The 57671-nt window shown below is 59.9% G+C and carries 47 protein-coding genes, 7 pseudogenes and 1 riboswitch (1 of these 55 running past the window's edge); of the genes and pseudogenes, 35 read left to right on the top strand and 19 right to left on the bottom strand.

Features of this window, described 5'->3' with window-relative positions:
• The 5 genes and pseudogenes from groES to NKJ15_RS27965 form a co-directional block, all read left to right on the top strand.
• On the top strand, positions 1-107 hold the 3' end of the coding sequence (gene groES / locus NKJ15_RS27985; protein WP_352453535.1) for a co-chaperone GroES. The gene continues 190 nt to the left of window position 1, outside the view; 107 of the gene's 297 nt are visible here — the last part of the coding sequence; its start codon lies beyond the left edge, outside the window; it ends in the stop codon at positions 105-107.
• A 65-nt stretch (positions 108-172) separates the two neighbouring features.
• Positions 173-1828: a chaperonin GroEL gene (gene groL, locus NKJ15_RS27980; protein ID WP_352819057.1), complete on the top strand. Its 1656-nt coding sequence runs from the start codon at positions 173-175 to the stop codon at positions 1826-1828.
• A gap of 435 nt (positions 1829-2263) precedes the next feature.
• Complete coding sequence (locus tag NKJ15_RS27975; RefSeq protein ID WP_352492851.1) at positions 2264-2422, top strand: hypothetical protein; 159 nt, start codon at positions 2264-2266, stop codon at positions 2420-2422.
• Positions 2423-3249: 827 nt separating this feature from the next.
• Complete coding sequence (locus NKJ15_RS27970; protein WP_352819056.1) at positions 3250-4332, top strand: HPP family protein; 1083 nt, start codon at positions 3250-3252, stop codon at positions 4330-4332.
• Between the two features lie 486 nt (positions 4333-4818).
• Positions 4819-4980: pseudogene (locus NKJ15_RS27965) on the top strand (transposase); the annotation flags it as partial.
• Positions 4981-5287: 307 nt separating this feature from the next.
• Here NKJ15_RS27965 and NKJ15_RS27960 read toward each other — a convergent pair.
• Positions 5288-5536 carry a hypothetical protein gene (locus NKJ15_RS27960; protein ID WP_352819054.1) on the bottom strand — a complete coding sequence of 83 codons (249 nt, stop codon included), beginning with the start codon at positions 5534-5536 and terminating at the stop codon, positions 5288-5290.
• Between the two features lie 357 nt (positions 5537-5893).
• On the opposite strand from NKJ15_RS27960, the gene NKJ15_RS27955 reads away from it, so the two are divergent.
• Positions 5894-7549 (top strand): MFS transporter, encoded by a 1656-nt coding sequence (locus tag NKJ15_RS27955; protein WP_352595614.1) that lies wholly within the window; start codon positions 5894-5896, stop codon positions 7547-7549.
• Positions 7550-7581: 32 nt separating this feature from the next.
• Positions 7582-8132: pseudogene (locus tag NKJ15_RS27950) on the top strand (ABC transporter transmembrane domain-containing protein); the annotation flags it as partial.
• Here the strand turns inward: NKJ15_RS27950 and NKJ15_RS27945 are convergent.
• Both NKJ15_RS27945 and NKJ15_RS27940 read right to left on the bottom strand, forming a co-directional pair.
• Positions 8107-8706, bottom strand: coding sequence for a cold-shock protein (locus NKJ15_RS27945; protein ID WP_352819052.1), 600 nt, complete (start codon positions 8704-8706; stop codon positions 8107-8109). The pseudogene NKJ15_RS27950 and the gene NKJ15_RS27945 overlap by 26 nt on opposite strands.
• Positions 8707-8985: 279 nt before the next feature.
• Positions 8986-9202: pseudogene (locus NKJ15_RS27940) on the bottom strand (3-methyl-2-oxobutanoate hydroxymethyltransferase); the annotation flags it as partial.
• 147 nt (positions 9203-9349) lie between these two features.
• On the opposite strand from NKJ15_RS27940, the gene NKJ15_RS27935 reads away from it, so the two are divergent.
• Positions 9350-10312, top strand: coding sequence for an NUDIX hydrolase (locus NKJ15_RS27935; protein ID WP_352469024.1), 963 nt, complete (start codon positions 9350-9352; stop codon positions 10310-10312).
• A gap of 73 nt (positions 10313-10385) precedes the next feature.
• On the opposite strand, the pseudogene NKJ15_RS27930 reads toward NKJ15_RS27935, so the two are convergent.
• Positions 10386-10595 (bottom strand): annotated as a pseudogene (locus NKJ15_RS27930) (IS630 family transposase); the annotation flags it as partial.
• Between the two features lie 209 nt (positions 10596-10804).
• Between NKJ15_RS27930 and NKJ15_RS27925 the strand changes: the two are divergent.
• Entirely contained in the window at positions 10805-11089 is a 285-nt protein-coding gene (locus NKJ15_RS27925; protein WP_352452632.1) for a hypothetical protein, read from the top strand.
• A 166-nt stretch (positions 11090-11255) separates the two neighbouring features.
• On the opposite strand, the gene NKJ15_RS27920 is transcribed toward NKJ15_RS27925, so the two are convergent.
• Positions 11256-11942 carry an isopentenyl transferase family protein gene (locus tag NKJ15_RS27920; protein ID WP_352474847.1) on the bottom strand — a complete coding sequence of 229 codons (687 nt, stop codon included), beginning with the start codon at positions 11940-11942 and terminating at the stop codon, positions 11256-11258.
• 733 nt (positions 11943-12675) lie between these two features.
• Between NKJ15_RS27920 and NKJ15_RS27915 the strand changes: the two are divergent.
• Positions 12676-13015, top strand: a pseudogene (locus NKJ15_RS27915) (PIN domain-containing protein); the annotation flags it as partial.
• 227 nt (positions 13016-13242) lie between these two features.
• Here NKJ15_RS27915 and hemN read toward each other — a convergent pair.
• Positions 13243-14583 (bottom strand): oxygen-independent coproporphyrinogen III oxidase, encoded by a 1341-nt coding sequence (gene hemN, locus NKJ15_RS27910; protein WP_352819050.1) that lies wholly within the window; start codon positions 14581-14583, stop codon positions 13243-13245.
• A gap of 518 nt (positions 14584-15101) precedes the next feature.
• Between hemN and NKJ15_RS27905 the strand changes: the two genes are divergently transcribed.
• From NKJ15_RS27905 to NKJ15_RS27860, 10 genes are all read left to right on the top strand, one after another.
• Complete coding sequence (locus NKJ15_RS27905; RefSeq protein WP_352819048.1) at positions 15102-15467, top strand: hypothetical protein; 366 nt, start codon at positions 15102-15104, stop codon at positions 15465-15467.
• Positions 15468-15628: 161 nt separating this feature from the next.
• Positions 15629-16783 (top strand): porin, encoded by a 1155-nt coding sequence (locus NKJ15_RS27900; RefSeq protein ID WP_352819047.1) that lies wholly within the window; start codon positions 15629-15631, stop codon positions 16781-16783.
• Complete coding sequence (locus NKJ15_RS27895) at positions 16720-17025, top strand: bifunctional hydroxymethylpyrimidine kinase/phosphomethylpyrimidine kinase (RefSeq protein WP_352819085.1); 306 nt, start codon at positions 16720-16722, stop codon at positions 17023-17025. Before NKJ15_RS27900 ends, NKJ15_RS27895 begins: the two co-directional genes overlap by 64 nt.
• 385 nt (positions 17026-17410) lie before the next feature.
• Positions 17411-18943 (top strand): Fic family protein, encoded by a 1533-nt coding sequence (locus NKJ15_RS27890; protein ID WP_352819045.1) that lies wholly within the window; start codon positions 17411-17413, stop codon positions 18941-18943.
• Between the two features lie 172 nt (positions 18944-19115).
• Positions 19116-19370 carry a hypothetical protein gene (locus tag NKJ15_RS27885; protein WP_352819043.1) on the top strand — a complete coding sequence of 85 codons (255 nt, stop codon included), beginning with the start codon at positions 19116-19118 and terminating at the stop codon, positions 19368-19370.
• Entirely contained in the window at positions 19351-19857 is a 507-nt protein-coding gene (locus NKJ15_RS27880; protein WP_352819041.1) for a hypothetical protein, read from the top strand. Before NKJ15_RS27885 ends, NKJ15_RS27880 begins: the two co-directional genes overlap by 20 nt.
• A 677-nt stretch (positions 19858-20534) precedes the next feature.
• Complete coding sequence (locus NKJ15_RS27875) at positions 20535-20915, top strand: hypothetical protein (RefSeq protein WP_352819038.1); 381 nt, start codon at positions 20535-20537, stop codon at positions 20913-20915.
• A 915-nt stretch (positions 20916-21830) separates the two neighbouring features.
• Positions 21831-23168, top strand: a complete 1338-nt coding sequence (gene glyA, locus NKJ15_RS27870) for a serine hydroxymethyltransferase (RefSeq protein WP_352819083.1) — start codon at positions 21831-21833, stop codon at positions 23166-23168.
• 54 nt (positions 23169-23222) lie between these two features.
• Positions 23223-24398 (top strand): methionine adenosyltransferase, encoded by a 1176-nt coding sequence (gene metK, locus NKJ15_RS27865; RefSeq protein ID WP_023679684.1) that lies wholly within the window; start codon positions 23223-23225, stop codon positions 24396-24398.
• A gap of 110 nt (positions 24399-24508) precedes the next feature.
• Positions 24509-25501 (top strand): adenosine kinase, encoded by a 993-nt coding sequence (locus tag NKJ15_RS27860; RefSeq protein ID WP_352819036.1) that lies wholly within the window; start codon positions 24509-24511, stop codon positions 25499-25501.
• A 32-nt stretch (positions 25502-25533) separates the two neighbouring features.
• Here the strand turns inward: NKJ15_RS27860 and NKJ15_RS27855 are convergent, their stop codons facing one another.
• On the bottom strand, positions 25534-26346 hold the full coding sequence (locus tag NKJ15_RS27855; protein WP_352819033.1) for a transposase: 813 nt from the start codon (positions 26344-26346) through the stop codon (positions 25534-25536).
• Positions 26347-26475: 129 nt separating this feature from the next.
• On the opposite strand from NKJ15_RS27855, the pseudogene NKJ15_RS27850 reads away from it, so the two are divergent.
• The 5 genes and pseudogenes from NKJ15_RS27850 to metE all read left to right on the top strand — a co-directional run.
• Positions 26476-27778 (top strand): annotated as a pseudogene (locus tag NKJ15_RS27850) (MFS transporter); the annotation flags it as partial.
• 212 nt (positions 27779-27990) lie between these two features.
• A complete protein-coding gene (locus NKJ15_RS27845; protein ID WP_352515945.1) occupies positions 27991-28824 on the top strand; it encodes a helix-turn-helix transcriptional regulator in 834 nt (277 codons plus the stop codon).
• Positions 28825-29068: 244 nt separating this feature from the next.
• Positions 29069-29449 carry a hypothetical protein gene (locus NKJ15_RS27840; RefSeq protein WP_352819030.1) on the top strand — a complete coding sequence of 127 codons (381 nt, stop codon included), beginning with the start codon at positions 29069-29071 and terminating at the stop codon, positions 29447-29449.
• 558 nt (positions 29450-30007) lie between these two features.
• Positions 30008-31027: an integrase core domain-containing protein gene (locus tag NKJ15_RS27835; RefSeq protein WP_352819028.1), complete on the top strand. Its 1020-nt coding sequence runs from the start codon at positions 30008-30010 to the stop codon at positions 31025-31027.
• Positions 31028-31064: 37 nt separating this feature from the next.
• Positions 31065-31265: riboswitch (cobalamin riboswitch) on the top strand.
• 95 nt (positions 31266-31360) lie between these two features.
• Positions 31361-33697 (top strand): 5-methyltetrahydropteroyltriglutamate--homocysteine S-methyltransferase, encoded by a 2337-nt coding sequence (gene metE, locus NKJ15_RS27830; protein WP_352819026.1) that lies wholly within the window; start codon positions 31361-31363, stop codon positions 33695-33697.
• Positions 33698-33804: 107 nt separating this feature from the next.
• On the opposite strand, the gene NKJ15_RS27825 is transcribed toward metE, so the two are convergent.
• Genes NKJ15_RS27825 through NKJ15_RS27815 form a run of 3 tightly spaced genes read right to left on the bottom strand, consistent with a single transcriptional unit; the run spans position 33805 to position 36245 of the window.
• Positions 33805-34023, bottom strand: coding sequence for an FMN-binding negative transcriptional regulator (locus NKJ15_RS27825; protein ID WP_352819023.1), 219 nt, complete (start codon positions 34021-34023; stop codon positions 33805-33807).
• Between the two features lie 34 nt (positions 34024-34057).
• Entirely contained in the window at positions 34058-34960 is a 903-nt protein-coding gene (locus NKJ15_RS27820; RefSeq protein WP_352819021.1) for a dihydrodipicolinate synthase family protein, read from the bottom strand.
• A gap of 52 nt (positions 34961-35012) precedes the next feature.
• A complete protein-coding gene (locus NKJ15_RS27815; RefSeq protein ID WP_352819081.1) occupies positions 35013-36245 on the bottom strand; it encodes a trans-sulfuration enzyme family protein in 1233 nt (410 codons plus the stop codon).
• Positions 36246-36328: 83 nt separating this feature from the next.
• On the opposite strand from NKJ15_RS27815, the gene pdxR reads away from it, so the two are divergent.
• The 4 genes and pseudogenes from pdxR (at position 36329) to NKJ15_RS27795 (ending at position 39740) form a co-directional block, all read left to right on the top strand.
• Positions 36329-37825: a MocR-like pyridoxine biosynthesis transcription factor PdxR gene (gene pdxR, locus NKJ15_RS27810; protein ID WP_502906960.1), complete on the top strand. Its 1497-nt coding sequence runs from the start codon at positions 36329-36331 to the stop codon at positions 37823-37825.
• Between the two features lie 158 nt (positions 37826-37983).
• Positions 37984-38082, top strand: a pseudogene (locus NKJ15_RS27805) (MOSC domain-containing protein); the annotation flags it as partial.
• A 181-nt stretch (positions 38083-38263) separates the two neighbouring features.
• Positions 38264-38971 carry a B3/B4 domain-containing protein gene (locus NKJ15_RS27800; RefSeq protein ID WP_352458254.1) on the top strand — a complete coding sequence of 236 codons (708 nt, stop codon included), beginning with the start codon at positions 38264-38266 and terminating at the stop codon, positions 38969-38971.
• A 247-nt stretch (positions 38972-39218) separates the two neighbouring features.
• Complete coding sequence (locus tag NKJ15_RS27795; RefSeq protein WP_352819016.1) at positions 39219-39740, top strand: helix-turn-helix domain-containing protein; 522 nt, start codon at positions 39219-39221, stop codon at positions 39738-39740.
• 277 nt (positions 39741-40017) lie between these two features.
• Here the strand turns inward: NKJ15_RS27795 and NKJ15_RS27790 are convergent, their stop codons facing one another.
• Together NKJ15_RS27790 and NKJ15_RS27785 are read right to left on the bottom strand one after the other, a co-directional pair.
• The gene (locus tag NKJ15_RS27790) at positions 40018-41073 is read right to left on the bottom strand and encodes a cytochrome-c peroxidase (RefSeq protein ID WP_352819079.1); all 1056 of its coding nucleotides are present in this window, start codon (positions 41071-41073) and stop codon (positions 40018-40020) included.
• Between the two features lie 810 nt (positions 41074-41883).
• Positions 41884-42108, bottom strand: a complete 225-nt coding sequence (locus tag NKJ15_RS27785) for a DUF982 domain-containing protein (RefSeq protein ID WP_352708458.1) — start codon at positions 42106-42108, stop codon at positions 41884-41886.
• A 637-nt stretch (positions 42109-42745) separates the two neighbouring features.
• Here NKJ15_RS27785 and NKJ15_RS27780 point away from each other — a divergent pair.
• Positions 42746-43216: a Ros/MucR family transcriptional regulator gene (locus NKJ15_RS27780; RefSeq protein ID WP_352684092.1), complete on the top strand. Its 471-nt coding sequence runs from the start codon at positions 42746-42748 to the stop codon at positions 43214-43216.
• A gap of 227 nt (positions 43217-43443) precedes the next feature.
• Here NKJ15_RS27780 and NKJ15_RS27775 read toward each other — a convergent pair whose 3' ends face one another.
• On the bottom strand, positions 43444-43656 hold the full coding sequence (locus NKJ15_RS27775) for a cold-shock protein (protein ID WP_023679670.1): 213 nt from the start codon (positions 43654-43656) through the stop codon (positions 43444-43446).
• Between the two features lie 373 nt (positions 43657-44029).
• Here NKJ15_RS27775 and NKJ15_RS27770 point away from each other — a divergent pair, with 373 nt between their 5' ends.
• The 3 genes from NKJ15_RS27770 (at position 44030) to NKJ15_RS27760 (ending at position 48610) form a co-directional block, all read left to right on the top strand.
• Positions 44030-44257 (top strand): hypothetical protein, encoded by a 228-nt coding sequence (locus NKJ15_RS27770; protein WP_352473851.1) that lies wholly within the window; start codon positions 44030-44032, stop codon positions 44255-44257.
• 958 nt (positions 44258-45215) lie between these two features.
• Positions 45216-46640 (top strand): M16 family metallopeptidase, encoded by a 1425-nt coding sequence (locus NKJ15_RS27765; protein ID WP_352819013.1) that lies wholly within the window; start codon positions 45216-45218, stop codon positions 46638-46640.
• Between the two features lie 512 nt (positions 46641-47152).
• The gene (locus tag NKJ15_RS27760) at positions 47153-48610 is read left to right on the top strand and encodes an NAD-dependent succinate-semialdehyde dehydrogenase (protein ID WP_352819077.1); all 1458 of its coding nucleotides are present in this window, start codon (positions 47153-47155) and stop codon (positions 48608-48610) included.
• A gap of 831 nt (positions 48611-49441) precedes the next feature.
• On the opposite strand, the gene NKJ15_RS27755 is transcribed toward NKJ15_RS27760, so the two are convergent.
• From NKJ15_RS27755 to NKJ15_RS33110, 6 genes are all read right to left on the bottom strand, one after another.
• The gene (locus NKJ15_RS27755) at positions 49442-51496 is read right to left on the bottom strand and encodes a class I tRNA ligase family protein (RefSeq protein ID WP_352819011.1); all 2055 of its coding nucleotides are present in this window, start codon (positions 51494-51496) and stop codon (positions 49442-49444) included.
• Positions 51497-51780: 284 nt separating this feature from the next.
• Positions 51781-52560: a phytanoyl-CoA dioxygenase family protein gene (locus tag NKJ15_RS27750; RefSeq protein ID WP_352819008.1), complete on the bottom strand. Its 780-nt coding sequence runs from the start codon at positions 52558-52560 to the stop codon at positions 51781-51783.
• A gap of 506 nt (positions 52561-53066) precedes the next feature.
• On the bottom strand, positions 53067-54329 hold the full coding sequence (locus tag NKJ15_RS27745) for a lysine N(6)-hydroxylase/L-ornithine N(5)-oxygenase family protein (protein ID WP_352819005.1): 1263 nt from the start codon (positions 54327-54329) through the stop codon (positions 53067-53069).
• Between the two features lie 246 nt (positions 54330-54575).
• Positions 54576-54764, bottom strand: coding sequence for an iron-sulfur cluster assembly accessory protein (locus NKJ15_RS27740; protein ID WP_352819002.1), 189 nt, complete (start codon positions 54762-54764; stop codon positions 54576-54578).
• 174 nt (positions 54765-54938) lie between these two features.
• Positions 54939-55148 carry a hypothetical protein gene (locus tag NKJ15_RS27735; protein ID WP_352485074.1) on the bottom strand — a complete coding sequence of 70 codons (210 nt, stop codon included), beginning with the start codon at positions 55146-55148 and terminating at the stop codon, positions 54939-54941.
• Positions 55149-55650: 502 nt separating this feature from the next.
• A complete protein-coding gene (locus NKJ15_RS33110) occupies positions 55651-55956 on the bottom strand; it encodes a hypothetical protein (RefSeq protein ID WP_502906959.1) in 306 nt (101 codons plus the stop codon).
• On the opposite strand from NKJ15_RS33110, the gene NKJ15_RS27725 reads away from it, so the two are divergent.
• Together NKJ15_RS27725 and NKJ15_RS27720 are read left to right on the top strand one after the other, a co-directional pair.
• The gene (locus tag NKJ15_RS27725) at positions 55932-56333 is read left to right on the top strand and encodes a hypothetical protein (protein ID WP_352753643.1); all 402 of its coding nucleotides are present in this window, start codon (positions 55932-55934) and stop codon (positions 56331-56333) included. The genes NKJ15_RS33110 and NKJ15_RS27725 overlap by 25 nt on opposite strands.
• Positions 56334-56498: 165 nt before the next feature.
• Positions 56499-57179 carry an OmpW/AlkL family protein gene (locus tag NKJ15_RS27720; protein ID WP_031260882.1) on the top strand — a complete coding sequence of 227 codons (681 nt, stop codon included), beginning with the start codon at positions 56499-56501 and terminating at the stop codon, positions 57177-57179.
• The last annotated feature ends 492 nt before the right edge of the window (positions 57180-57671 follow it).

The raw sequence follows: 57671 nt of genomic DNA, 5'->3' as shown, positions 1-57671 counted from the left end.
CCGGCGACCGCATCCTGTTCGGCAAGTGGTCGGGCACAGAAGTCAAGCTTAACGGCGAAGACCTTCTGATCATGAAGGAAGCCGATATCATGGGCGTCATCGGCTGACACGCCGCCGCCTTTCATCCGCACCATCCAATCTGAATTTCGGGCGAAATGCCCAGGAGTAAAAAATGGCTGCCAAAGACGTAAGATTCTCCCGCGACGCTCGTGAGCGCATGCTGCGCGGCGTCAACATCCTCGCCGACGCGGTGAAGGTCACGCTCGGCCCCAAGGGCCGCAACGTCGTCATCGACAAGTCGTTCGGCGCACCGCGCATCACCAAGGACGGCGTCACCGTCGCCAAGGAAATCGAGCTTGAAGACAAGTTCGAGAACATGGGCGCGCAGATGGTCCGCGAAGTTGCTTCGAAGACCAACGACATCGCCGGCGACGGCACCACCACGGCGACCGTTCTGGCGCAGTCGATCGTCCAGGAAGGCCACAAGGCGGTTGCCGCCGGCATGAACCCGATGGACCTCAAGCGCGGCATCGACCTCGCCGTCGCCGACGTCGTCGCAACGCTGATCAAGAACGCCAAGAAGATCAAGACCTCGGAAGAGGTTGCCCAGGTCGGCACCATCGCCGGCAATGGCGATGTTTCGGTCGGCTCGATGATCGCGGAAGCGATGCAGAAGGTCGGCAATGAGGGCGTCATCACGGTTGAGGAAGCCAAGACCGCCGAGACCGAGCTCGAAGTCGTCGAAGGCATGCAGTTCGACCGCGGCTATCTCTCGCCCTACTTCGTCACCAACGCCGAGAAGATGGTTGCGGATCTGGAAGACGCCTACATCCTGCTCCACGAGAAGAAGCTCTCCAACCTGCAGGCCATGCTGCCGATCCTCGAGGCTGTCGTGCAGACCTCGAAGCCGCTGGTCATCATCTCGGAAGACGTCGAAGGCGAGGCCCTGGCCACGCTGGTCGTCAACAAGCTGCGTGGCGGCCTGAAGATCGCTGCCGTCAAGGCGCCGGGCTTCGGTGATCGCCGCAAGGCCATGCTGGAAGACATCGCCATCCTCACCGGTGGCCAGGTCATTTCCGAAGACCTCGGCATCAAGCTTGAGAATGTTGGCCTCAACATGCTCGGCCGCGCCAAGAAGGTGTCGATCTCCAAGGAGAACACCACCATTGTCGACGGCGCCGGCAAGAAGGCCGAGATCCAGGGCCGCGTCGCCCAGATCAAGCAGCAGATCGAGGAGACCACCTCGGACTACGACAAGGAGAAGCTGCAGGAACGTCTCGCCAAGCTGGCGGGCGGCGTTGCCGTCATCCGCGTCGGCGGTGCGACCGAAGTGGAAGTCAAGGAAAAGAAGGACCGCGTCGATGACGCCCTCAACGCGACCCGCGCGGCCGTCGAAGAAGGCATCGTTCCCGGCGGCGGCGTCGCACTGCTGCGCGCTTCGCTGAGCATCAAGGCAACCGGCGCCAACTCCGACCAGACCGCGGGCATCAGCATCGTGCGTCGCGCGCTGCAGGCTCCGGCCCGTCAGATCGCGGCCAACGCCGGTGCGGAAGCATCGATCGTCGCCGGCAAGATCCTTGAGAACAAGGGGGCAACCTTCGGCTACAACGCCCAGACCGGCGAATATGGCGACATGATCGCCTTTGGTATCGTCGATCCGGTCAAGGTTGTGCGCACGGCTCTGCAGGACGCGGCCTCGGTCGCCGGCCTGCTGGTCACCACCGAAGCCATGATCGCGGAGGCTCCGAAGAAGGAGTCGGTTGGCGGCGGCATGCCGGCTGGTATGCCCGGCGGTGGCATGGGCGGCATGGGCGGTATGGATTTCTAATCCAGCCCCCTATCAACCTACAGCGGAAAGGGCGGCAGCAATGCCGCCCTTTTTTGTGTGCCGAGCATGATCGACAGCTTTAGACGTGCAAGTCCTCTACCCAGCCTGATGGCGGCGAAGCGCAACGGCGTCGTCGTGAGACGGGGTCTGGCCGTGTCCTTTCGTTCAGCCGCTGGTCGAAACTCGTGCTGCCTTCCGCCGTGCCGTCGATCTTTACAGGGCTGAAGGCCTTGCCAACGGCTGGCAGACCCTGGTTGCGGTAGAACTCATCGCATGGTTCGAAAGGCTCCGATACCTGATCGCCTATGGTCGTCAGCTCTTTCAATTGGAACTCGTTCTTTCGGCCATGATCGTGGTCGGCCTGACCGGATTGGGACCCACGGCCTGCTCACGCTTGCCTAAAACCATCTGCAACGCTGGCGTCCGGAGACCCAGATGAGCCTGATCACGATTACAGGTCTGGATAGGCTGTCGCACGGCGCTTCCATCGCACCGCCGCCCTTCCGCTTCATCGGCCGACATCTGCGGCCGCTTGCGGAGCCGATGGCGCTGCTCGCGATTTTGGGAGTTGCTCGCCCATGCCGGCGCTGCTGACCCACGTTTTCTACCGCGGCTGGAAGAGGTGGCGGCCCGCGGCATGGCAGAGTTCAGCCGAGGTGGCCTCGGCTCCAATCTTCTGGTGAGCCTGGAACGTGACCTGATCGGTTTCGTGTGTGGCAGTGTGGCGGAATCGCGCTTGGTCTGGTGATCGGATTTTCTCGCCTCATCGAACGCCTGAGAGGCTCGTGGTCGCGGTTGTATTACCGCTATTACGTGACCTGATCACGTTGACGATGCCAGCACCTTCATTGGCCACTTTCTGGACCATGTACGTCACATCAGGCTCCCCCGCCCGATCGACACGAGTCGGCTCTGTAACCAAGCCGCCGTCATATGGCGGTTCCACGACGGCACTGGCGGCAGTCGTCTTCTCAGCGGCTACAGGTGGACGTTTCAGCAGCCAACGAATCCGATGGTGGCAAGGACAGGCAGACCAAGCACCGCGTAGAAGCCGTACTCCGCTGGAGTTCGCCTCGGAAGTGGAGCGACAAGGGCCTGATTTGTCTTGCCAGGCCGACATTGTCAGCACGCTTTTCGAAGCCTCTGAATTCCTTAGTGTCCATCCCAGCTCGACCTCCGACCATCCCCATTTCCGGCTGCCCGCGGCACGGCAGCCCTTGGCCTCTAGCTGCGCTCGAGCGGATCAGCGTGCCGTCTGCCTTCTCTAGCCGATCAAAATGTCTGCACCCATTTGGCAATGGCCGTTTCGCGCAAAAGTATTCCCCCGTGAGCCGACTTTCCGAATTGGCTTAACTTCCAAATCTGTGGCTTTGCCTGCATTGCGGAGCGCGGAGTTCCGACCACTCGCCCAAGGGTATGCCATGGCGTTTCGTCCCTTTGTTCCGATCCTTGCCGGTGCAACGCTGCGCGAGCGGCTGCTCGCCTGCATCGGGGCCATGATCGGCATCGCATTGACTGGCGTGATCAGTGCGCTGGCGAACGGGTCTGGCCCACATTTCGCACTGCTGGTTGCTCCAATGGGAGCATCGGCCGTGCTGCTCTTTGCCGTGCCTTCAAGCCCGCTGGCGCAACCTTGGTCGATTATCGGTGGCAATACGATTTCGGCGCTGGTCGGGGTGATCGTGGCGCATTTCGTGCGTGAACCCGTTCTTGCTACCGGCATTGCGGTGGCGCTGGCCATCGCCGCCATGTCGTTCACGCGCTGCCTGCATCCGCCGGGTGGCGCCGCCGCCTTAACTGCGGTGTTCGGCGGACCGGCCGTCTTCAGTTCCGGCTTGCTGTTTCCCTTCGTTCCGGTAGCGCTGAACTCGATCGTGCTGGTCGCACTCGGCTACGGCATCCATAAACTGTCGCGGCGCAACTATCCACATGTGGCGGCCCCCGCCCTTAAAAGCGCGCATGGAACCATCGATCCGCCGGCGCGGGAGCGGGTCGGCTTCCAGCCCGAGGATATCGATGCCGCGCTCGGCGCGCTGGAGGAAACCTTCGATATCGACCGCAACGATCTTGAGCGGCTGCTGCGGCAGGTCGAGTTGCAGGCGATGGTGCGCTCCCACCGCACCCTGCTGTGCGAGGACATCATGTCGCGCGATGTGATTTCGGTCGATGAACATGCGCCTGCCGACCAGGCGCGTCATTTGCTGCTCGATCACAACATCCGGACGCTGCCGGTGACCGACGCCGACGGCGGGCTGGTCGGTGTAGTTGGCCTGCGCGAGCTGACGAAGGCGACCGACGCGGTGAGGGCTGTGATGTCGAAGGCTGGCACCGCCTCTCCCGATACGCCGGCGATGAGCCTGCTGCCGGTGCTCACCGACGGCCGCAGCCATGCCGTGGTCATCGTCGATGCCGAGCGACGCATTATTGGGCTGATCACCCAGACCGACCTGCTGGCAGCGGCAGCGCGCGTGCACATGGCGGACACAACGCTGGCAGCGGCATAAAATAGTGATCCGGACTTGCTCAATCCGGGAACCCGATGGGGCGCCAATAGGATAGCGGTATTAAGTGCGGCCTTCCGCCTAAGACAATTCCTTTTTACGAGTAGATCAACCCTGAAACGCGACCGCGTGCTCAGGCATCTGGTTCACGTAGGCCAAGTACGACTGCAACAACGGAACACTCTTCAACCTTGCCGGTGGCCAGAGCCAGTCCGCTATGTCGACCAAAGGCGCGGACTACAAATGGAACCATCTGGTGGACGGCTCCTCTGCAACGATGGTAGCGCGGTTCGCATGTCCAAGGCTGGCTTGAAGCTCTACGTCGCGGGTTGAATGATCGTTGGCAAGGGTCGCGGCTCAGACGCCGAGGCTTCGCAATTCCATGCAGGTGGTCCTTTCCTTTGGTTCCTGCATTTCGCCTCTGGTGAGGCGCGGCCGACTCCCGTCATGCATCACGCCGACGACCGCCGCTTCCTCGCCGCGCCAAGCACCCTGGTCGTTCGCATCTTCCCCAACCCGCGGAGCTGTCTGCGGCTGGTTCGGGCATTGGCGGTGGAGATCCACGAGAACTGGCTCGAGGCGACCCGCTATCTCAACATGGATCATCTGCGCGAGCACAAGAAGGAGAGCCTGAGGGCCTTGGCCGCCTGAGCACCGTCATGTGTCCGCCGCTCCGCTAAACACGGGGGCTGCGCGGCGGACACGCCGACGTCACCGCAATGCCACGCCATTTTGCAGAACTTGACGCACACAACTCCACGCGGCCTATCGCCCTCATGCCCGCTTCGAGGACCCTCCAGGATCGGGCCTGTTCGGATAGGTGTGGGAGGCCGAGGCATCAGAGGGAACGGCCAGACGCTACCATGAGGATGCGCCATCTGCCGAAGAGCCGTACCGTTACCTTCGTCACTGTGCGGAACGCGGGGCGACCGTCGCTTCAGCCATCCGGCTTTGGGTGTCATTTCTCCCTGGCGGAGTCCACCGCCCCCGACAAAAGCCTGACCTTTGCCAGTCTTCTACGGGCAAGCGTTCGCGCCAAAAGTTCAAAGCCGCGTCCATAACATTCAACAATGAAAGCCAGCCTCATCAGATCGAGCAGAAAGTCGTCGATGGCATGTGTGAGCGCGTCAGACTTTTGTTCAAGCTGAAGCAGCAAGGCGCGCGCCTCTTCGATCGCGGCCCGGCAACCGTCTGCGTATATCAGCAATCAATCCTGTCTAAGATCTGCAAGCCCTCACCTCGCCCCAAGCCAGACTCAGCGCATCGAACGCCGTTGGAGAGAGTTTCCGACGAAAGAACATCGTCGCGTTTCGCGAAAAGGCATCGCTCGGCAAAGTGCCCGTTGATGAAGCATGCTGCGTCAAACGACAAGCAAGAATCCGGGCTCCACCCCGTGATGTCTTCGAAGGCGGGGTGAGCCGGCTCGGGCATGCGTCTCGGCCGCAACCCTTAATCACGAGGACCTGTGCCGCAAGGCAAACAGTTTCTCTCTATTCTTCTAGCCGCCACGGTTCAGCCTAGATTACATGGGAAACGGCAATAACGCAAAGCAAAGGTTGGCAAAATGAGTAGGGTGGCTGGATCAAATGATGATTTGGCTGCACCAACGACCTTTGCGCCACTTTTGCAGCCCACCTTTCGTTCGATCTGGCTCGCCACGCAAGTCTCGAGCCTCGGCTGGTTGATGCAGACTGTTGCCATCAGTTGGCTGATGGCTACCATCTCGACTTCCGATCTGATGGTTGCGCTGGTGCAGGCTTCATCGAACCTGCCCGCTTTCATTTTGTCCGTGTTCGCCGGGGTTCTCGCTGACAATTTCAGCCGTCGCAGGGTTATGTTCGCGGGCCGCTGCCTTATGGTGATAGCATCTGCGATGCTGACCGCTGTTGTAGCGCTGGGCTTTCTCGACCCATGGATGATTCTCGGCTTCAGTTTTTTAATCGCATGCGGCGGCGCTCTCAACGATCCCGCCTGGCAGGCGTCGGTTGGCGATATGGTGGACCGGCGCGATGTTCCCGCTGCCGTTACCCTGCTTTCCGTTGGCTTCAACACCGTACGGACCGTGGGCCCGGCGCTCGGCGGCATCGTGGTTGCCTCCTTCGGGCTTTTGGCCGCTTTTACCGTGACCACCCTCACCTATTTGGTACCCTTGGCCACCATATGGCGCTGCAAGTGGAAGGTCCGCTCGTCGCCTCTTCCGCGCGAGTCGATGAGGAGGGCCATCTATGACGGGCTGCGCTTCACGGCGATGTCATCGGAAATCAAAGCGGCGATCGCACGCGGAACCCTCTTTGGCCTGGCGAGCATCGCCATACTCGCGCTGCTGCCGCTGATTGTCCGCGACCAGTTGGGAGGAGGCCCGCTCGCCTATGGCACGCTCATGGCAGGTTTCGGAACAGGCGCGGTCTTCGCCGGCCTCTCCAACAGCCTGTTCAGACGGAGCTTGTCGCAAGAACAGCTGATGAGGCTCTCCTGCGTCGCCTGCGCGGCGTGCTCCCTCTCCCTGGCGCTTACCTCTTCGATCGGCGTGGCGGCAATTGCACTTGCTTTGGGCGGCGCAGGCTGGGTCACTGCCTGGTCCGGGGTTGGCGTGAGCGTGCAGCTGGCAAGCCCGCGCTGGGTCGTGGGGCGCACGATCTCCATCTACTATGCATTGATAGACGGCGGCATAGCGGCCGGCAGCTGGGTGTGGGGCACCGTTTCCCAGAACCATTCGCTGACCTGGGCGCTAGAGGGTTCCGCTGCGGCCCTGCTGCTCGTTGCTGCAGCCGGCGTTCTGTTTCCTCTTCGCGAGCGCCGCGAGTCCGAGCCCGATCCTTTGGAGGAATTCGACGCCCCAGCTGTCGCTCTCAGTTTGAAGCCGAGAAGCGGCCCGATCGTGGTCAAGATCGAATATCTGATAGCCGAGAGAAATGTCGAGGCCTTCCTCGACCTCATGCGGCAGCGGCGTCATGTACACAGCCGCGTCGGTGCTCGGAACTGGACGCTCCAGCGCAACCTTCAGAAGCCTATGCAGTGGACAGAAACGTTCCGAACGCCGACCTGGACCGACTACCTTCGCCTCAATCATCGTCTCACGGAAGTAGACAAGGAACTGGACGAGCGTGTCTTCCAGTTACACGCGGGAGAGAAAGCGCCTCAAATGACGCTTTCGATTGAGCGGCCGACAAGCTCGGCCCGGAAACCCGACCAGTCAATCCTTCACCTTCCCCGTCATTGAAGCCTGACCTTCCCATATCTGGGCATCAGCGATCGTTAAAGATCCGGGTGATGGATGAGAATCTCGGCGGCATCCGTGTCGTGCGTGCCTTCGCCGCGCAGCCGCACGAGCTGGAAAAGTTCGACCGCGCCAAGCAGGACGCGCCTTGATCTCGCCAATGAGCGCGTTGACATCCGTGTCGGCAACACCAGCGCCATGAATTTCTCGTTCCTGACCGCCATGGGCCCTGGTGCTCTGGTTCGGTGGCCAGAAAGTGATCGCAGGTCAAATCAGCGTCGGCACGCTGGCCCTGTTGCTCACCTTCATGACCATTCTACAGATGCCGGTGCGCTAGCTCGGATTGATGGTCAACTCGTTCGCGCGCGCCTCGACCTGCGGCACGCGGCTGTTCGAGTTGCTCGACGCCGAACTTGACATCGAGGACGCGGCGGGCGCCAGGGATCTCGTCGTCACCGACGGCGTGCTGCGCTTCGACAATGTCGGTTTCTGCTACGCGGGCTCGGGCGGCCGCCCGACGCTCTCCGGCATCTCCTTCGAGGCGAGCAATGCATCGCCGTCTAGGCAAGGCGAATGCTCCGGACTTCCCAACCTTTCTTGCCTTGCCCGCATTCGACAAACACCTTCTGTCCCGCCACCAGCACGCTGAGCCCTGAGCGCGTCAGGGCGCTGGCATGAACGAAGACGTCCTTCTCACCGTTGTCAGGAGCAATGAAGCCGAAACCCTTTTCGGGTTTGTACCACTTGACCGTGCCCCCGCTCTCCAGCTGCGCACCGGTTTCAACGAAGGTCCCTCCAGCGACGCGCGTATGTGACGGAGTTTTCGCGCGGTGATCGCCGAGCTCCAGCACCTGCGCGACTTGATGACCTTTTGGACTTTTTTCGACCGTGATCTTGAGAGGCGTTCCCGCGGCAACATCCCGGCTTCCGGCCGCCTCTAACACTCGCACGTGCAGATAGGCCTCCGTGCCGTCCGACAGTTTGACGAAGCCAAAACCCTTGCTGACTGTGAACCACAATACCTCCGCATCGACAGGATCTGCCGTCACGGTCGGCGGGCGCTGAAAATAGCTTGGCTCGGAAGTCCGTTCCGAAAAGGAAACGGGGTCATCGTCATAGCGATGCCGGCGTGGCTCGCGATGGTCTCGATATTTGCCCATGATCATCTCGACTGGCATGGATGGCGCACTGCGCTACCGTCAAGATAATCTCAATCGGGCGACGCGTTTATGTCAAAAAGGCCGTGAAGACCGCAGCTGTGCCCGGCCTATCGGCCGAACCCTTTGAAACTAGATTCATTTCCCCTGAAACAATAGTGCCGGCGAGTCGATTTACTGACTCGCATAGGTTGTGTTGGAGGGAGAGTGCGATGATGCTGGCGCGGGCGCACTGGAAGGGCTTTATCAGGCATTGCGGAAAGCCTGCTCCGGGTTTCTTCAAAAGGAACCGAACAGCGGGTCGACGACCATTTGCGCCGGCTCCAGGCCACGGGGCAGGCCTGACAGTGCATGATCATCATCTCCAGCGTCACGCCCAGCGTAGACGCCAAGCCGTGGAGAACCATGCCGCGCTGTCGCCGACGAGAACAACGTCGCAATGTCGATCGACGAGCTTTGAATCGACGCTCTCAATGGGCCTCCTTCCCCAAGCACGGATGTCGCGTTGGCACTTTTTGTGCAGCTGCGAAGCGCTAAAATCGCCACGACGGGTGGTGTTGACGCGCCGACAATTATCAGACAAAAACGGAATTCAATCGGTTCAGCCGCCTACGCGGCAGGGCTCTGCTCAACGACGTCGGGGACCATGGACGATCGCGCAAAAGGGATTAGGAAAGGCGGAGCTGGAGGCAAGGCCAACGACGTCAATGCGGACTTGATCGCCGTTGTGGTCGCCATGGACAGCAGCGCCCCCTGCGTTCTGACCATCCCGCAGGCAAACGCCCTGCCCTCGGGCCCGTTCGAGCTTGCTCACCGTTCGCTGCAGTCGGGCCTCAGGGGATGGGTGGAACAACAGACCGGCCAGCCGCTCGGCTATATCGAACAGCTCTACACCTTCGCCGATCGCGACAGGGTTGGCGCTGACGACCGCGTGGTCTCTATCAGCTATCTGGCGCTCACCCACCAAGACGAAGCTGGCGACCCGGCCGGGCGACACTGGGGAAGCTGGTACGACTATTTCCCGTGGGAGGATCACCGCTCCGGCACACCGGCGGTCGTGTTGGACGAATTGCGGCCGCGCCTGATGGAATGGGCGGATGGCACTGACGACGGTACGACACGCCTCGACCGACGACGGCGGGCGGCGATCGCCTTCGGCTTTGACGACCGCCATTGGAACGAGGAACTCGCGCTTCAACGTTATGAGCTGCTCTACGAAGCCGCCCTGGTGGAGGAAGCAATACGCGCCGGACATTCCGCTGCGCCCACCTCGGTGTCGGGCAGATCGATGATCGCCGATCATCGTCGCATCCTGGCGACCGGCATTGCGCGGCTGCGCTCCAAGATCAAATACCGGCCGGTCGTATTCGAACTGATGCCGCCGGTCTTCACGCTTTTGCAGCTGCAGCGCACCGTGGAGGCGCTTGCCGGCAGGCTCGTGCGTAAGCCGAACTTTCGCCGGCTGATCGAGCAGCAGGAGCTGGTCGAGGAGACCGGTGAGACAACCGCGGAAACCGGCGGCCGGCCGGCGCAACTTTATCGCTTCCGTCACGCCGTTCTCGACGAGAGGGTGATAGCCGGAACAAAATTGCCGCTCTCGCGGGCTTGACCCGCGTTGCGCCAGCAGCCCTGACGATGTCGCGGACGGCTTGGCCCTTGTGAGAACCGGGATTGTCGAGAATGACGATGTCGCCCGGCTTCAGTGTTTTGTTGAGTTCGGTTTCGACACAGACGCGAAAGGCCTGCGTATTGATGGGTCCGTCAATGACCCAAGGCGCCTCCACCCGATCATGCCGCAGCGCGGTGATGAAGGTCATCGTCTTCCAATGGCCATATGGTGCGTGGGCCATCAGCCGCTTGCCGCGCACACCCCAGCCGCGCAACGGCGCCATGTTGGTCTTGACCCATGTTTCATCCAGGGAGACCAGGCGCGTAGGGTCAATGCGGGTCTGATAGCGCATCCATTGCGCACGCCCGCGCATCAGCTTTGGCTTGAGCTGCTCGACCGGCAGAACGGTTTTTTTGAAGCTCTTGCCCTCGCGGTGCAGGAAGCGACCGACGCTCGCAGGAGACCACGTTCAGCCAGTGCCGCCGTCAATTGATGAAGCGTCATGTTGGCATCTCGCTCAACCTCGCCCAGGACGAAAGCACGGTGCTCCCCGTCGATCAGATAGGGCCGATGACCACCCATCTTGCCGGGTGCCGCACTGCCACGGCGACGCTTGCGGCCTCGGGCGTTTCCTGGGCGAAGGCGGTGGCGATGAAAGCCGAGACGACGCCACAGACTGGGCTGGCGGATAGTAGTTCGCGAGTCAGCCACGGTAGCGGTCGCTACGAAGCGCGCAGCACTTTGTCATCGGTACATTCCGTCCCATGCCTGAAATGAGCAGTGCAGCCATGTCGCCTCCTCCGCAGTCACCGTGGCGAAAGCAATCCTTCCGCTGCCACACGGACCTAGTGTCGCCTGGCACTAGCTTGCTTCAGCAAACCACTTAGCGCAATTCTCAGGAGCTACCGTGCCCGCATCGTAGGCGAGGTCCGGGGAGGCTTGCTCACTCAGTTTGCCATTCTGGAAAGTCGCGTTCTTGCCAACGCGCATATTCGAGATATTCTCTCGCAATCGCCTCTACAAGATCTTGTTGGAGCTCTTTGCGAAGGCACGGCATTTCGCTGATTGCCAAGCTGTGCTCTCTCGCAAAATGAATGGCGCAACGATATCCGTCAACGTCTTCCAAAGTGGGACGGACTGCATCTTCCTTCCACTGATCCGCAAGTTCCTGCAGCAATGAAGGTTGTCCTTCTCTTGTGACAAACATGTCTGTGACCCGACGCTTGGCTCTCTCCAGAAAGGCGTCCGAGTTGCCGAGCCGCAACCGCCTTACATGCCACCGAAAAGCGCCATCCCAATGCTGACTTCGCGCCATTAAATTGAGAAGGGAGATCGAACCGCCTTCGAGGATGAGCCCCGGCTGGGAACTACGCTCATCCACTTGCATTATCAGCTTACGATGGGCGGTCTCGGCGTCGATGATGCCCGCGGTTAGCGGGCGCGAATCCAAGTAGATCCGCTGGGTAGATTGCAGTTCGGAATCCGAGGGACGCCCGCTGCCGGTGGCGATTTGAGGACAGCATTGTACACGATCCAGCGCAATGACCGGCCATCCGGTCTCTCGTGCAATTTGGATTGCCGCGTCTGTTTTGCCGCTGCAGGTCGGCCCGTAAATCAAATAGATTAGCATGTGTATGCCGCTTAGTTTATCGGAACTAACCGCCCCCCAAGCACAAGATACTCGGTAGGCTTTCACCGGACTTGTCGCAAACATTTTGACAAGCGGCGATTATGCCCTGAAACGACGCCATTTTCGAACTTTGTGAAGTCCGAAAGGGCGCAAGCAGCCCGCTCTGGTCGTTCAGTCCAGTCACCAACGCCTCTGTTTGACGTTTGACGACGGTCCACTTTGCACATCTCATGCCGACTGTGACGCAACGCGGCACCGCAGGATGGTGACCTCGTTGTCTCCGGCAAAAGATCCTTGCGGGTCTTGGGTTAATCGAGGCGGCGGCGCACGGGCGCCTTATTGTCTCGGAACATGGCCAGGAAGGCGGCTGATCAACAAAAGTGGAAGACGGTGTCCCGACGACCTCACCGATTTGTGAGGCGACCGAGGATCTGCCCGACATCGTCGATCTCGTCCTCGAGGTGGGCCGTGTGCCGGCCGCGCCGCCAAAGCCTCCTCCCCTGCCGGTCCGACTGGAAGCCTCGTCGAAACGGCACAGGAGTACACCAAAGCCGCCAGCGCGCAACACACAGACCGCCGGCGCCAAGGATTTGGCGCTTTTTGCGTGGCGTCCGCTCCGATCTTCCGGAAGGGGAGCTGGCTGCTGTTTTCTGGGCACTCGCTGCGCATCGCCGCTGCGCAACGCCGAACTGGACATCGAGCGGCTACGCGATGAACGGCATGGTCTGCCATTGTGAGGCTCTTGCTCGACACTAATGGCCTCTCCGAGGTGACGAGGCCGAGCCCTGACGCGCGCGTGCTGGAATGGATGACGGGCTCGATGAAGACCGCTCATTTATCAGGTTATGTCGATCGCCGAGATCCGGCGCGGCCCTGCCCTCATGGACAAAGGTCGGAAACGTGACGCACTGGCCGGATGGCTCGCCCGGGACCTGCCGCAGCGCTTCGAGCCGAGAGTCCTCCCCGTGGACGAACTGGTTGCCCTGGCCTGGGGCGACCTGACGGGCCTCGCGAAGCGGCGTGGCCGCGGTCTGTCATCGATGGACGGGCTGATTGCAGCCACCGCGATTTCCTGACCCATCACATGGCGGGGATATTCATGCGCTGACGGCGAAACACCCAGATGTCCCGCACCTACCACGATCAATATCGAAACGCCTCGGTGGCAGCCACGAGGTCGATGTCATTGAAGATGAGATGAAATAGGCGGATCAGCTCCGCTTTTCGCATCCTTGACGCGCGCTTCATGACAGGCCTCGCCCAAGGGCGTCGAGTTTAGCTTCCGGTTGGATGCTTGCCCTCACCTGTGGCTATGCTTACGGCCATCCCGATCGAGAAAAGCATCGAACGCGGCAGCGACAGCGCGAATTACAAAGCGATGCTCCCGCCGTACGCGGACAAAACCGTTTTCGAAGTCCACTATCCCGTCCTCGGCCAGCATCGCCAAGCGTTCAGCTGAATCGAGAAGACGGATCGGATCAGATCCGTGGGCGGCACAGATTGCCTGCACATCGGCCTCGAGATCGCACATTAGTCGCTCGATAATTGCGGCTCGCACGCGGTCGTCGTCGGTGAGGCAATAGCCCTTTGACGTCGCCAGACGGCCAGCTGCGATGTGCTGGATGTAGGAATCCCGTGTAACTTCGTTTTGGACGTACCCCTCGCCGACGCGGCCGATAGCCGACGCGCCGAAACCGATCAGGGTTCTGCAGGTGGTGGCCGAGTAGCCCAGCGAGTTACGCCGCAGGCGACCCGTTTTCTGTGCCAGCGCGAGCTCGTCGTCCGGCAAGGCGAAATGGTCGAGCCCGATCTCGCGGTAGCCGGCGGCAATCAGCGTCGCGGCCACGGCCGCATACTGTTCGGCGCGGGCAGCGCTGCCCGGAAGAACTGCCTCCTCGATGAGGCGCTGATTCTTTACAAGCGACGGGATGTGCGCATAGCCGTACACCGCAAGCCGGTCGGGGCGCATTGCGACCGCCGCCCTCGCGGTCTCGACGCAGGACTGCACCGTTTGATGCGGGAGACCGAAGATGAGGTCGAAGTTGATGCGGCTTACTCCATGCCGGCGCAGCATTTCCACGGCAGCCGACGTCTGCGCCTCACTCTGAACCCGGTTGATTGCTTTTTGAACAATGGGATCGAAGCTCTGCACGCCGAGACTCACACGGTTCACGCCGGCTGCTCCCAAGGCCTCGGCCATCTCGGCCGTGAACGTGCGCGGATCAATCTCGACGGCAACCGTAGCTGTTTTCGTGAGAGCGAAGCGGCGTCGCAGGAACTCCATCAGAGCCAGGAACTCGGCTGGTCCTATGAGAGACGGCGTTCCGCCGCCGAAATGCATGTCGCTCACGGGCAGCGTCTGCGGCGCTCGCTCCGAGACCAAACGGATCTCGTCACGCAGGGCCGCCAGATAGTTGAGGATCGGCGCATCATGGCGGGTGATGGTGGTGGGGAAGCCACAATACCAGCAAGCTGATCGGCAGAACGGAACGTGGAAATAGAGCGACACCGGATCGTCAGCCGGCAGGTTCCTGAGCCATTCCTCATAAGCCTCGGCGCCGACCGCCCCAGAGAACTCCGACACAGTCGGATAGATAGTGTACCAAGGCAGGCCGGCCTCGCGATATTTTGTGGTCTGCAACAGTTACCGTCCCATGCTGATAACCACCAACCTTACCGCCGCGCTCGCCTGTGTCTTTGCGCTATGTCAGTCCGTTCCGCTTTGGGCTCGAAACTTGTATTTCTCAGCAATAGCGGCCGTTCAGTCTTGGCTGGACGGTCAGCGACTGGCCATGGCTGTTCCCGCCGCGACCCTCACGCGCACCGTTTGGTTCCACCATCCCTTCCCTTCAGCCTGCGCCTGGTCGAGTAGATTCTGCTGAGCGCGGCTGCCGCATCCAACGAGATAACACGGCGTTGGGACCGGACTTTGCTCGCCAGCTAGCGCAGCCCCATAGTGATCTCTGGCATCTCGATGAGCTCGTTGTGTGAATTGCTGGCAAGAAGCATTAGCTGTGGCGCGCCGTCTATCAGGACGAGAGGCTGCTCGACGCGACCGTCAGGTCGGCCGCAATGCCAAGGCCGGCGCGCCTACTGACTCCGTGGTGGAGGCAAGGCTGCGCGTTCAGCGCGTGATTACCGATCATCGCGCTCGCCAAAATGACGGCGTCGTACCGAGCGGTGCCGCCGCATGATGTCTCAACGTCGGGGCTCACAGCAAACAAAGCTGCCGCCATTGAACGAAACTGTCGCGAAGCGAACAGACGAACCGTAGCCGAAACGTTTGCCGTTCGTGCTTGGGTTGATCCGCAAGGCAAAAAGGAAGGAAGAGCGAACCAAGGTCCGCCGGCACACTTGAGCTTCAAGCCGCAGCTGCGTCGTCAGGATGGCACGTCATTTGCAGTAGAAGCCTTTGTGACGGCCCGCCCACAACTAGCGGAGATGACGGGGATGATTTGTACAGAAATGTTGGATGGCGTCGTTTCGGCGATTATTATATTTGTAATAACAATCCAATATTTGTAACAATAACACCGAATCATATTCTCAATTTCTGATGAATTCTGGCGTGATGAGCGCATCAAAACTGCTAAGATTCAACTCAATGCGCATCGTTATCAGCTGTTTCCTTAGCAAGAGTTCATCACTGACGTCCATTCCTTTTACTCTTTGAACGGAGATCAACAATGAACATTAGGAGCCTCCTCCTCGGCTCAACTGCGGCACTGATGGCCGTTTCCGACGCTCGCGCCGTGACCGCCGTTGCCGAGCCCCCGACTGAGTACGTTAAAGTCTGCGACGTCTACGGCTCGGGTTACGTCTACATTTCAGGCACTGAGACCTGCGTGCGCATCGGCGGCTATGTCCGTTACGACGTCGGCTTGGGCCATGTCGGATTTGTTGATCACGCAAGAACCTCGGATGTGAGGACTGGTGAGCATCAGGGCACATGGCAAAACAACACGCGCTTCACATTGAAAACTTGGACCGGCCAGGAGACCGAACTCGGCACGTTGAAGACCTACACCGAAACCCGCATGAACTTCGGCAACCGCCACACTTCGGTTTCGGACAGTTCTCGGTCCTATGCCTTCAACGGAGACAGCACCTTGACTTTCGCCTGGATTCAGCTTGGTGGCCTCCGAGTTGGTAAGGACTGGTCGGCCTTCGACATGTTTATTGGCGGCGCGGGTGACGTACTCAACCAGACGCCGGTTCCGTACGGCGCTTTCGATACCAATGTGGTTCAGTACTACTTCGACGCCGGGAACGGCTTTTCGGCCGTGGTTTCGCTCGAAGAAGGCTCGGGCGTGGTCGGCACAATCGACAGCTACGCACCGCACGTAGTCGGCGGCTTGAAATACACACATGGCTGGGGCGCGATCACCGGCGTTGCCGCTTATGATAGCAACTACGAATCGGTGGCCGCCAAGGTCCGTGTCGACATCAATGTCACCAACGAACTGTTGCTGTTCGGAATGCTCGGCTACGGTTCCAACGGCAAGCTCAACGACGACTCCACGAACGCCATCGACGCTCATGGTCGCGGCTTCTATAAGAGTTGGGGCGGGAACTGGGCTTTCTGGGCTGGCGCCACTTACAAGCTCAACGAGACAACTTCGTTCAACCTTCAGCTCTCCGGTGATCAGCTCAAGAACCATGGTGTCGCTGCAAACGTCGCCTATGCGTTTCTTCCAGATTTCACAGTTAAGGCGGAACTCGACTATGGCCGCTACGGCAACTTCGCCGTCGGCAAGGTGGACGCTTCCAACGTGAACTGGACCAACGCCAACAAGAAGAGCAGTGTCGGTGGAATCCTGCGTTTCGAACGCTCATTCTAACGGATGAAAGGGCGCTGAGGCAGGCATCGCATGTACTTGTCGTCGGCGGATCGGACTCCAGTGGGGGTGCCGGAATCGCGCGCGATATCGAGACGCTCTCCTCCATGGGCGTGCGCAGCTACCTTGCCGTCACTCCGGTGACGGTGCAAACACACGACAGCGTCACGGACATCCTTCATCTGCAACCCCGTCTGGTGGCCGATCAGATGCGTGCAGCGATCTCGCGGGGCGTCGCGGCGTAGTGAGCGCGGGCGCGGCCGTGATGATCGTGGCGGGAGGGAGAGGTAAGGAGCGTCTTTCCTTTGAGAATTCGCGTTTACGGGTACCCACGATGCACAACGGGCGAGTTTTTCAAAGAGGCGCGTCCTCCTTCGAAGCGCTTCGGAGGGCCAGGCGATAGGCTCGCCCCGAGCCCCTGCGTAGCCTGCGGGGGAGCTGGGTCTCGGCCCATCCGGGTAACGATCCTTCGCGCGGCTATGGAAACGATCGCATTTTCCGATTATCGCATAAAAAACTTGTTATCGCACGACTAAAAAAACTTGCAACTCCACAGCATCATTGACTTGTCGCCTATCAGCACTATATACTTGTAATCGCACAGCTCTAAAAACTTGCAAAGGCACGGCCATGGCCAAGCCCCATGAAAAACTCGCTGTATCACTGGCCGTCCTCAAAGAGCTGCAGGAGGGTGGGCGGCGCATATTCAAATCAGATGAGCTGACCCGCGTCCACCGGGAGCGGCTGCTGCAGAACGGGTTCCTGCGCGATGTTATCAAAGGCTGGCTCATGTCGACCGGCCCGCAGGCACGGCAGCAAGACACCAACCCTTGGTACGCGAGCTTCTGGGAGTTCTGCTCCCTTTACTGCAATGACCGGTTCGGCAAGGACTGGTTCCTCTCACCGGAGCAGTCGCTGCTTCTGCACGCGGAAGCGCCCACTATTCCGCCTCAGGTGGTGGTGAACACCCCCAAAGGCACGAATAACAAAATCGACCTGCTGTTCGGCACTTCGCTCTATGACCTCAAGGTCAAAGAGATGCCGGCCGAACTGACAGAGAAAAACGGCCAGCGCGTGTTCACTGTCGAGGCCGCCCTTACCCGGGTGCCGGCAGCGTTCTTCCAGCGCGCCCCTATCGAGATGCAGATCGCCATGGCATCGGTGCGCGACGTATCAACCGTTCTGGCCCTGCTGCTTGATGGCGGCCATTCCGCCGTGGCGGGACGGCTTGCGGGGGCCTTCCGCCGCGTAGGACGCGACTCCTTTGCCGATGAAATCGTGGCCGCCTTCAAAGCCGCCGGCTATGACGTGCGCGAATCCGATCCGTTCGCGGGACAAATTGGAGTGACAACTATTGCGGCGGGCGTACCGCCGTTGGTCGCCCGCCTGCGCGCGATCTGGCAATCGCAGCGCGAAGCCATCATCGAGATATTCCCGAAGGCACCCGGACTGCCGTCCGACAAAGACGCCTATATGAAGTTCGTCGAGGATATCTACGAAAGCGACGCCTACCATTCGCTGTCGATAGAAGGGTACAGCGTCACCCCGGAACTCATCGACCGGGTGCGCGAGGAGAGCTGGAATCCGGAGATTGATGAAGAGGACCGCAAGAACCGAGATGCGCTTGCCGCGCGTGGCTATTACCTCGCATTCCAGAAGGTCAAAGACTCTGTTGCCGCGATCATCAACGGCAAGCCAGCCGGCGCGTTGACGCGGGACACTCACCGGGAGTGGTACCGGGAGCTGTTCGCGCCGTCAGTGACCGCCGGCATCCTCAAAGCCAGCGCGCTTGCGGGATATCGCAATCACCCTGTGTACCTGCGCGGCTCGCAGCACGTGCCGCCGCGTACCGAAGCGGTGGCCGATGGTATGAATGAGCTGTTCGACCTGCTGGAGGCGGAGAAGGAGGCCTCCGTGCGTGCCGTGCTGGGGCATTGGCTTGTGGGCTATGTGCACCCCTATCCGGACGGCAACGGACGAATGGCGCGGTTCCTCATGAACGCGATGCTGGCTTCAGGCGGTTACCCCTGGACAGTCGTCAGAGTCGATGACCGGAAGGCCTACCTCGCAGGGCTGGAGGAGGCGAGCGGCAATATGAATGTGAAAACGTTCGCCGCCTTTCTCGCCGAACGGGTGAAGTGGTCTATGGAGAAGGCGGCGTGAGGTCGGTGGTGTGCCATGTTTAACTTGCTTGTCTCGGGCCACGGCGAGTGGTGGGAAACGCCGCCGTTCACGTCAACCATTGACCGGTTCAAGGAATCTAGCGGCGCCGAGGCCGAGGCTATCGACCTCGCGCCCTGAAACATTGCGCCGGCTGGAGGAAATCCCGGCGCTTTTGATGTACGAAGTCGGGGCGGGAGGCCCGCACGCGCGCGTGGTCCGGCACAGCCGCATACGCAATATCGTTCGGCGCGGACACGAACTGGCCTTCACCTTCGAGCCCGATCCGAAACATGCCTTTCTCGACCGGTCAGCGGTGTTGAGAATTGCGGACCGGCTGGGCATTCAACAGTTCGAACAGCACCGTACGCACTGGGCGATCAAGGATGGTGACATTCCGGCCGAGCTGATTGCCACCAAGCACCGCTGAACGGGCGCAGCGCACCGTTGCCGTGGTTGCGGCAGAATATGTAGAAGCGCGCCGCGAGGGACGAAGGAGAGAAGCTGCCGAACTGGCCGAAGAACTGGAGGATTTTCCTCCCTCGCTGGAGAAAGCACTGTCGCTCGTGCCGGCGCGTATCCTTCAGCAGCCCACACCCGAATTATACCCGATCCTTGGGATAGAGCCCCGCACGCCCGAAGGCCGCAACGCCGTCGTGGCCGTCGTCGCAAGGGATCACAATGGGCAGGACTTGCCTGCCGACTGGTCTTATTCGCTGGCGTGGTTCCTGGACCTTTACGGCAGCGCGACGGAAGCGGGGCGCCTTGACGGCGCGCTGGCCGAATGCGCAACGCATGTGATCGCGCTCGGCACTGGCGAGGGAGAAGCCGCCGCCCCGGTTGAAGATATCGGCTACGCACTCTGGCTCTGTTCGCGAAGCCCGAAACTTATCGGCGATCTGGCCGGGAATCGCTGAGATAGCGCAGGAGGTTTTGTCGCTTACCAATCAACTGGAAGTCGACCCAGATCAACCAGAAGCTTCCCATTCCCATTCTAGCAGCCAGAAGAGTGGGTGAGCTCTTTAAATATCTATCCGAGGAATCGATAAGCTCAGACTATCTCGCAAGTATACACAGTTTTTTTGTTATAGAGTCTGCTCGGCTGCAGGCAAGAGCCAGGATAAACTTCAGCACGAAAGCAGAATTGAATGAAGGTGGGCTACATGGAGTTCTCATTTGGGTATGCCTTCACCGAAAACCTTATCCGGTCATCGTCAGCCGCACCTGTAGGCGCGCCGGTCATTCCAAACCTCATACAGGAGGGGCATTCTGGCTTTGACATCCGCATCAATTTCCCAGGGGTTCCGCTGTTTTTCCAGTACAAGTTTCCGGAGCTGATGAAGCGAGGAACTGCGTTTGAGATTGCGAGCGGACATTGTCCCGGTTTGTCGATACCATTTTTTCGGATTGCGATGATGCGCAGGGATGTGTCGCGTCAGCATGAACTGCTTCTTCGGCTTGAGGCGCGCTATCCCGTCAAACGTCTTCTATGCGGCTCCTTGTATTGCAAACATCAGCGATTTCGACCGCTCTTATATAATGGAGCAACCGTAGCACGGCAGTCCATTTTCGTCTCACCAGGGGAATTGGGCCCTTGCCAGACGACAAAGCGTACAGCCTTGCCTATAAACCTGGACTGGCAACTGGATATTTTTGCTCGAAACCCAAGCCCACCAAAGTTCAAACATTTGATGATCTCGCTGCGCTCTTTAAGGAGCAGTTCGCCGAGAAGCGTTTTGCGGAAGTCGGCGAGGCGGCGCGTGAGATGCGCGAAAACGTACTTGAGCTTGCTTCGCCGTCAATGCGGCAAGCCGAACAGCTCATTGCTGAACGGGTCAGCGCGAGATGCATTCAGATTCTAGACGGCGCAGCCAGACCGCCCGAGGAAGAGCGCGCAGTCACTGACATTCTCGTAGCGCGGGAAATTGCGCGTGTCGATCTTGGCGTCGACCTGCTGGTGGCCCAACCACGCTAACGACATCATACCGCTGATTAGCCCAGCTTTTGTCTAGGCCACAGTTATGAGACTACGAACCACTTGGCCAGGAAGAAGATCGGATTGAAAGCGAACCTTCCTTGTCATCTTTGCATCACGGTCAGTCTGCACGAGATTGACCGCTGCAAGCCGGGAGCAAGACCGGGCTGCGCAAACGTTGCAACAGATCCTTCAAGGAAATTCATAGACTCTTAGCAACTCCGGTTCGCTGTGAATGGTAGGCTTATTGCAACGTTTGAGTCAGTGGAGTCCGAACCGTGGCTTATTCTCCGACCCGCCGAACTGCGTGCAATTTCGGCTAAAGGCAATGGCAAGAACAGCGCCCATCTTGTTTGTTCGACACAGCCATATTGGCTCAAAACAGTATCTTCACGGCCACCGAGATTGTCCGGTCGGTGGACAAGCAACCATATTATTTCGTTCGAAAGCTGCAACATCTGTGGAGAACGCGAAATGACAAATTCAGTAGGACGAGTGCCCAGGCTTTCCAAGTGGCTTGGTCCTGCCCAATGCTGACACTGGTCAGTCGCCTTCGGACGGCAGCGCATCTAGATCGCCTTCGAATCCTAGGCCTTTGCGCGCATGCGGACCTAACTGTCTGCCAGCTAGCGGAGATTCTGGGTCTGCGTCGTGAGCACGTTGTACGACACGTCCGGCTGCTGGCCAGAGCCGACTTTCTTTACTGCAACGAACAACGTCCGTGGTGCTCGTACCATCTCAAAGCAGGAGGTAAGGACGGCGGGCTGGTTCAACTGTTGGTTGATCTCCTGCCCCACGGCGATGGCTATCACAAACGAGACCTTCAACGGCTCGAAGCCACACAAGACGCGCCGTCGAAGGGGATCGCATGCTTGACCGTGAAATAGATCAGTCCAATTGGAGCGCGAAACCACCATGTACAACTCCGCCGACGGCGCCATCGCGCCGCGCGACACTTACGGACGGTCTCGATTGGCCGCGGTTGATTGCCGCGTTCACGAACTGCTTCTGAGACAGGAGCGGCAGGAGCGGACGACCCTTAAGCTCATCGCCTCAGAGAACTTTGCGTCCTCGGCCGTGCTGGAAGCGAACGGCTCGATTTTCACGAACAAGTACGCCGAGGGGTACCCCGGTGCGCGCTACTACGCTGGAAATGAGATCGTTGATGAGCTTGAGAATCTAGCCATTGAGCGCTTGAAAACACTATTTGGCAGCGAGCATGCCAACGTCCAGCCTTATTCCGGCTCGCCGGCCAACCAGGCTGTCTATCGTGCGCTTTTGAGCCCCGGTGACAAAGTCATGGGCTTGCCCCTCCCGGAAGGGGGCCATCTGACTCATGGTTGGGCCATCAACTTTTCCGGAACTGACTATCAACGCGTCCCCTATGGACTAGATGAAAAGACACAGCAGATTGACTATGACCGCTTGCGCGAGACAGCCAAGCGGGAACGGCCGCGGCTCATTTGGGTCGGCGGAACTGCTTACCCGCGTGTCTTTGACTACGCGGCAATGGCAGAAATCGCCCTGGAAGCGAACTCCTATCTCGTAGCCGACATTGCGCACATCAGCGGACTGATTGCCGCGGGAGCGCACCCGAATCCCGTGCGCCATTGCGACGTGGTCAGCAGCACCTCCCACAAATCGATCCGCGGTCCCCGCGGTGGTTTCATTTTGTCCAGGAACGAAGATCGCTATCAGGCCCTGTATCATACAAAGAGCAAATACAATCTCGCCAGACGAATAGACCGGGCGGTCTTTCCTCACCTGCAAGGCGGGCCTCATATGAATGCCATCGCTGCGCTAGCAGTTGCCTTGCACGAAGCCGCGAACCCGTCCTTCCGAAGCTACGGCCAACAGACCGTCAAGAATGCCAAGGCTCTTGCACAGGCACTGATCGAGCGAGGGTATGACCTGGTTACCGGGGGGACGGACAATCACATGCTGATCCTTGATCTGCGCGATCGACCACTATCGGGCAAGGCCTATGCCGAGCGGCTAGCAAAGGCAGGCATCATCACAAACTTTAATATGGTGCCTGGCGACCCGCGGGATCCGGCGGTCACAAGCGGAATTCGCCTGGGGTCGCCAGCAGTGACGTCAATGGGCATGCGCGATGTGGAAATGGTGCAAATTGCTGGCTTCATTGACTACGTCCTCCGGCGGCCTGATGACGAAGATCTCCATGCCTGCGTGCGAAGAGACGTTGCCGATTTGTGCGCTGCGTTCGAGGTCCCGGGCATCACCAACAGGTAAGGTGGGCTAAGCAAAATGCACCATACAACTCCAACACCCGAAACGAGGCATTTCATGGCTAGGCAGTTCGTGTTCTCTTCCGAATCGGTTGGCGCGGGACACCCGGATAAGTTGGCCGACAACATCTCGGATGCCATCCTCGACGCCATCCTCCGCACCGATCCCAAGGCACGCGTCGCCTGTGAAGCGTTGGTAAAATCAGGGATAGTCGTTGTGGCTGGCGAGATTACTAGCGATGCGCGGGTGGATTATAGCCAAGTTGCGCGCGATACGATTCTCGATATTGGATACGACGATGAGGCTGTCGGCTTTGACGGCCGGCGTTGCTCCGTCGTTCATGCACTCACCGAGCAATCGCCCGACATTAGCCAGGGCGTTGACGAGGGACGAGGGCAGGACCTCCAGCAGGGAGCGGGAGATCAGGGCCTCATGTTCGGCTACGCATGCCGCGAAACCGATACCCTGATGCCTTTGCCGATCCAGCTCGCGCATCGCTTGACGAAACGACAGGCAGATGTCCGGAAAGCACGACAGCTTGGCTGGTTGCGTCCTGATATGAAATCCCAAGTCTCAGTGCGCTATGAGGGGTTGCGCCCGGTCGCCCTTGATACCATCGTCGTATCGACCCAACATGACGAGCAGGTCTCGCAAGAGACGGTCCGCGAGGGCGTCATTGAGGAAATCATAAAGCCTGTCCTGCCGACCCACCTGGAGACGGAAGGCATCAGAATTCTGGTCAACCCGACGGGGAGGTTCGTAGTCGGCGGGCCGCGCGGCGACTGCGGTCTCACTGGACGCAAGATCATCGTCGATTCCTATGGTGGGATGGGTCGTCACGGCGGCGGCGCCTTTTCGGGCAAGGACCCGTCCAAGGTTGACCGCTCAGCCGCGTATGCGGCCCGGTATGTCGCAAAGAATATCGTCGCTAGCGGACTTGCGGACGTCTGCGAGGTGCAGCTTGCTTACGCAATCGGCGTGGCCAGTCCGGTTTCTGTCATGGTCAACACGTTCGGAACAGCGAGGGTTGAGGAAAGAAGGATCGAGCGCCTCATTCTTGAGTTGTTCGATCTCAGACCGAAGGGCATTATCAAGATGCTTGATCTCTTACGCCCTATATACCGCAAGACCGCGACCTATGGCCATTTCGGCCGTGAAGAGCCTGATTTCACCTGGGAGAAGACAGACAGGGCCGACGAATTGCGTCGCGAGGCAGGACTTGCCGCCCCGTGAGGGCTGGCGCCGAACGGATTGGCAAGCGCAAAGCCCATTCCCACTGGCCAGACCCGCCCGCGCCCCGGCGTGGCAGAAAGCCGGTGGGTTTTTGGCGGAGACATGAATTGATGCCGGACTATGACGTGCTTTGTATCGGAAATGCCATCGTCGACATCATCGCCCAGTGTGACGAGGCGTTCCTGGAGACCAACGGCATCATCAAAGGCGCGATGAATTTGATCGACACGAGGCGCGCCGAACTGCTCTACAGCCGCATGGGCCCGGCCATTGAAGCTTCGGGCGGCAGCGCCGGCAACACGGCGGCGGGCGTTGCCTCCTTCGGCGGCCGCGCCGCTTTCTTCGGCAAGGTCTCCAACGACGCACTCGGCGAAATCTACGCGCATGACATCCATGCCCAGGGCGTCGCCTTCGACACCAGGCCGCTTAACGGCGAACCTCCGACAGGGCGCTCGATGATCTTCGTCACGCCCGACGGCGAGCGCTCGATGAACACCTATCTCGGCGCCTGCGTCGAGCTCGGGCCGGAGGACGTCGAGGCCGACAAGGCCTCGGGCGCCGCGGTCACCTATTTCGAGGGTTATCTGTGGGACCCGCCGCGCGCCAAGGAGGCGATCCGGCAGACGGCTAAGCTCGCCCACGCCGCCGGGCGCGAAGTGTCGATGACATTGTCGGACTCGTTCTGCGTCGATCGCTACCGCGACGAATTCCTCGATCTGATGCGCTCCGGCACCGTCGATATCGTCTTTGCCAACAGCCACGAGATCAAGTCGCTCTACCAGACCGCGTCCTTCGACGAGGCGCTGGCCCGGATCCGCAAGGATTGCAAGATCGCCGCCGTCACCCGCTCGGAAAGGGGCTCGGTGATCGTGCGCGGCGACGAGACGGTCACCATCGAGGCGACCAAGATCCGGGAGCTGGTCGACACCACCGGCGCCGGCGACCTCTACGCCGCTGGCTTCCTCTACGGCTACACGCAAGGCCGCAGCCTGAAGCAGTGCGGCGATCTCGGCTCGCTGGCCGCCGGGCTGGTCATCCAGCAGATCGGCCCAAGGCCAAGGCAGAATTTGCGCCGAGAGGCCGAGCAGGCGGGGCTGCTGTAGGTGGCGAGCCAAGAACCAGCTGCCCAGCCTCCTTAATCCAGCCCGAGCCTTTTCTTCAGTTCCGCATTCTCCTTGCGGAGACGATCGGCAAGCAGGCTCTTTAGCCGCTTGTTTTCTTCCTCGAGCGCGACGAGATCCTTCAGCCCGTCACTGTCCGCCGCCGGCGCCGCCGCCTTCTTCCAAAGATAATATGTCTGTTCCGAGATGCCGGCTTGCTTCACCGCGCTCTTGAGAGTAGCGCCGCCGCCGATCGAGGTCTCGATCTGCGCCAGCTTCTGGGCACGATCCTTCGCGGAGTAGCTCTTTCGGCCTGTTCGCGCTGACGGCGGTGCTTCAGTGGTCGCGGATATCGGCTTGGCGCCCTCCTTGCGGGCAGGCGCGCTCGCCTCAGCTTCTGGCTTCCTCGACCGCCGCGCTCTCGTCTTCGGTTTTGGCGTTTCCGATTTGTCTGCCGGTGCGCTAGGAACTACTGCTGACTCGGTTTCCAGGGGATTGGCCATGAAATGCTCCACTCGCAGTTCGTGCAAAGGTTCAGCATCAAGGACCACTACAGTAGAGTCAACAAGCTGACGATTTAACGGCTCGACTTCCTTTGTTGTCTCGGCCATCGCCGCGGCGATGTCGAAATTGCCCCAGATGGAACGTGCGGATTTTTGATAATTGCGCTTTTGTTTGACTTCCACGGTGAATGGTCGCGTCTGCCGCCTCATAGTTCCTTCCTGAATAGGAGAATGAAGTCGCCGCTCGAATTTTTGGCGCTTCCAGCCGCTCAACGGGCAAGTGATGCCGGTCTTCGATGGCTGACCCATGGGGGAGATTTGAGCGGCTTCGCGCGTCCTGCGCATGCCTGTAAGGCCGCCAAGTTTTCTGGGTTAGCAGGCGCGCCACTGTGGCAGCTTGGCTTGTACGGCGAGGCCATGGTTGAGTGAGGCGAACCAAATCCAGCCCCGCGGTTGATCCCGAAGCTTCCCACAATGGCGAAGAGAACATCTTCACTCGTTCCTTTTCAGCACAAGACCTTCCGTTCGCTATGGTCGGCTGCACTCGTTTCGAACCTTGGCACCCTGGTGGAAGGTGTGGCGGCGGCTTGGCTGATGACCAGCATCGCCACCTCCCATGGAATGGTGGCGCTCGTCCAGTACATGATCTTCTCCCTCGCGGCGGGAGCGCTCGCGGACAACTTTGACCGTCGCCGGATCATGTTGACTGCGCAACTGCTGATGGTCTGCGTATCCGCCTTCCTGGCGTTCCTGACCTATGCGGGGGAAATGACACCCTGGATCCTTCTGGGTCTCACCTTCCTGATCGGCTGTGGTTGGGCATTGCACGATCCCTCTTGGCAAGCCTCGATGGGGGATATCCTGCCTCGCGAACACCTGCCTAGCGCGGTTGCGCTCAACGGCATGAGCTACAATCTCATGCGCAGCATCGGGCCGGCGATTGGCGGCATAATCGTGGCCACAGCCGGTGCGGCCTTCGCGTTCCTCTTTAACGTCTTTTGCTACTTCGCTCTGATCGCTGCGCTGTCGGTGGAAAGCGGTACGGGCACGACAAGCGCTGCCACGGGAGGCTTTCGGCAGTGCGATGGCGGCGGGCTTCCGTTACGTGCTCTTGTCGCCGAACCTTCTCAAGGTGATGTGCCGGAGTTTCATTTTCGGCCTCACCGCCGTTGTCATTTTGGCTCTCCTGCCGTTGGTCGCTCGCGAACAGATCAAAGGGACCGCAGTCACCTACGGCGTGATGCTCGGCTTCTTCGCCTGGGAGCGATTTGCGGCGCGCTCCTCATTGGGCGGGTCCGAGAAGTTCTCTCCAACGAATGGGTCATTCGCGGTGCGCTCTTTATACTGGCGATCAGCTGCTTCTTTCTGGCATGGAGTGAGCACGTTTGGCTGAGCTGTCTCCTCCTCGTGCCGGCCGGTGCGGCCTGGATTCAATCATTCTCGCTGTTTAACGTCACAGTGCAGCTTTCGGCGCCGCGGTGGGTGGTTGGACGCGCCCTGTCTCTCTATCAGACGGCCACATACGGCGGCATGGCGGCGGGAAGCTGGCTTTGGGGCGAACTGCCGGATGTCGAAGGTGTTTCGGGAGCCTTGCTCGTCCGCCAGCATGGTTCTTGTGATTGGGGGACTGATGGGCATCCTTCTGCGTCAGCCGGATTTTGAAACGCTCAATCTGGATCCGACCAACAAGTTCAGCGAACCGACGCTGCAACTTGACCTGCGGCCACGAAGCGGTCCGATCCTGGTGATGGTCGACTATCGTGTCGATCAGAGAGATCGAGACTCGCCCACAATAATTATCTGAATTTCAGCAGTAATTTTTGATCGCCCATTCGTGCTGTGTACCAGCCCTGTGTCTTGCGCAAGTGGTCACGAACGGCTGCCGGAGCCTCGAAGACGCCCTAAAAACACATGCTGCGATTTTTGAACACGCTTGACGTGTTAGATTAATTCATCCACAATGCGTGTGTTGAACACGCGAGGTGAGTTATGAACATGAAAGAGCTTAGGGTTCGACTGGGCATGACTCAAAAAGATTTGGCAGAGCAGATGGCAACGACACAACAGACTGTGGCCCGTTGGGAAACAGGCAAAACGCAGTTGAACGTCGAGCAGATCAAGGACCTTTGTCTCACGTTGAAATGCACGGTCGAGGAGCTGCTGGGCTGGAAGATTGATGTCGAGGAGTGGCGCACGAGCCCGTTTGCAATTGCCGATGCCGAAACGCGATACGGCACGCTCAGAATCAAGACGACTGTTGGCAGCCGCCAATATCCCATCGATGAAAAGGCGCGTGAATCGATTTTACGTCAGTTGAAGGAACTTCATAATCTTCGTAGAAATAACACAAGCAGGCCATGGCTGTATTGTTGGAGCCTTGACAACAAAATACTCTTGATAAATCCGCAATATGTCCGCACCATTGAGCTTATCGGTGACGATGTAGAGGAGATGCCAGAGTATTATCATCCAGAAATCTATCGGGCTTTGGATGACTGGGATAAGGGTGAGGTTTCAGGAAAGCTGAAGAAAGAATGCGATGCGATCATCGCAGAGATGGGTGATCAGGAAGCCGTGCGCATGGCCTCCTATGTTCGCGTCACATATGACGACGGAGAAGATGAGTGGAACTTCTTGGATGAAGAAACCGCTACGACTTTCTTCGGATTGGAAGCTGCGACCTTTGACGTTCCCCAGTGTAGTTTCGCCGAAGTGGAGGAAGAAGGTTACTACCGAGCGCGATACGCCAACCTTGATCGCGTCGCGGTGATGGAGGTTCCAAGCGACCGTTATCACAGATTGACCGCGCCCGAGGAAGCTTAGAACCATCCACGAAGGGCGCATGTTACATCTCGACCTTGCGTGGTGCGTTTTCAGTACGAGATGACGTTAAGCGTAGGTAGTGGCAGGTAAGAGTGCTCGACCAGAAGCTCAACTGCCTCCTCAATATCGCTGCCGATGTGCCGCAGGACACGTCCACGGGAGCGTGGATAGGCGTAAAGTTCCTGCACTCCACGGTCCGCTCTCCCATCGCCGGTGTGTGCCCGACGCCATCTTGTGGACGAGCTTGGCCGCCTGCACCCGGTTGTATTCCGGCTTGCGGTCCACCTGGGCGGTCCGCCGCGATGGCTATCTCCATGTCAATCGGCGCCGAACTTTGACGCCCGCTGCTTTTGATGAATTTGGCGAGGTCCCGCGCATGATCACTCTTGGTCTTCTCCTTGAGGCCCTGTGTCGCGAACTTGTGGTCCAGCAGGGCAAACAGGTCCAAGTCCCCTTCCGCCTGTGGCGCTGGCTTGCCCTCACCGCCCTCGGCTTCCCAATTGGGGACCGCTTCTGCGCGCTGCACCGTGGCGATTGTCCGCCCAAGACGCATCACAAGATCGAACGCCAAACCGTGCGCGTGCACGACGATTTGCCGCTCAGGCCTCATTTGGACAGGACTTGAGCTGGCCCGGTGGTTTGAGCCGGGTTACCTTGAGCCGGTGGGCTGCGAACAAGCAGTTCGAGACATTGGCCTCGATCACGCCGCTGCGCCAAGCCTCGGTGTGCTCCCCCCGAAATCGTTGTGTCATATCACCGAGGGCATCACGGCCAACAGCTTCCACATGGGCAACAGCCTCGCCATTGAGCCGAATATGGTCGCGAGCAGATCACCAACGAAGCGGTCGGAACCTCGGAGCCGAAGTTCGACGCCGAGGTGGTTCGCATGATGCGGGAAGCAGCACCACGGCGCTTGCCGGTATGTTTGCTGCCGGCAGCCGACGAACTCCTATCCTCCTGGACAAGGGCGCCGTGCGTCATTGCTTTGATTTACCGGCCGCTCAAGGCTTCCACAGTTTTCGCTTTCGAGGCGACCTTTGGAACATGCCAACGGAAATTTAACATAACGACATAAACATTTCTTTATGCGGCGTGACCGCGCTCAGACAGATATGAGATTCTTGCAGTTGAGGAGGGGTTCTCCGTAACTCGGGTTGCGAAGCTCGAATCATAGGAGAACCCCATGCAGGTTTTTGGCCTGCCCGGTCATATTATACGCAACGCCGGCCGGGCGTCGCGGCTTCTCGGCGCGAAGCCCCCAACAATCGAAGCAGAGAGAAGACGCGACGCGGTGGCGCGATGGCGGCGCGCGATGCGGGACGGGCTGGATGCCGGGCAGGCAGCGCGGGCGGTCGGCGTGCCGCGTTCGACCCTCTATCGCTGGGAAAGCGCACCCGAGCCGAAGAGCCGGCGTCCGCACCGGGTTCGCGCCAACGGCTGGAGCCCGACCTTGCGCGCCGAGGTCGAGCGGCTCAGGCTGGATTTTCCTTTCTGGGGCAAGGACAAGCTCGGTCCTGTGTTGCGTAAGGCCGGCTTTGCCGTCTCCAACGCCACTGTCGGCCGCATCCTGAAGAAGTTGGTCGAGCGTGGCCGGGTGACGCCGGTGCCCGAACTCATCCGCAAGGCCGGCCGCAAATCGCCCCCAAAGACCAGGCCACACGCCATCCGCAAGCCGAAGGACGTTTGCTTCGAAAAGCCCGGCGATGTCATCCAGATCGACACGCTGACCTTGACCATCGCGCCGGGTCGAACCGTCAAGCACTTCGATGCCTATGACGTCTTCGCCAAGTGGACCGTGGCAAAGCCCTATGCGCAAGCCACCGCCGCAAACGCCGCCGACTTCCTCGCCAAGGTCACCGCCGAAATGCCGTGGCCGATCAAGGCCATCCAGATCGACGGTGGCTCCGAGTTCATGGCCGAATTCGAGACCGCGTGCCAGGACAACGAAATCCCCCTCTATGTCCTGCCGCCACGGTCGCCAAAACTCAACGGAGCCGTCGAACGGTGCAACGGCGCCTGGCGCTACGAATTCTACGCTACCGTCGATCTGCCAACCCAGATCGACAAGATCGCCCAGCATGTCGATGCTTTCCAGCATCTCTACAACCATCACAGGCCACACGGAGCACTCGACGGCCTCACTCCAAGCGAGTATCTCAAAATCTGCCGAGACCGGATGACCCAGCCGTCTCATATGTACTGAGCGCGGACACGGCGTTGACAAAGAAGCGAACTGCTGTAATTGTCTCCCGCGTCGTGGTTCTCCGTACGGCGCTGCCGCAGCGGAGCTAAGAGGGAAGCCGGTGCGATGCCGGCGCTGCCCCCGCAACTGTTAGCGGCGAGCCAACCCCACTCATGTCACTGAGGCGAATAGCCTTGGGAAGACGGGTAGAGGCTATGACCCCGCGAGCCAGGAGACCTGCCACGGCGAATTACGTCCACGGGCGGGGTGTCTCGGTGGCCGCTGCAGCCTGGCGTTCGTGCCGGCCTGCTAGCGCCTTCCTTGTCACCGACGCCCCAACCATCGGGGTCTGGCATGACTGTCTCTCAGCAAATTCCTGTAGCAACGCTCGGTGTGCCCCGCTTCGGTCGTCGGCGAGAACTGAAATTCGCGCTTGAAAGCTACTGGTCCGGAAAATCGTCCGCTGCCGACCTTCTCACGACCGCGAAGGCGCTCCGTGCCGCTAGCTGGGAGGAGCAGCACGATCGCGGCGTGTCGAAAATCCCGTCGAACGACTTCTCGCTCTACGACCATGTGCTCGACACCGCAGCCATGGTCGGCGCCGTTCCATCCCGTTACGGCTGGAATAGCGGCGAGGTTCCACTTGACATCTACTTCGCAATGGCGCGGGGCAACCAGGGTCAGACGGAGGATTGTCGACACGCTGGTCACCAGCAGGCGGCTCATCGGTCTGATGTAACCGCGATGGAAATGACCAAGTGGTTTGACACCAACTATCACTACATTGTGCCGGAACTCAACGATGATCAGACGTTCGCCCTCTCGTCGACGAAACCGGTCGACTACTTCCTCGAGGCTAAAGCTCTCGGCGTTCACACACGCCCAGTCATCCTTGGACCGATCACCTTCCTCAAGCTGGCGAAATCGCCTGCCGAAGGATTCGATCCCATCGCGCTCCTGCCGCGGCTGCTGCCCGTCTACGAGCAACTCCTGCAGAGGCTGAAGCTGTCTGGAGCCGACTGGGTGCAGATCGATGAGCCAGCGCTTGTCCTCGATCTGAACCCGAACGAACGAGCTGCGTTCGAATTCGCCTATGGCCAGCTGTCGAAAGCCGCGCCCGAGCTGAAGATCATGCTGGCTACCTATTTCGGGCCGCTGGGAGACAATCTCGAAACCGCGGTTTCTCTGCCCCTGGCCGGGCTGCATATTGATCTCGTGCGCGCTCCCGAGCAACTGGAAACCGTGGGTCGGCTCGCACCGAAGGATCTGGTGCTCTCGCTTGGCTTGATCGATGGCCGCAACGTCTGGCGTGCGAACCTGCCCGCCATTCTCGACCGCATCAAACCGATCGTCGCCGGCTGGCCCTTGGACCGCGTCGAGATCGCGCCTTCTTGCTCGATGCTGCACGTGCCGATCGACCTGCGCATGGAGACCGAACTCGACGCGGACATCAGGTCGTGGCTCGCCTTCGCGGCCCAGAAGACCGACGAGTTGGTGTTGCTGGCCCGGGCCCTGACTCAAGGCAGGGATGCGGTGGCAGGCGCGTTGAAAGCGTCTGCCGAGGCTGCCGCCACTCGCGTGACATCCACGAAGATCCATGACCCGCTTGTTGAGGGACGGATCGCCAGCATTGACGACAGCATGAAGCGACGAGAGAGCGCTTTTGCCGAGCGCTCCAGAGTCCAGGCCGGCACGCTCGGGCTGCCGCCGTTCCCGACGACGACCATCGGGTCCTTCCCGCAGACGCCGCAGGTACGCAGGGCGCGGGCCGCTCATGCGAAGGGCCAGCTGAGCTATGTCGACTACGAGACCTTCCTGAAGAAGGAGATCGAGGCTGCAATTCGCTGGCAGGAAGAGATCGGGCTGGACGTGCTGGTGCACGGTGAGTTCGAACGAAACGACATGGTACAGCATTTCGGCGAGCAGCTGTCCGGCTTCGCCTTCACCCAGCATGCCTGGGTGCAGAGCTATGGGTCGCGTTACGTGCGCCCCCCCATCATCTTCGGCGACGTATCGAGGCTCAATCCGATGACGCTGCGCTGGTGGCAATTCGCCCAGTCGCTTACGGAAAAGCCTGTGAAGGGAATGCTCACAGGCCCAGTGACCATTCTCAACTGGTCTTTTGTTCGCGACGACGTACCCCGCTCCGAGGCATGCCGCCAGATCGCGCTTGCCATCCGCGACGAAGTGACGGATCTCGAATGGTCCGGCGCAAGGATGATCCAGATCGATGAGGCCGCGTTTCGCGAAGGATTGCCACTGCGCCAGTCTGACTGGAAAGACTATCTCGACTGGGCTGTCGAATGCTTCCGGATCGCCTCAACGGGTGTAAAGGACGCGACTCAAATCCATACCCACATGTGCTATTCGGAGTTCAACGAGATCATCGACGCGATCGCCGAAATGGATGCGGATGTAATTTCGATTGAGACGTCGCGCTCGAAAATGGAACTGCTGGACGCCTTCACGAGCTCCAAATATCCGAACGAAATCGGGCCCGGAGTCTACGACATTCACTCACCACGTGTCCCGGAAGTCGGGGAGATTTCGGATCTCGTCATGCTTGCCCGCGAGCGACTGTCGGATTCCCAACTGTGGGTAAACCCGGACTGTGGCCTCAAAACACGCAAATGGGAGGAGGTCCGCCCTGCCCTCATGAACATGGTCGATGCAGCACGTGCGCTCCGGTAGAAAGTGTAGGCCGGAGGGTTTCCTGGTTGCTCACCATGTGGTGAGTGACGGGCTGCCGCATGTCGGCCGTGAATGTGCCAAAACGCGATCACATCCTTTGAAATAAGTCACTCGAGCCAGAATGTGCACTTTCCTTCGGCACGTGTATTAATCGCGCAGGAGTAAAGGGTACCGTTTTCTCCCTGTGACGTGTCGACTTCGAAGGGGATGTGATTGGCGTCGAGACCGCTCCGGCCATGGGTTATCAGCATGCCAAGTGCACTGTTCTCGATCAGTTCGTAGAGGACTTCTCGGCTCGGTTCATCGAAATGCGCGGGTACATACATGACAGGTTCCTTCACTGGCCGCCGGGTTCGCTATTCACAGGTTGACATCCGATGGCAAGCGTTCCAACGCGGCGGCGATCTGGCGCTTCGCTGCTGAGGGCAGAGGCAGGATGGGACGCGGGGGGTCGGCACGGCAAATGTCGAGCAATTCGGCAAGTGCATAGACGACGCGAAGGCTCGAGAACTCCTTGAAGAGGCTCCAGAGCGGCGCAAGCGTGGCATCGATCCGTCGCGCTTCGGCCGCATCGCCCTGTTGCGCCGCCGTGACGATCTTCACGCAGACCTCGGGCAGGATGCCGGCGAGGACGCTGTACCATGTGTCGGCGCCGGCGATCATGGCCTCTGCGGCGTTCCAGTCGCCGCTGTAGCCGATCGAGAACCCTTCCGGCACAGTGCGCCTCTGGTCGGCCAGATGGCTCTTGATCGCATCGCCCTTGTCTGTCGGATTCTTGCTAGCGACAATCCCACCCACCTTTGCCAGGCGGCTGACGAGTGCTGGGGTGAAATGGAAATGCGTCGTTCCTGGATTGTCGTAGACGACGATCGGCAGGCCGCTCTCGCACGCCACCGTCGAGAAATGTTCGAACACCTCGTCATCAGTGAGCGGGGTGTAGGAGGCGGCCGCAAGCAGCCCCGCGGCAGCTCCAAGGGCCTTGGCGTCTTGCGCGAGCCCCACGGCTTCATCGGTGCGCAGCGCGCCCACACCCACCAGGACCGGCATTCGCCCCGCGGTTTCGTCCAAGGTCTCGGCGAGCGTCCGTCGCCGTTCCTCGCGCGACAGATACATGTAGGTGCCGGTGCTGCCGAGAAGACCGATGGAATCGACCTGAGCGGTGCCAAGCCGAGCAATCAGCCTGCGCAGGGCAACGGTATCGACGCGGCCATCACGATCGGTCGGCGTGATGGGAAACGCGGAAAGGCCGCTCAGGAATGCCATGGCGAGGCTCCGGGTTTGTACGCGAGCGCGGGACTGGCCGGACCACAGGTCATCACAAGATGTCCAGAGCCCGCCGCAGGTCGGCGATTAGGTCATCGGCGTCTTCAAGACCCACCGAGAGACGCATGAGGTCCTCGCCGACTCCATCGGCCAGATGCGCATCCTTGCGGATCGGCTGACGAGCACGGGTCAGGCTTGCCGGATGATAGATGAGGCTGTCGGCATCGCCGAGGCTGACAGCCCGGGTGATCAGGTTGAGCCGGTCCATCATCCGCCGCGCGCCCTCGAATCCGGCGTGGGGGCCAAAGGCCAACATGCCCGACCCGTGGGACATCTGCTTTCGCGCCGTCACCTGATCAGGGTGCGAGTCGAGGAAGGGATAACTCACCCATGCCACCGCCGGGTGCGCCTCGAGCGCCTGAGCCACCGCAAGGGCAGTGGCGCTGTGGCGTTCCATGCGCAGCGTGAGCGTCTTCAGACCGCGCAGGATCAGGAAGGCTGACATGGGCGAGAGCGCTGCGCCGGTGATGTAGCGCAGGCCCGTCTCGTGCAGCGTGCGGAGCGTTTGCGCGTCGCCGAGAATCGCCCCGCCAAGGGCGTCACCATGCCCATTGATGTATTTGGTCAGGGAGTGGAGCACGAGGTCGGCCCCATGTTCGAGCGGCCGCTGGAGCGCGGGCGAGGCGAAGGTGCTGTCGACTGCAACCTTTACACCGCGCGCGTGGGCGCGCTCGGCAATGGCAGCGATGTCGAGGATGCGGCTCAGCGGATTCACCGGCGTCTCGAAGAAAACAAGCCGGGTCCGCTCGGTGATCGCGGCATCGAGATTTTGGGGATCGGACAGGTCGACCGCGACGACCTTGATGCCGAAGCGGGGGACCGCCTGTTCGACCATGGCTAGCGTGTTCGCATAAAGCGTCTTGTGGACGATGAGTTCATCGCCTTGGGACAGGAGCGACAGGATCAGCGTCCCGAAAGCCGCCATCCCCGAGGCAACGACCAGACCTGCCTCGGCTCCTTCCAGATTGGCGAGCCGTTGCTCGAGGATCTCCGTCGTCGGATTGTATTCGCGCGCATAGAGCCTTCCGCCAAGTGCGGCGGCGGCCTCGTTCGCTGCCACGCTTTCGAATCCATAGGTCGAGGTCAAGAAGACTGGCGGCTGAACGGCATTGGAAAAGCCGGCCGGATCGTAGCCATGATGGATCGCCCGAGTGGCGAATCCGGGACCGGTGTCGTTGAGCGACCGCGTGAGAGCATCCGTTTCGGATTGATAGGAGCGGGTCATTCGGCCTCTAAGATCTTTCTTGGGTTTCCGAAAGATTGACGGCAAACTGGCCAATGTGAAATATCCAGTTAGCAATGAATGAAATGGTCCAGTCTTCAAGTGCCGGTTCTGCAGGTCGCTCGCACGCGATGGGTGCACGCCAGATCTACGAGGCTCTTCGCGAGCAAATCCTCGGCGGCGTCTATGAAACCGGCAGTCAGCTGCCGTCCTCCCGAGGCCTCGCAAATGACCTTGGGGTTTCGCGAACGACGGTGACGGTCGCCTATGACCAACTGACCGCGCAAGGTTTCATCGAAGTCCGTCAAGGCGCACGACCTCGCGTTGCATCTTCGCTGATCGGTCCTGAGACGAGCCGCACTGTCGCGAAACGAGTCGGCCCGGTTCATCTGTCCGCCTATGGCGAACGACTGCGCGTCACGCCGCCCTGGCCGGATTATCTGCCGACTGGGCTGAAGGTCGATTTCCGCTATGGCGACCTGGCGCCGTCAGACTTCCCCGCATTGGTCTGGAAACGTGCGATGAGCAAGGCGATGGGGCAGCGCCCGTTGCGTCTTGCCTATGACGATCCTCGCGGCTCGCGCCGGCTGCGCCAGGCGCTCCAAGGCTATCTCTGGCGCGCCCGAACCCTGAGCTGCGACCTCGAGCAGATCATCATCGTCAACGGTTCGCAGCAGGGCCTAGATCTGTGCGCTCGCCTGCTTCTCGATCCCGCCGACCGCTTCGTCATCGAGGACCCGTGCTATAGGATGGCGCGTCAGGTCTTTGCCAGTACGGGTGCCTCGCCCGTCCCGGTCACCGTCGACGAGGACGGGATGAAGACGGAGTTGCTGGCGGGGATTGGTGCACGACTGGCCTATGTCACGCCATCGCATCAGTTTCCGCTGGGCGGCGTCATGCCGATCACGCGCCGCCACCAGCTTCTGGAATGGGCGCGGCACAACAATGCCTACGTGATCGAGGACGACTACGACAGCGAATATCGCTACGACATCAATCCGGTCCCTCCGCTGCACAGTCTCGAGGACCACGGGGCTGTCATCTACCTCGGCACGATCTCCAAAACGCTCTCGCCGATGCTGCGTATCGGCTACCTCGTCGTCCCGCCGGAATTGCAGGTGGTCTTCGCTACCACCAAACAATTCGCGGACCGGCATTCGCCGGTGGCTGAACAGGAGGCTCTGGCCTGTTTGATCGAGAGTGGCGGCTATGAAAGCCATGTGCGGCGTGTGCGCAGGCTGAACGGCGGGCGTCGGGAGACGTTGTTGGGCGCCTTGCGGCGCAGCTTCGGAGATCGCATCGCTGTCCAGGGAGCAGAGGCCGGTCTGCACGTTGTCGTTTGGTTCGACGAACTGCCGCGATCGCGGGAAACGACCCTGGTCGAAGCCGCCCGAGGCGCGGGCCTGGGGCTACACCTGATCTCGCCCCTTTACGAGCGGCAGTCGGACGAAGGCCACATCGATCGCGTGGGGCTTGTCATGGGCTATGCCGCCTTGAGCATTCGGCAGATCGAGAAGGGCGTTGAGATCCTGCGAGCGGTTGTCAGGCAGGTGCAAGACGCGTTGCCGGGACACGGTGGCTAAAACGGCGGGGACGTGGCGTGCTGGCGAGGAAACCGACGCTTGGGCTGAACCGCATTTCGTTGCAAAGCCAACTGGACTGGAAATACGCCATGCAACTGGTGCTGTTGATCAGGCCAGTTTGGCGGCAGATTTTCGAGACGAATGTCCGAGAGCGATGCATGACCCGGCATGGAAAGCTGCTTCACATCCATATCGCGCCTGCTGCCTCCTATGAAATGGAGGAGCTAGCGGAGGCGCAGCTTATTGCCGGCCAAGGTGGGCTCGAGCACCCGCAAGACATCAGGCCTTGTCCACCGCCGAATGATGGAATTATCCAGCGCATGGTGCGGCATGCACCATGGCGACGCCAGAAGATCTGGACGCTCGACAAGCACCTTTCTTGAAACATTTCCCGAACGACCCGCAGCGCAAAGCCTCCCCATGAGAAAAGAGCATCCCATGTCTTTCACGCCATTGATTGCCCCCGAGATCAAGGCCCGCTACCCGGATTTTCATCTGATCAGCATTGTGGTGCGGAACGCTGAAATCGACGTGCCGGATGCACAGGCGTTGAACGACACGATTGCGGCGGCGGAACAGGCGGCGCTTCGCGATGACGCCCAAAGGGACGCGCATCTTGCGGCGTGGGCCGTTGCCTACGAGGCTTTCGGCACAAAGGCCAATCGAACGCCGTGCTCGGCCGCCGCGCTTCTCAAGCGGGTGCGGAAAGATGGCTCTCTCCCGCGGATTTCCCCACTGGTTGATGCCTACAATGCCGTCAGCGTGTTGTATGGCGTTCCGATTGGCGGGGAGGATCTCGATCTCTACCAGGGGGTCCCGAGACTTTTAATTGCGAAGGGAGCGGAGCCATTCGACACGATCCAGCAAGGTGAAATGGTAACCGAGCATCCCGAACCGGGCGAAGTCATCTGGTGCGATGATGCCGGTGTCACGTGCCGCCGCTGGAACTGGCGGCAGGGGCGGCGCACCATGGTCACGGTCGATACCCGCGCCATGTGGCTCGTGCTGGAAGCCCTCGGCCCAATGTCAGCTAAACAGATGACGGCCACCGGAGAGCATCTGATGGGACTTATCCAAGCGTTGTGCCCGGGTGCGCGAATCGAAACAGCGCGGATCGACGAATCCACTACATCTCGTGTCCCTTAGGGCATGGCCCCACCTTTCGGAGAAACACCCCACTCAGCCCTGTCCGGATCTGGCGCTCCTTGCTCGCTCCGCTGGCCTACACAGTTGATTGCGAACGACCCAGAACGGCTCTCGAAAACGAGCGTCGAACGAAATCAGATCACTGCTTGTTCTCCCTTAGCGTTGTTTGGCGTACTTTTATCGCGATGCCTCCAGTGGGGATGGTCCAAATTGCGCAAGCTCGGTCGAGTGATCGCGGAGAAGCTTAATGTCGACTAAATCGAAATTCATGGAGCGGTACGGACAACGGGTGCGAACCCGGGACGTCGTCCCGGTGTCGTCAGGCTCTCCCGTCCGACTGAGCCTCAGTTTTCTTCACGGCGCGAATACTCCTGAGGCCGCCCGGATTCTCCTTAAGAGACAGCTGCCGCTCAGGACGGCCCACGCGATACTCACGGAGATGGTCGATCACGGCAAGGCGTTCGTGACGGTTCCTTGCGTCGACGACCTATTGGAACTGAAGAATGAACTGTCGTCCGCAGGCGTGATCGCGAAGGTTCATGCGCCGCGGCCGATAAGTGTTCGCGAAGTCCGGGATCGCACGAAGCTCTCTCAGGAGGCATTCTCCGTGAGGTATGGCCTCGATCTGGCAACGCTTCGAAACTGGGAGCAAGGTCGCTCGAAACCGGATGCAGCGGCGAATACTCTCCTTTGGACCATCGCCCGGAATCCGGAAGCAGTCGAAGAATCGCTGGACATGGAGGACGGAGTGGCTGCCCATTCGCCCTAAGGGGGCCGATCACTTCGGCGCGCGGCAATTCGGCCGCCAGCGCGATGGCCGGCCGCCGCGCGGTATCGACAGCGCGCGAGCCTCATGCGTCAGACGCCATCCTTGGCATGTCGCACGCCAGATCCCAAACATGATTCCATCGCAACGAGCTGGTGACGGAAGCAGTGTCTGCACTTTGGAAACGAGCCATTTGCGTTCTCATGGACGTCGCGACTCGTCTCGTCCAGTAAAAGTCGCAATAATTGTCAATTGCGATGTTCTGCAGTCAGCTGGCCGTTTATTTTCCTAAAATCTGCGTTATAGGCCGGGGTGTTGTCGCCGTTTCGGCGGGTAAGATGGGATAGGCGACCTCGGGTGCCTTTCCGGTCAGCGAGTTGAGGAAGGCAACAAGCAGGTCGACTTCTTCGTCCGCCAGTACCACGCCAAGCTGGGTGGTTCCCATGATGGCAACGGCCTGTTTCAGATCCCAAACCTTGCCCGAATGAAAGTATGGCGCGGTGAGTGCAACGTTGCGCAGCGGCGCCACGCGGAAAACATAGGAATCGTCGGCTGCATTGGTGACCGCAAATCGGCCCTTGTCTTTTTCCGGCAGGACCTCGGCGCTGGGCTGTTCCACGAGGCCGAATGGGTAATAGGCTTCCCCACCAACGTTGATGCCGGCATGGCAGGACGAGCAGCCTTTGTCCATGAAAAGCGCCAGGCCCTGTTTCTGTTCGGAAGTCATGGCAGCCTCGTCGCCATTGAGGAAGCCGTCGAAGGGGGCCGGCGTGACCAGTGTCGCCTCGAAGGCTTCGATTGCCTCGGCGAAGTTGTCGAACGTGACGCGATCGGCTTCAGCCGGAAAAGCTGCATCGAACCAATCGACATATTGCGGCATCGACTTGAGGGTGGCGATGACTTGACCCGGTGTATTGGCCATTTCGACGCCGGCTTGGACCGGTCCCTTCGCCTGAGCCTTCAGGTCTTCGGCACGACCGTCCCAGAACTGGGCGATGTTGAAGACAGCGTTCAGTACAGTCGGCGCGTTGCGCGGTCCCTTTTGCCAACCATGGCCGATCGAGGTTTCATGATTGTCGTCGCCGCCGGTGGCCAGGTTGTGGCACGAGTTGCACGACAAGACGCCTGACGCCGAGACGCGTGGATCGAAGAACAGGGCCTTGCCGAGAGCGATCTTCTCCGGGGTGATCGGGTTATTGGCGACTGCCGGCGTGGTGGATGGCAAGGCCCTGAAGGTGGCCAGTGCCGTTTCTCTGAGGTCTGCGGGGATCGAATCCGCAGCAAAAGCGGTGGCTGCCAGCAACGGAACAGCCATCGTACTGAGTAGGATTTTCATAAATGATCTCTCTGCGTCGTGCACGCAGCCACTCTGGGATACGCAGCCCATGAACGCCCTGCGCTAGATCAGCTGCGGGAGAGGACCGGGGTCTGACACCTGTTTTCGCGGCAGAGCTGGGACCCTCTTGGAAGTGATCGCTCTTCTCGATTGGACTTCAGGGAGGAGGAGGAGGATCCCTGCTCGGCAACCTTCGGCGCCGGAGCCGTGCTCCGGTTCTCTGCGCCTTCTACCAAGAAGAAATCGGGTCCGCCGCCGTGTCAGATTTCGGTTGGGGGCCGGTTATCTGTTCCGCTGCAGGTCCTGCTCGATTTCCGGGCCTTCGCCAGATCGACGTTGGCCCAAACGATCCGCGATCGCGTCTTGTAGCACCCTTTGCGGGACAATCTTATTTTCGACTGTGGAGGGCCGTTTGGGGTGAGCGAAATTAAACGAATTTCAAAGGGCGCCCAAGTAGCTGTTTTGATTAGCTTGTGAGGCCTATAGCCTCCATCGAGCGAATATTGGCAGACGATGGAGCACAATTTTGGCTTCGTTATCATCTTGCTTCAATGGGACAACTTCTTTGCAATAACTACACGGCAATTTACCATCATAAATTTGAGAGAACCAAGTCCCATGCAGTGATTTTCACATCGGAAGCGTTGCAGTCCTGTCGCGAGAAGTTGATTTAAAAATACAACAAGATAACATCGCCATAGGGGCCCAAAATATTGTTTGTTCGCTATAGTACGCTCCAGATGCCGGCGAAATCTCGATACAATAACCTCGTCGGCGTACCCGCTCCAGCGTCACATACGGCTGCGACGCCTATACTTGCGCTTTTCCACTGCCCGACATGCAGGCAGCGAGCCATTGCATCGCGGAGGTTGCATCTTCCAATATGGCGACCTGTTCCCCAAAGCGGAAAAAAGTCTTGCGCGCTGCGCTCGCAGGTATTCGTCCGTTGTATGCATCAAAGCACGCCCTGAGGGCGGCTTCGTAGATCCGGTCTCTGCGATCTTCTGGCCCTTCGTTGAGGAAAATCGATAGCATCCGCAGGACTGGCAATCTCTTGCACGATGTGCGCTGGACGTCTTACGAAAAGTGGGCTGCTGAAAGTCCCTGAGCTCATTCGTTCCTCCCGACCTGCTGAACCGCTAGTTTGCGTAAGGCGCCTCCTCTACACCCGCCCACCATTGCGGAATGTGTTGTCACAGCGGTAGCGGTTCAATAGCAAGCAGCGGCGTGATGTCCTCGGTTTACCCGCGGTCCAATCCCTAACATCCTGCTGCGAGAGCGGCTCACCGGATGAATCTACATCGTTTCGACCAATTGCGAATCAACGCTTGATAGTTCCTCCACGCGCCACCAGGAAGCGGCCACTGCTCTGCCACCGATTTCACAGCCAAAGAGAGGATGGCGAAACAGGAATAGCCCGCTTCGTTTCGAGATTACTGGTCATTTTGGCGCAAAGCTTACGGCCGAGACGCGCCTGAAAATGCGCAAGCACCGCGGCAGGTCGCCAACAACGGAACGCATCAACGGTCATGACGGCGCGATACTGCGCTATAGATCTCGCTGCTGGACGAGCACGGCAATAATCCTGTCGAGACCTTGGTTGCTTTCAGCGGAGACCGCCACTATGAAGCGACGCTTCGCCGACTGTGTTTCACGCCGCCTGGAGAGTTTCATGACAGAAGAAGCCGAAAAAAACATCGACACCCTCATCGAGCTCACGGCCGATGTCGTCTCAGCCTATGTCTCCAACAATCCGATCCCGGTGGGGGATCTCCCTGCCCTCATCGGCCAAGTGCACGCGGCTCTGAAAGGGACGGCCGGAGGTGTCTCTGCAAAAGAGCCGGTTGCCCTTACGCCTGCAGTCCCGATCAGGAAGTCGGTGACACCGGACTACATCATCTCCCTTGAGGACGGGAAGAAATTCAAATCGCTAAAGCGCCATCTGTCGACCCACTATGGGCTGACGCCGGATGGATATCGGGCCAAATGGGGCCTGCCGGCGGATTATCCCATGGTCGCGCCGAACTACGCCGCGGCGCGCTCGTCATTGGCCAAGACAATGGGGCTCGGCCGCAAACCGAAAGCGCCGGAAGCGCCGGAGCCGGCGCCGACGAAGCGAACCCGCAAGAAGGTCGCGGCTTGATTTCGGCAATGGAGATTCGTTCTGGAGCGTTGCAGCCATCGGCTTAATCTGCGCGTCATATCGTCATATAAAAAGGCGGGGCCAACCCCGCCTTCCTTTTTTGTTTCATGAGGAATTCGCGACGCCTGCAGCAATCTGCTGCCCTCAGTTTTTGCTCGCTCCTATCGAGCGGCCGTGAGGACCTCCGGACCTACGCGCCCACTCTTGCCAGGACGCAGGAGAAAATTTCAACCAGCTTTGCTGAGGCTGCCAGCGGAGGATTTGCCGGTGCGGCGATCCTGCTCGATCTCATAGTTGATCTTCTGGCCGTCAGCGAGGGTAGAGAGGCCCGCGCGTTCGACAGCGGAAATGTGGACGAAAACATCCGGACCGCCATTGTCGGGCTGGATAAATCCAAACCCCTTGGTGCTGTTGAACCACTTTACCGTTCCAGTAGGCATATACGTGTTCCTCCTTAACAATTGCAACGTCGGGCAGGCCATTAGGCCTGCCTGACTCATAGCCGAGACTTGGGCGCAGCAAAAAGCGAAAAATTGTTAAGCCCCGATCAGCTGGCGCACTCCATTTTGGCCGTAGTCGCCAGCAAGCACTGTCCTACACTACCGCTCGAGCATGGCCGCAAGCGCCCGATCCTTCCAACGCTCCTCAGCGCCACGTCTAGGGCTGGTGCTTGGAGGCACGGGACGTAAGGCCGACCGCTGCTCGTGCCGCCAGGTCAAAGGCCGGGTAGTTCACGGAGCTACCTTCGTGCATAACGGCTTGGCAAGCGCTTGAAGGAGTTTCGAATTGGATTGTTTCAAGAGGGTCGAGGGGTTGATCGATGCCACCAGCGTGGAAGCGATCGATAACGCGCGCGTTTTGCTGGACCAGTTCAAGGGCAAGTCAGAAACAATCGCCCAAGCGATCGACGACTTCCTACTTGATTTCATGACCTTGCTGTTTGTGGTAGAAGCTACCCGCGAGCGGTTCCACAATCCGGCGAGGCGGTTGGCGCGTATCAGATTGAGCAGGATCAGGCTGTTACTCACCCGATGCTCTTGACCTAAGGGACCACGCCGCCAGGGATGCGTTTGCAGCCGCAAAGAAGGCAAAATCTGTTCGCCGGCAAACCGAGCACAGCCAGTCGGTATTTGCGCAGATGAATTCGACCGCGACCGCCAAATTCTCCTGTTTGGTACCCAGCGACGACGGCAAGCGCGGACAGCTTCCGTGCTGCTGTCCTCCAGCGACAGACGTGCCTGCATGCCCCTCTACGGCGAGCTCGACGGTTGTTTCTTACGTTTGACCAAGGTCCCGCGCAAACACTCCCCTTTCCCGCAGCAACTCATCAGGCTCAACGGCCTCGCGGCAGGCGCATTACGCCAGAAGCGCGCGACCGCATCGTTTTTTCCCGCCCGAATCCTACGATCTTCGTTTTCCAGCGCCTCGCGGATATCGCCCAACTTGCCGATTTTTGGATCAGATCCGTCCTAGCGCGCGAGCAGGCTCCGGGTTCGAGTTGGCTGGGCTGCTCACGCCTCTGCCCTTCAGCATCGACCCGGTCTGGCTGTCGAGGACAGGGTCCCGCTGGGGCGACCAACATCTCCATTCTCACCGTCAGTGCAGCGGCCATTCGAAGCGCATCCTATACCCCTCCCCGGCAGCGCGCCCAATCGTCTTCCGAACGAAGAAGATATTCTCAGCCGCGCGCGTCGCGTTCGGCCCTGTCCGATGTCCGACAATGTCGGATGCGCAACATGGCAGAGCCCTATTTGTCCACTGCCTCGAACGGTTTTCTGATCTGGCACGGTGCATGCTTGGTCATCCGCAAGGCGTCGCGGACCAAGGAGAATCCCGTCCCATGATCACCTCACCGAGAAATACTCCCGCAGGTCTCCTGGGTCCATCCAAAGATGAGGCTCGAGTAAGGCCTGGCCCCGTGAAGAGCTTATTCATCTGGCTCGCCGCTGCCCCCCGATCCTCCCACGCGGGGAGACGGGGACGCAGCGACTTCATCAAAATGAGGAACAAATCACTTTGCCTCGAACCTTGCCTTTCGACCAGCCACCACCACAACCGCAGCCATCGATCGTCCCCCTGGCTGCGCAGGGCGTTCATTGCCACCGCGCTGGCCCTGGTGACGACCGCTCCGGCTCTGGCCGCCACCGACGGCGGGAAGGTGACGGATTTCCTGCTCGACAACGGCATGGAAGTGGTCGTAATCCCCGATCACCGCGCGCCGATCGTCACTCATATGCTCTGGTACAAGATCGGCAGCGCCGACGAGCCACCCGGCAAATCCGGTCTTGCCCATTTCCTCAAGCATCTGATGTTCAAGGCGACGACCAACCACGCCGCCGGCGAGTTCGACCGAGCCGTCTCAGCGATCGGCGGCTACAATAACGCCTTCACCGCCTATGACTACACCACCTTCCTCGAGACGGTGGCGCCCTCGGCGTTGGGTGAGATGATGGGCTTCGAGGCCGATCGCATGTTCAACCTCATCCTCAACGACGATGATATCAAGACCGAGCGCGACGTGATCCTGGAGGAGCGCCGTTGGCACAGAGAGACGAACCCGCATGCTCTGCTGGACGAGGAGGTCAACGCGACGTTGCGGCAGAACCAGCCCTACCGCATTCCGGTCATGGGCTGGATGCAGGAGATGGAGAAGCTGAACGGCACCGACGCATTCACCATCTACAACAAATACTACCGACCGAACAACGCCGTGCTGGTGGTGGCCGGCGACGTAGAGCCTGAGACGGTGAAGGCGCTGGCCGAGAAGACCTATGGCAAGGTTGTGCGCGGGCCGGACCTGCCCCCGCGCCACCGTCCGGTCGAGCCGGAGCAGAACACCAGGCGCACAGTGACGCTGACCGATGCGCGCGTTTCGGTGCCGAGCTTTTCCACTCAATGGGTGGTGCCGTCCTATCATACGGCAGAGCCCGGCGAGGCCGAGGCGCTCGACCTGCTGGCCGAGATCCTCGGCGGCGGTAACCGCAGCCGGCTATATCAGGAGCTTGTCGTCAAGCAAGGCATAGCCTCGGCGGTCGGCGCCTCCTTCCAGGGCACCATGCTAGACGACACCAATTTCACCATCTCCGGCTCGCCGCGCGGCGATGCAAAGCTAGTCGATCTCGAAGCGGCGGCCGTTGCCGAAGTCGCCCGGATCGCCAAGGATGGCGTCACCAGCGACGAGCTGGACAAGGCCAAAGATCGCTATATCCGCTCGGTGATTTTTGCGCACGACGAGCTGGGCCACATCGCCAACATTTATGGCAAGACGCTCACCACCGGTGGCAATGTGAAGGACGTGCTCGAGAGGCCGGACCGCATCCGCAAGGTCACCACCGACGAGGTCAAGACGGTCGCCGCGCGTTATCTGGTGCTCGACCATTCGACCACAGGCTATCTTTTGCCGCAGCAACAGGCGGGGAATTGATCATGAGCTCCATCCCCATGCAAACGCGCCGGCCGATCTTCCCTCGGCGCGCCTTCGCCACCCTGTTCCTCTCCACCCTCTTTCTCATCTTGCGGGCGCTCGCCCGGTAAACGGGATCTGTTTAAAGCCGCGAGGAGCGGTTTTCGCGGGCCTTGCCAGGCATTTGCCGGTTCAGGCGTCATTATTGGGGTGCGCTCCTCCTCAGGCCAGCCTCTCTTCGAGTGAACAGAGTCGCCGATTCGTGGTCCGCAGATTGTAGGCGCAGGCCACCAGCATCCACTCCGCGCGGCTGGCGAAGCTGCCGATGTCCGTTGTTCAATCGTTCGACTAGTAGAACCGCGAGGCATCTTCTAGCGTATTCAGGTATTCTCCCTTTCCAGGTGGGTACCGTGGTCTACCAGCTGTCTGGCCGAGGCCCTATAAGGAACCCGGACGTCGCGGAGTACACACCGCACCTGCTATATATACCTGCTGCGTTGAGGAGGAATCCGGTATTGCCCCTGTGCCTGCCGATGATCCGTCACCTGAGATCCCCCGACCTGTTTGGACCCATTGATCGCCTGCCGGCACTTGGCACGCGGATTAGCGAGCGGACATTCGAGGTCCTCAACCCGTCGACTGGCGAAGTGCTGGCAGAACTACCCGACATGGGTGTCGAGGAGACAGGCGCTGCGATCGACAAGGCCTATGTCGCGCAGCCTGGATGGGCAGGGTTGACCGCACGTGAGCGCAGCGACGTTCTATGGCGATGGCATCAGTTGATCATGGACCACGCCGACGATCTCGCCGCGATTCTCACCGCGGAGATGGGCAAGCCGCTTGCCGAAGCCAAGTCGGAGATATCGCATGCTGCGGCGTATCTGCAATGGTACGCCGAGGAGGCCAATCGCGTCTATGGCGAGACGATCTCCGCACCATCGATGGACCGCCGAATGCTGGTAATCAAGCAGCCCATCGGAGTTGTTGGCACGATAACGCCATGGAATTTCCCGGCCTCAATGGTGGCGCGCAAAATCTCGCCAGCCTTGGCGGCGGGCTGCACGATCGTCCTCAAGCCCGCTGAACAGACGCCGCTCGTGGCGGGAGCAATGTTCGCCCTCGCCCATCAGGCTGGCTTTCCCGAAGGCGTCGTCAACCTGATCTATGCGTCCGAAGGTGACGCGGTCGGCCGCGAACTTTGTACCAACCCCAAGGTCCGCAAGATCAGCTTCACCGGGTCGACTGAGATCGGGCGCCTTCTCATGCGCCAGTGCTCGGATCAGATCAAAAAAGTCAGCCTTGAGCTCGGCGGCAATGCACCTTTCATCGTCTTCGATGATGCCGATATCGATGCCGCGGTTGACGGTGCGATCCAGGCGAAGTTCCGCAATGCCGGCCAGACCTGCGTTTCGGCGAACCGCCTTTACGTCCAGTCGGGCGTTCACGACGAGTTCGTCGAGAAATTCGTGCAACGGGCTCGCCAACTTCAAGTTGGGGACGGTTTCGCTCCCGGAGTGGACATCGGACCGCTCATCGACAAGCACGCTTTGGCCAAGATCGAATCCCATATTGCCGATGCCGTCGCCAAAGGCGGCGCAATTCGATGCGGGGGCAAACGCATCGGCACGAATGGCACGTTTTTCCAAGCGACAGTCCTGACCGGTGTCTCCAGCGAGATGACCGTCGCGCAAGAAGAGACATTCGGGCCGCTGGCACCGATTATTCGCTTCAAAGATGCGGATCAGGTCGTGCGTGAGGCCAACGACACGATCTACGGCCTCGCGGCCTACTTTTATGCCTCCAACCTGAAGCATGTCTGGCGTGTGGCCGAGGCCTTGGAATATGGAATGGTCGGGGTAAATACCGGCCGGATGTCTTCAGAAGCGGCGCCGTTCGGTGGGATAAAACAGTCCGGCATCGGGCGGGAGGGATCCCGCCATGGCCTCGAGGACTACCTAGAAATGAAATATCTCTGCATGGGCGGCATCTGAATTTTCGGCTTGCAGGGTTCACAGACCGGGTAACCTAGCGAGCGATCTCCAAATATGTGAATTGTAGGATCGCTCCTCGATTGAAAACTGAGGGGCGGCTCCGTACCCGAGCAAACACGCAATCCTGAAGGAGCACCCTGGCTGGACTTATCTCTCGACGAGACAAGCGTCTGCATTGTCGGCGAAGACGGCGTGCATGTGACGGAGCATACGCTTGCGAGGGATTTGGCGGCCCTCGCCGACTATCTTCAGGCGACGGGCTGTCTTTGCGCGGGTCTGGTTGGAAGCTTGTGCACCATCGCGATCGTGAACGCTGGTTGTGCGCAATATCCGGTTTCTGGGGCAGAATTTTGAACCTGCTACCTTCCGATTTTCAGTAGCTCAGTTGTTGTTCGGCCGACTGCCGCGCCAGTACAGGCTCGGACACAATCGAAGATACCATCAGGCAGGCATTCGCATTCGACATTTCCGGTGATCGGCGCACGATCCAGGGCGCGCCAGGTTGACCAAGCGGCTCGAACCGCATGTCAGTCTTGACCGGCTGGAGGACGGAAATCCCGCGATGCCGAAGAGGTTGGTCAGCGCAGTCGAGCCCACACGGCATTTGCGGCACGAAACAGCAAGGGCTGGGAAGCGATCGGCCGAGCGGTCCTCGAAGGCGCGGGCCAGGGTGTCGACGATGCGTTGGTTCAGGTCCGCCAATCTGGTCTCTACCGTCTGATAGCGGCTTCGGTCGCCAGTGACAGCGAGTAAAGATATTTGGCATCATCGGCTTTGATTGCCGCGCAGATCTGGTCGAGATTGGGATAGCTCACTGGTGCACCTTTGGGCTCATAGTGCTTCCTCCTCATCGAGATGAGGATTGCCGGATTTGGCGTAGAACACCAACACGGGTCCGAGATCAAAGCGCGTCCCGGGCGCAAGGCGCTGGACGGACCGGGGCCATGTTTCGGTTGAGACGCCATCGATGCCTCGCGCCAACGTTCTGGCGAAGCGGGGCATCAGCGGAGCGAGTGTCGGTGCCAGGATCGCAGCGGCCGTCGTCTGAAGGGCTAGCGAAGTCCGATTGCGGGCGGGATAGAAACGTCGCGCCGCCTCATAGTCTCGCGCCCCACGGTAGATCACGCAATCGCGCACGAAATCGCAGACCTGAGCGGCCGCGCGCCGGACCGAGAAGCCTTCGTCCGAATAGGCGCGCTCCATCGCCGCGCGATAGATCTCTATCCGAGCAAAGAAGGCGCGGTCGACCGGGCTCCAGTCGCCTGCATCGGGTACACGGCCGGCAAAATCCTGCTTGATTTCCTGGTCCAACGCATCAAGCCAGTTCAGCCAAATCCCTTGGAACACCTCGTTCTCGGTGCGGCGCAGCGCGTCCAGCGTGAAATCCGTCCGCTCACCTTCCGGGCGTGTCAGGCCCAAATGGAGGCGCACGACGTCGACTGTCTTTGGGCTCAGAACCTCCTTGCCCCAGACCGCATGGCGGCAGCTGGTTGAGAACTTCTTGCCGTCGAGCAGGTAGAACTCGTTGACGTGATAGTGGATGCGTGGCGTCCAGTGGGAGAAGACCTCGGCGTAAAGAGCGGGGTAGAGTAGCGCGTGGTAGAACGAATTGTCGAAGCCGAAGAAATGGACAATCTGCCAGTCGTTGCCGGGCATCTCCGCCTTCCAGTCGCGACCCAGCAAGCGGCCGAGCGCCTGGATGTTGTAAAGAAAACCGAAGGCCATTTCCGGCCAGACCCAGATCACTTGCCCCGGGAACCCTTCGGCCGGCAGGCCCCAGTCCGAGGGGTGGGTAATGGGCACTGAAAAGTTGCCGCGTCGGCGTAGGCGCGCGAAGAGATCTAAGATCCGTAGCGGGACGCCCGACGCCCTTAGATGCCGGTCGATATTGTCGTAGCATCGGTCCAAGGCAAGTTCCGGGCGGCGGACGGAGCCGACCAGCGGCGCCTCGGCAGACTGCCGTGACCGGGCTGCACCCAAGTCGTGGCAAAGGTTTGGGGCGCCGCATTCCTCGCAGATGTTGCCAGCGGCGGAGCCCCCGCAATCGGGGCAGAGGCCGCTAACATCCGGCTCGTAAAGATAGTGGCCTGTCACAGCATCGAAAAGCGCAGGGCTCTGGCGCAGATCTACCGCCGTGCTGCTCAGAAGACTCCGGAAACACGCGGCTTGAAACTCGCCGTAACCGTCATCGCCCATTGTGGGTTGGAAGCTGTGGACGTCGCAATCGAGAAGTGCAAGCGTGGCGCGAATTTCGTCGGCGTAGTAGCGCGCCACGTTTGCAGGCGTCGATTGATCGGCATCGGCGCGTATCGTGACGTAGCTCTGGTTGTCATCGCTTCCAGTGAGGTGATATGCTTCGACTCCTTTCATGCGCAGGAAACGAGTATAGACGTCGGCGCCGAAATAGGGGCCAGAAAGATGTCCCAGATGCAGATCGCCATTTGGCGTTGGCGGCGTGGAGAAGACGAAGATCGGCCCGCGTGGAGCCGTGGTCTTTGCAGCGGCATCAAGGGCGGCCTCGCCGTCTCGCCAGTAGACATCGACGAAATTTAGGTCTTCGTCCCCATCGTTGCGCAGCACATGCGCTTCAAAAGGGTGGAACAGAACGACATCGCCCGCCTCGACCGAGATTTCCCCACGGTCGATCGTGACCTTGCCCGCGCCAGACAGGACCACGAAGGCCTCGATTTCGTCGTGCCGATGGGGCTCGGATGTAACGCCCGGTGCCAGCCTACCGAACGAAAAACCCGTGCCGACGCTTCCCGTTCCAAGCGTGGCCATGTCGATACCGAACGCCCGCGACAGCTCCGTTCGAGAAAACGTGTATTTGCGCATGACAACGAACCTAAGCTGTTGAAGCCGTGGGATCTTCGGCTGCCAACGCAACAGCCTCTTGTCCAAGTTGCGCAGAGAAGCGGCAGCCCAACCCGTTGGCGGCCCCGGCCAGAATAATGCGGCTCTGGGCCGCCAGGCGGGCGACGAGGGGGGCGCCAGTCGGGCTGTAGGCGTCATAGAAGACCGCCCTGCGACCACCTCCATAATCCACGTGCCGAAGCGTCGTAACGGGCTGCGGTCGCTCCGCGAGCCCGCAAATCAGAACGCCATACTCTCCGCGCATTTTCGAGCGGCCGATCAGTTTCGTGTGCATGCCTCCGCCTTGCTGCGTGAGCTCAATCGCGATAGAAAATGCCATTTGGGGGCTTGAGATTGTCGAGATCGGCCACTTTGCCCTCGGGTGGGTTAAGGGCGCGCTTAAGCACGTTATATTCAGCGCGGGTCGGTCCACCGGTTGAAGCACGCTGGAACACCAAGTAGAGTGTCCGCCGCGAGCGATTGCTTTTGTTCGGTCGTGAGTAGTGCGGTGCGTAATCGTCGAAGATGAAGATGTCGCCAGCCTTCCATACTACGGGTTCCCAGGAGAACATTTCGGCGACTTGAGGATCGATCACCCCACCGGCATCCATGGGAAACACCCCCTTCTTGTGGTTGCCGGGGCTGAAGAAAAGCCCGCCGTTTTCCGGGTCGGAGTCGTCGATGCCTATGGCAACCACCGCATGGACCATCCGGTCGGGGAGTTTGTGTGGAATGTGATAAATGTCCTGATGCGGGAGATAGCCGCCGCTGTCGGGGTAGTGGAAAATCAGCAGCTCCTTGAGCCTGCGCGAATCTTCGCCAAGCAAATCCTCGACCGCTGACTGTATGCGCTGATCTTCTAAGAGCAAACGACGCAATGGATCATGGAAGTCGAGAAAATTCTCGATCTTGGAGATGATCTTTCGATTGTCCGTCGTCTTCTCGAACCACATGAGCCATTTATCATCGCTGACATCCCAGCGTGACATATCTTCGACAAAAATAGAGATATCTTCCTGAGCCGCCGGAGCGAAGAACCTTTCGAGCCTGACGTATCCGTCTTTCTGCCACTTTTCTCTTTGTGCATCAGTCAACATACGAAAAGCCTCCTGTTGGAAAGACTGGTTGGTCGGACATCCCAATTAGGGCAGTCGGGCGCTGGTCAAGTTGCGGGTCCACAGAGACGGACTCACGTCATGTGGGACGGCGATGCTAAGTGCGTTCCGCTCCGGCGGATATTGCCCGCAGAAGCTCGGCGCGAGACTGCCTATGTCAGGCTCAGCCGGGTCCAGGGGTTCCGTAAACTGGGCCGGATCAATCGCTTCACCCGGTCCAGCCACGACACGCATTGCTAAAGGCCGGCACCATCCGCTGACCGCCGACCCAGCCATGGCCGGCAAGACCACGGCGCTCTTTCGAGTGAGCGACCTGGTACGGTCTTGACAACCGTAGGGGAAATGCACGCCCCCAGAATAATGCGATGCGCCGCTTGGTCCAAGGGCTTGTTCGGTCACGATGATTTCGGAGAAGCCTCCGGCCTTCGGCGCAGCGGAGGCGGACATCATTCCTAGGATGCCACCGCCGATAATCAGAAGTCTACGAGTCATATCCCGCTGCCCATTTCTTCGGCTACGGGGTCGGGCCAGCGCTCGATCGAGGTATGGCTGATGAAGCCCGGATGCTCGGGGTTCGCGCATGGCGCGCGCCCAAGAAGGCTATCGAGGATGCGGCGCGCGCGCCAGGCCAGCAGGCTTAGGTTCGGATCGGCCAGGCCGCGCTGCCCGAGGCTCGCGTTTTGTACGAAGATGCGTCTGTCACCCGGTCCGTCCCAGCTCACCGAAAAATCCTCGCGAATAGCTAATTCATTGTCGATCTGCTCCAGCCGGTGCGCGATGGGTGCCAAGAAGTCTGGGACCGCGTTCTCGTAACCGGTGGCCAGGATGACGATGTCAGCCGTGACTTCTTCGACCTCGTCCATGCCGTGCTGCAGGGTCAGTCTGTGACCCGCGCCGGCGTTGATGCAGTGCGAGACGGTGCAGCCCGGCCGCAGTGTGATGTCGCATCGGTTTGGCTCGAAAAATGCGTGGCGGTACAGCGCCTGATAGATCGCGCGCAATGTACTTTCCGAAATGCCGTCCGAGGCAAGCACGAAACGCCGCAGGAGCAGCTTGCGCTGCGACTCGCTCATCGCCGCGAAACGATCCGAAAAGCAGGGCATGAACAACTCGTTTGTGAACGGGCTGTCGTCGAGAGGCAGGTAGTTCTCACGCTGCGAGACCCAAGTGATCGAGGCAGGCCGCCGTTCTTTCGGCAGGCCGACAAGGTGCAACATCACCTCGGCTCCCGACTGGCCTCCGCCAACCACGCAGACATGCTTTCTCCGCACCTCAGGATGGATGTGCAATAAAACAGATGAGTGGAACAGGTTGCGTCCAGTCCAGCCCTGAAACTGAGACAGAATTTGCGCCTGCTTGCCAATGCCGACCACGAGGTTTCTGGCGCCGAGAACCGCCTTATCCGTCCGCACCCGGAACTCGCCGTCAAATCGGATTTCGCGCACCGTCTCGCCGCCACGTACAAGTGGGTTCCTTTGGAAGACCCAGTTCAGGTATTGCTCAAACTCAACTCTGAGCACGGCTTCGAACTGTGCGTTCAGGAAGTGGTACAGACGCCCCTTCTCGTGCAGGAAGTTTACGAAAGTGTAGGCTGATCGCGGATTCACCAGCGTGACCAGATCCTTGAAGTGGCTGACCTGGAGCTCCGAGGAATCAAAAGCGATGCCTGAATGCCAGCGGAAGTCGACCTGCCGATCCAGGAACAGTGCCCCTTGCCCAACTTGCTCGTGTATCTGACACGCGAGGCTCAAATTGGACGGCCCAGCACCGACCCCAACGCAAGATAACTCCACTTGGCTTTCCTCCTATAGAATGTTCCCACTAGGCGGCTTGTTCGCGGCTAGTATCGGCCATAGCCATTGGCCCCCTCGCGGACGTTTCGATCCCCGGTGCCGACCGGATTTGCGAGAATTGTCCTGCGGGTTGTCGAATGTAGACCCGAGCATTCCAGCGCGGTGACAATCGACGGGTCATGCCGGGGACGTGGGTTGGGGGCATCAACGTATATCCTTTCCGCCCGCCTCGATGACCGCCTCGCCGTTACGCGAGACGCTTTCCAGGCCCATCAGGTGTTTGAAGCCGGCCGAGTCGCCCGCCTCGACCATGACGCGCCGGCCTTTCGCCGGCTTGATGGCAGGCGAGAGCGCGGTTTTTCTGCGGCGACGGTTTTCGGTGCGCATGATCATGGACGACGTCTCGCTGATGCGTTCGCAGAATCCCGTGCATGGGCCGTGCCAGAGAAGGAAAACCTTGTTAAACAGCGGGTTGGCGGATTTGCGATCCTGTCGGAAATCCGACATTGAGGGGGGACGCCACCGGCGGCGCCCGATTTGCACGTCGATGTCGCCTTTTCCGAATAGCTAATCGGGCACCTTCTGCACCAGAATACTTCTCATGGAGACCAGCACGAAGCCTTCATGAACGGACAGTGCATAACCCGGTGTCTCTGCCGGACAGATCGCGATATGCCGTCTCCCATCGAGGTCGGCAGTTGCAAGAGCTGCCAAATCCTTCGCCCTATCGTGCCGTTGCACTGGCTCGATCCCGACATCCTCGGAGGCGGCGATCATGAAGAGTGACGCATCTCATGTCCGCCGCGACGCCTCTCTCATGAGGAAGCAATTCTCTGTGTTGGTGTCGGATCGATGCTCTTGATGACATGGTTGCGGATGGGGCCAGACCTGAGCGCATCAATGATTGCGCGATCTGGGACCTTCACCAACTGGATTGTCGAATCTCTGTAAAGATAGCGGGAAGGAGAATTGCGTTCTGACCACTCTGCCGGTTCCAAAAGCACATGCGCCATTCGGTTCCTGCGACTCAATCCAGGCGGAGGGATGAGGCCGCAAAGCAGTCTTTTGCGCGCCCACCGGTGGGCCAGGGTGGAGCCGTCGTAAACGCAGTTATTCGATGATCGCCGCCGCGGAGTCCTCAGGCTGTGCCGCGCCCGGCACCGGCGACGTAGTGGTCGTCGATCGCCCCGTAGCCGATGTCGATCTGAAGCTCGGCCAGTTTCGCGGTGAGCTTCATTGCTATTCCGCCGTGCCCACCGAGCTCGCACAGGAGGTTCTCTCAGGCGGTCACGGCTGCATTCGTTGTCGGATCTTCGACGATGTCGGACATGAGACACAGCGCCATCAGGGTGATCGCATTGTTCTGAAATGATTTTTTCATTTGGCACGACACCTGCAAAGCAGTCCGCAAAACGCGCTGCGGCACGGACAGAGGAGAAATCATGCCATGATCAAGCTCGCCGAACATGCGGTCGCAGCCGCGAAAACTGAGCTTTCCCGGGCCGACGGAAGACTTTGCGCCTGTTTTCCAGGCGACATCACTCTTCGGGTTAGCCGGACATGACCGTATTCGATTTCCGCCCAACGCTGAATGCTCCGTACGATGATCCCCATCTTTGGCTCGAAGATGTAGAAGGAGAACAGACACTTGCCTGGGCCGCCAGCCAGTCTGCCAGGACCCTGAGGCACTTCGGTGGAACACAGTTCGATCGCGACCACGAGGCCCTGACAGCGATCTTCGACCGTCCTGACAAGGTTCCCGTGATCACGCGCCGCGGTCAGTACCTCTACAATTCTGGCAAGATGCCGGAAATCCGCACTACTATGGCGCCGGGACCACCCTTGCCGCCTATCCGCCGATCCTGCTCGCCACCACGAAGCGGGACGACCGCGTCCCACCCGGGTCACGCGCGTAAGACGGCCGCAAAGCTGCAGGCCTTTGGTTATCCCGCTTACTTCTAAGTGAGTACAGGTCGATGATTGCGAGCACGGCGCAAATAATGGGTGCGCGGTCCCACGCAAACTGCGCATGAGCGCTCCGCCAATCACGCAATTCGAACAAGACTTTTCGTAGTTCAGTGCATCATTTCTAAACAGCAAGGAGAGAATATCATGGCGAGAAACCAAATGCGCGCGGCACGGGGAGTAACAGCGGCCGTTTTCCTCATCGTGATGGGACAGCAGGCCGTCGCGGCGGACCTTGCGCAAGCCGCGAGCGTCCCGCAGGCGGGCGCCTCGGTCACGGAAGCGCCAAGCCCTTGGCAGATCCGCCTGCGTGCGTTGGGGGTCGTCACTGAGGATTCGGGCTACGTCAAAGCAGTGCCCGGCTCCGATCTTTCCTATTCGAACACGGTGACGCCGGAACTCGATATCTCCTATTTCTTCACGGACAACATCGCCGCCGAGCTCATACTCGGCACCACCTATGCAAACATCGGGGGCCAAGGAGCGATCGGCGGGCTGGGCAAGATCGGCAAGGTTTGGCTGCTGCCGCCTACGCTCACATTGCAGTATCATGTTACCAATTTCGGCGCTTTCAAGCCCTATGTTGGTGCCGGCGTGAACTACACGATATTCTATAACCAGGATGTCGGCAGCGCCGACGCTCTCAAGGTTAGGAACACGTTCGGCGCCGCGCTGCAGGTCGGGTTCGACTACATGGTGGATCAGCACTGGGGCGTCAACTTCGACGTGAAGAAGCTTTTCCTCAAGCCAGACTTTGACGTCACGGTCGACGGCGCGAAGCTGACGGGGAAGGCTGCGCTCGATCCGTGGTTGATAGGCGCAGGTGTCACCTACCGCTTCTGATACGCAACGCGAAGGCGGCCCTGCTGACAGCCGATCTGAAATGAAGGGCGCCTCGGGCGCCCTTTCCACGACGGCGGTGCACGGCGAGTCGACCCGGATCGATTAGAGGGGTGGGCCTTGTAACCCTTGGGCGGGGAGGTGTCCGAATCGGAGGAATGTTCTGATCAACTTCATGCGATGACCATCCAACGCATAGCAGCCGATTGTCGGGGATACTTGAAGAAGCCGTTGTTAAGAGTGGGCGTCCCCGCCTGCACCCGACCAGGTACTTGCCAGTAGCAGCCGACAGGCTGCCCCGCGCCAGGGGCGGGAAGCCGAACGGGGCAAGATCGCTGAAGCCTGCCGAAGAAGACCGGGCGCGGTTCACGAGCAGCCGGGGGGGGGCGGGCGCCCCCGCGGGGCCCGCGAAAAAATATTGATATATTTGGGGTGTGGCGGTGTTGGTGGGGCGGCCCCACACAGGGTGTGTCCGGCCCCGGGCCCGCGAACAGT

The organism is Mesorhizobium sp. M0207 (assembly GCF_040321995.1).
In the GTDB taxonomy this organism is placed as follows: domain Bacteria; phylum Pseudomonadota; class Alphaproteobacteria; order Rhizobiales; family Rhizobiaceae; genus Mesorhizobium.
Note: the sequence above shows the minus strand (reverse complement) of the source record. Positions and strands in the feature narration are given on the sequence as shown.

Excerpts from the sequence above, each read along its gene's own strand:
- groL (WP_352819057.1), top strand. The coding sequence starts at position 173 with ATGGCTGCCAAAGACGTAAGATTCTCCCGCGACGCTCGTGAGCGCATG.
- NKJ15_RS27920 (WP_352474847.1), bottom strand. The coding sequence starts at position 11,942 with ATGCTAATCTATTTGATTTACGGGCCGACCTGCAGCGGCAAAACAGAC.
- NKJ15_RS27720 (WP_031260882.1), top strand. The coding sequence starts at position 56,499 with ATGCGCGCGGCACGGGGAGTAACAGCGGCCGTTTTCCTCATCGTGATG.
- NKJ15_RS27975 (WP_352492851.1), top strand. The coding sequence starts at position 2,264 with ATGAGCCTGATCACGATTACAGGTCTGGATAGGCTGTCGCACGGCGCT.
- NKJ15_RS27945 (WP_352819052.1), bottom strand. The coding sequence starts at position 8,706 with ATGGGCAAATATCGAGACCATCGCGAGCCACGCCGGCATCGCTATGAC.
- NKJ15_RS27935 (WP_352469024.1), top strand. The coding sequence starts at position 9,350 with ATGGACGATCGCGCAAAAGGGATTAGGAAAGGCGGAGCTGGAGGCAAG.
- NKJ15_RS27785 (WP_352708458.1), bottom strand. The coding sequence starts at position 42,108 with ATGCTATCGATTTTCCTCAACGAAGGGCCAGAAGATCGCAGAGACCGG.
- NKJ15_RS27760 (WP_352819077.1), top strand. The coding sequence starts at position 47,153 with ATGATCCGTCACCTGAGATCCCCCGACCTGTTTGGACCCATTGATCGC.
- NKJ15_RS27775 (WP_023679670.1), bottom strand. The coding sequence starts at position 43,656 with ATGCCTACTGGAACGGTAAAGTGGTTCAACAGCACCAAGGGGTTTGGA.
- NKJ15_RS27845 (WP_352515945.1), top strand. The coding sequence starts at position 27,991 with ATGAACATGAAAGAGCTTAGGGTTCGACTGGGCATGACTCAAAAAGAT.
- NKJ15_RS27925 (WP_352452632.1), top strand. The coding sequence starts at position 10,805 with ATGAAGCGTCATGTTGGCATCTCGCTCAACCTCGCCCAGGACGAAAGC.
- NKJ15_RS27905 (WP_352819048.1), top strand. The coding sequence starts at position 15,102 with ATGACGGCGTCGTACCGAGCGGTGCCGCCGCATGATGTCTCAACGTCG.
- NKJ15_RS27780 (WP_352684092.1), top strand. The coding sequence starts at position 42,746 with ATGACAGAAGAAGCCGAAAAAAACATCGACACCCTCATCGAGCTCACG.
- NKJ15_RS27790 (WP_352819079.1), bottom strand. The coding sequence starts at position 41,073 with ATGAAAATCCTACTCAGTACGATGGCTGTTCCGTTGCTGGCAGCCACC.
- metK (WP_023679684.1), top strand. The coding sequence starts at position 23,223 with ATGGCTAGGCAGTTCGTGTTCTCTTCCGAATCGGTTGGCGCGGGACAC.
- NKJ15_RS27835 (WP_352819028.1), top strand. The coding sequence starts at position 30,008 with ATGCAGGTTTTTGGCCTGCCCGGTCATATTATACGCAACGCCGGCCGG.
- NKJ15_RS27860 (WP_352819036.1), top strand. The coding sequence starts at position 24,509 with ATGCCGGACTATGACGTGCTTTGTATCGGAAATGCCATCGTCGACATC.
- NKJ15_RS27735 (WP_352485074.1), bottom strand. The coding sequence starts at position 55,148 with ATGATCGCCGCCTCCGAGGATGTCGGGATCGAGCCAGTGCAACGGCAC.
- NKJ15_RS27815 (WP_352819081.1), bottom strand. The coding sequence starts at position 36,245 with ATGACCCGCTCCTATCAATCCGAAACGGATGCTCTCACGCGGTCGCTC.
- NKJ15_RS27725 (WP_352753643.1), top strand. The coding sequence starts at position 55,932 with ATGACCGTATTCGATTTCCGCCCAACGCTGAATGCTCCGTACGATGAT.
- NKJ15_RS27750 (WP_352819008.1), bottom strand. The coding sequence starts at position 52,560 with ATGTTGACTGATGCACAAAGAGAAAAGTGGCAGAAAGACGGATACGTC.
- NKJ15_RS27855 (WP_352819033.1), bottom strand. The coding sequence starts at position 26,346 with ATGCGCAGGACGCGCGAAGCCGCTCAAATCTCCCCCATGGGTCAGCCA.
- pdxR (WP_502906960.1), top strand. The coding sequence starts at position 36,329 with ATGGTCCAGTCTTCAAGTGCCGGTTCTGCAGGTCGCTCGCACGCGATG.
- glyA (WP_352819083.1), top strand. The coding sequence starts at position 21,831 with ATGTACAACTCCGCCGACGGCGCCATCGCGCCGCGCGACACTTACGGA.
- NKJ15_RS27795 (WP_352819016.1), top strand. The coding sequence starts at position 39,219 with ATGTCGACTAAATCGAAATTCATGGAGCGGTACGGACAACGGGTGCGA.
- NKJ15_RS27955 (WP_352595614.1), top strand. The coding sequence starts at position 5,894 with ATGAGTAGGGTGGCTGGATCAAATGATGATTTGGCTGCACCAACGACC.
- NKJ15_RS27740 (WP_352819002.1), bottom strand. The coding sequence starts at position 54,764 with ATGATCATGCGCACCGAAAACCGTCGCCGCAGAAAAACCGCGCTCTCG.
- NKJ15_RS27890 (WP_352819045.1), top strand. The coding sequence starts at position 17,411 with ATGGCCAAGCCCCATGAAAAACTCGCTGTATCACTGGCCGTCCTCAAA.
- NKJ15_RS27765 (WP_352819013.1), top strand. The coding sequence starts at position 45,216 with ATGAGGAACAAATCACTTTGCCTCGAACCTTGCCTTTCGACCAGCCAC.
- NKJ15_RS27820 (WP_352819021.1), bottom strand. The coding sequence starts at position 34,960 with ATGGCATTCCTGAGCGGCCTTTCCGCGTTTCCCATCACGCCGACCGAT.
- NKJ15_RS27900 (WP_352819047.1), top strand. The coding sequence starts at position 15,629 with ATGAACATTAGGAGCCTCCTCCTCGGCTCAACTGCGGCACTGATGGCC.
- NKJ15_RS27970 (WP_352819056.1), top strand. The coding sequence starts at position 3,250 with ATGGCGTTTCGTCCCTTTGTTCCGATCCTTGCCGGTGCAACGCTGCGC.
- NKJ15_RS27825 (WP_352819023.1), bottom strand. The coding sequence starts at position 34,023 with ATGTATGTACCCGCGCATTTCGATGAACCGAGCCGAGAAGTCCTCTAC.
- NKJ15_RS27800 (WP_352458254.1), top strand. The coding sequence starts at position 38,264 with ATGTCTTTCACGCCATTGATTGCCCCCGAGATCAAGGCCCGCTACCCG.
- metE (WP_352819026.1), top strand. The coding sequence starts at position 31,361 with ATGACTGTCTCTCAGCAAATTCCTGTAGCAACGCTCGGTGTGCCCCGC.